Here is a 57,671-nt window from a genome sequence, read left to right as displayed (position 1 = left end):
TGGATGAGTTATGAGATTTGCGAATTACCGAAGGTGCCGCGCTTTTTGACTCCTGCACGATCCAGTGCGTGAATGCGGTTACGAGGGGTGATGAGATTTTGCTCTCCGGCACTGCCACATAATAAGCATTGGCACTCCTCACCGAATGAGAGAACAACAGGGACAGCTTCCCGGAGGCGAGTTCGTCTTCGATGAGGAGCTTCGGTAAAAGCGCCACGCCCAATCCACAGGCGGCGGCCTGCGCAATCATGGAAAACTGCTCGAAACGAGGACCCCGTAAGGGATGAGAGTTGTCGACTCCCAACACGGAAAACCACTCGGCCCAGGCGGAAGCGCGTGTGGATTGATGCAGCAACGTTGTTCCAACCAGGTCTGCCGGCTTCTTGATTCGGCTCGCCGCCTGGAACTTCGGACTGCAGACAGCAACCGTGTCTTCATCCATAAGGTGGTGCGTCACAGCACCCGGCCAACTCGCGATTCCATAGTGAATTGCGGCATCGAACGGCTCGGTTTCGAAGTCGAACTGTGTCGTGCGCGTCGCGAAATTCACGGTGACATCGGGATTTTTCCGTAGGAAGATAGAGAGTCTCGGCACCAGCCATTGCGTGGCAAAGGTTGGCAGCACCGCGAGGTTGAGAATGCTCGGACTCCCACCGCATGCCATGATCTTGCTGGTTGAATCCTTGAGGTCAATCATGATCCGATTGACGTCTTTGAGGTAGATCTTCCCCGCGTCCGTGATCACGACACGCTGCCGCACTCGCTCAAAGAGGGCGACATCCAGCAACTCTTCCAGTTGAAGAATTTGACGGCTTACCGCGCTCTGCGTCACATTCAGTTCGGCGGCGGCGCGAGAGATGCTCCCATGCCTTGCGACACACTCGAATGATTCAAGACAGGTGAGTGATGGAAGCAGGGTCACCCCAGCAGCTCCTCGCTATTGATTCCTAAATTTCATAATGTACTGAAACTATAACATTTTACTTTCCCCCGGGCGGGGGATGACTATTAAGCACGGCAATGCGTATCCTTGTCACCGCCGGATGAAACATCCTTGCCGATGCATTTCCTGAGAGGGAGAACACTCATGCAACTCAAAACTGACAGCACCCTGCAAGAATTGCTCGATGTACTTATCGGGCCCGAAAAAGCAAAGCAGCTTTCCAATGTTCTCGTCGTCGACGAAGAACTGGGCATAGAGTCAGGCGCGAAGGTCTCCCGTGCCGTGATTGCGCAAGCTCTGAATATGCTGCTGTTTGCAGATCTCATTGAGAGGGTTCCTGCGGCCAGGAAATATGTGCAGCACTGCCTCGCTCACAACCGGACCGTGATGCATGATCACGGAGCGGTGCGCACGATCGCGATGGAAGGCATGGGAGCACTTCCCGCAGGACAAGCCTCCATTACGCGAATCCTCCAGCCTTTGGGCTACTCTCTCAAGGGGCTTTATCCGCTTGAGCGTCTTAAGATGACAGGCCGCTCCTATGCACAGGTGGAGTATCCGGAAGCAATCGCTCAGTTCTTCATCAGTGAACTTCACCCGGAGCGATTCTCATCCGAGTTTCAGGAAGCGCTCGGCCGAATCGTCTCGAGCTCGGTCGATCCGTTGACTCACAAAGCCAAGGCGCTGCTTGATGAGCTGGAGTCGTCGCATTCGCTCAGCGTAGACCAGGCCGCCGCGCTTCTTCCCGTACTGGTTTCCTGCTTCGGCCGGCAGCATGGCAACATTTCTCTTGCGGACTACGCCGTTCTTTTGAACGAGTCCGCTGAAGCCGCATGGATATCGACAGAAGGCAATGTCTTCAACCACGTTACGGATCGCGTGGAGGATGTAGATGCGCTTGCCGACGAGCAGAAGGCGCTCGGACAGCCCATGAAGGCTACCGTCGAGAAGTCGCAATCGGGCAGAGTGCGCCAGACCGCGTTCCACGCCGCTCAGGTCTCGAGACCGTTCCTTGCGGAAGATGGAAGCGTTGTCGAGAAAGAAGTCCCAGGGTCATTCCTGGAGTTCATTACCCGGTTATCCTTACCCGATGAGATCGACGGCAAGAAAGTCCTGGATCTTGGCTTTGACAGCTCCAATGCGCAAGCCATCTTCAAGATGACCGCTAATACCAAGATCTAGGCCGCATCTTTCATCTGTAACCCGGAGAACGTTTTGTAATGTCCAACTCGTCCCTCGTTCTCTTGCCAAGCTCTCATGCCCGCGCCCGCGATCAGTTTCCGGGCGCGGACGAGCTTGAAAAGGAGCTCAGGAAAAAAGTACGCGGCGAAGTACGTTTTGACCCCGCGGCGAAGGCTTTGTACGCGACGGATGCGTCGAACTATCGCCAGGTTCCCATCGGCCTGGTCCTTCCGCTTGATGAAGAAGACGTCGTCGCGGCTGTCGCTGTATGTCGAGCTTTCGATGCGCCGATACTGTCCCGCGGGGCTGGGACAAGTCTTGCAGGTCAGGGCTGCAACTTCGCCGTCGTGCTTGATTTCTCAAAGTACATGAACCGCATGTCTGCCGTGGACCCGGTGGCACGCACCGTCCATGTTCAGCCGGGCGCCATCCTGGACCGCGTTCGCGAGGCAGCCGAAGAGTTCCACCTGACCTTCGCGCCTGACCCCGCTACCCACAGCCGATGCACGATCGGCGGCATGATCGGCAACAACTCCTGCGGCGTACACGCACTGATGGGCGGCAAAACGGTCGATAACATTCTGTCGCTCGATCTCTTGCTTTATGACGGCACACGTATGACTGTGGGCCCGACCAGTGCAGCAGAGCTCGAGCAGCAGATCGCTGCGGGCGGGCGCACGGGCGAGATTTACACAACGCTAAAACAACTCGCTACCAGTTACGCCGGTCAGGTTCGCGCTCGCTTCCCTAAGATCGCTCGCCGCGTCTCTGGCTATAACCTCGACGAGCTGCTACCGGAGGGCAGCTTCAATGTCGCTCGCGCGCTTGTGGGCAGCGAAGGAACATGCGCCATCATCCTCGGTGCGACGCTGCAGCTGGTACATAGCCCGCAGTTCCGCACCCTGATGGGCATCGGTTTCGAAGATATCTTCATTGCCGCCGACAATGTACCCACACTTCTGGAACACCATCCCATTGGACTCGAGGGCATGGATGGACTCTTACTCGATGCCATGCGCCGTAAGCAGAAATCGGCGGACGACCTGGGGCTTCTTCCTTCCGGTGACGGTTTTCTGATCGTTGAATTCGGAGGCGCAACCCAGGCCGAAGCGAATCGGAAAGCTCAGGAACTCGCCGCCGCTGTCGCGGTACTCCCGCAGCCTCCTTCTGTTCGCATCTATACCTCGGTCGAGGCTTCGCGCATCTGGCACATTCGCGAGTCTGGTCTCGCTGCCACCGTATTCGTTCCGGGCAAAGGAACAGGATGGGAGGGTTGGGACGACTCTGCTGTAGACCCGAAGCAGCTTGGCTCCTACCTGCGCTCCATTTATGCGCTGATGCAGGAGTTCCGCTATACCAGCCCGATGTACGGTCATTTCGGCGAAGGTTGTGTGCACATGCGCCACGACTTCGATCTCGAAAGCGAAGCCGGCATTCTGTCTTTCCGCCGTTTTCTGGATCGCGCAACGGAAATCACGCTCGCCCATGGAGGGTCGCTCTCTGGTGAGCATGGTGACGGACAGGCACGCGGTGCTCTTCTGCCCAAGATGTTCGGTCCTGAATTGATGGAAGCGTTCCGGGCCTTCAAACGCGTCTGGGACCCCACCAACAAGATGAATCCGGGCAAGCTCATTGACGCACACGAGCCTCATGAGGATCTCCGTCTGGGCGCGGACTACAAACCCCTGAAGCCCAAAACGCACTTCGCCCTGCTTGAAGATAACGGCTCCTTCGCCTCAGCCAATCTTCGCTGCGTCGGTGTCGGCGCTTGCCGAAAGACAGACGCTGGATCGATGTGTCCCAGCTTTATGGCCACGGGCGAGGAAATGCACTCAACGCGAGGCCGCGCACATCTTCTGTGGGAACTGATGCAGGGCGAAGTTCTCGAAGGGGGATGGAAGAACAAGCAGGTCAAAGAGTCGCTGGATCTTTGCCTGTCCTGCAAGGCCTGCAAGAGCGAGTGCCCGGTCAGCGTCGATATGGCAACGTATAAGTCCGAGTTCCTTTCGCATCATTATGAAGGACGCCTGCGGCCTCTTTCGCACTATGCCTTCGGAAGGATCGATGTCTGGGCGCGCCTCGCCAGCTTCGCTCCCGGCATAGTGAACGCGATCAACAACGCTCCGGTCATCGGTAGAACCATGCAGTCCCTGCTCCACATCCACCACAAGCGAAGCTTTCCGCGCTTCGCCAAACCATTCACCCGTGAGCAGCAGTCAAAGAGCGGCGCTGGCACCGAGGTATTTCTCTGGGCCGATACCTTTAATAATTACTTCCATCCACCCACCATGCGAGCGGCACACCAAGTACTGACGGAAGCCGGCTTCAAAGTCCTTCTTCCATCGCAACATCTCTGTTGCGGCCGGCCTCTTTACGACTTCGGGATGCTGGATACGGCGAAGAAATATCTGCTCAAGGTTCTCGATGCGCTGTCACCGCAACTGGCAAAGGGTACTCCCATCGTCGTTCTCGAACCAAGTTGCGCGACGGTCTTCCGCGACGAGCTCACCAATTTGCTGCCGCATGACGGTCGCGCTCTCAAACTCCGCGAGCAAACGTTTCTACTGAGCGAATTCCTGGTCAAATATGCTCCGGAGTATCGTCCGCCTTCTTTGACTGGCAAGATTGTTGTGCATGGGCACTGCCATCACCGTGCCACCATGGGAATGAACGATGAAATGACCCTTCTCCGCGCCACCGGCTCGCAGGTAACACTCCTGGACTCCGGCTGTTGCGGTATGGCTGGTCCCTTCGGCTTTGAGAAAGACAAGTTCGACATCTCGCAAAAGCTGGCAGAGCGTGTCCTGCTGCCCGCTGTTCGAAACGCATCTCAAGAAACTAGAATCGTGAGCGATGGCTTTAGCTGCTGCGAACAGGTGATGCAGAATACGGGTGCCAGGCCCCTGCACCTTGCCGAAGTTCTCGCACAGACTTCCAACACCTCTGGAAACGATCACGTAGAAAGTGGCAATCTCCCATGACCACAAGTGCAACCACGCCCATCAAAGACGAAGTCCGCGCACTGCTGACCCAACTCGGTGTACCGCTCCAGGCCTATTCAGACGGCGATTTGATCGTGCGCACGCCCATCACGGGCGAGGAGATTGCACAGGTGCCGAGAACGACGGCTTCGGCCACAGCAGAAGCGATCGCTCAAGCACATAAGGCCTATCTCGAATGGAGAACCGTGCCCGCGCCGAAGCGCGGCGAACTGATTCGCCTCCTCGGGGATGAGTTGCGCGCCGCCCTCCCCCAGTTGGGGCGACTGGTGACGATCGAAGCAGGAAAGATTCTCTCCGAAGGCTTAGGCGAAGTGCAGGAGATGATCGACATTTGTGGTTTCGCGGCAGGCCTCTCACGACAAGTTGGCGGCCACACGCTGCCCTCAGAGCGTCCCTCACATCGCATGATGGAGACATGGCATCCCCTCGGAGCCATCGGTGTTATCTCCGCCTTCAACTTCCCTGTCGCCGTATGGTCCTGGAACGCCGCGCTGGCGCTGGTCTGCGGCAACGCCGTGATCTGGAAGCCTTCGGAGAAAACCCCGCTCACCGCACTCGCAACGCACGCAATTTTTCAACGCGCCGCGGCAAAATTCGGCGGTGTTCCCGAGGGACTCGCCACACTTCTTCTTGGTGATGTCAGCCTCGGCGAGCAGCTCGTCACTTCCCCGCTCGTCCCTCTTGTCTCGGCCACCGGATCAACCGCCATGGGACGAGCCGTTGCTCCACGTTTAGCGGCGCGATTTGCGCGCGCGATCCTTGAACTCGGTGGCAACAATGCTGCCATCGTCACGCCGACGGCTGACCTGCACCTGACCGTTCGAGCCATCGCGTTCTCCGCCATGGGAACGGCTGGGCAACGCTGCACGTCCCTGCGCCGCCTCCTTGTGCATGAATCGGTCTACGATACGCTCGTACCGCAACTTAAAAAGATCTATGCCTCGGTCGTCGTGGGCGATCCTCGCGACGCTGGCACTCTCGTCGGCCCGCTGATCGATGAGCGGGCTTTCAACGCCATGCAGAAGGCGCTGGAGCAGGCGCGACACGATGGAGCAGAGATCACCGGCGGTGAGCGCATCTCCTTCTCCGAAACTCCCCAGGCTTTCTTTGTACGGCCGGCATTGGTTGAGATCGCCACGCAGACAGACATCGTGCGGCACGAGACCTTCGCTCCCATCCTCTACGTGCTCAAGTACCGGGAACTGGAGGACGCCATCGCGTTGCACAACAGCGTTCCGCAAGGATTGTCTTCATCGATCTTTACCCTGAACGTGCGCGAGGCGGAGCGCTTCCTCTCTGCAACCGGTTCCGATTGCGGCATCGCAAATGTAAACATCGGCACTTCAGGCGCGGAGATCGGCGGCGCATTTGGTGGAGAGAAGGAAACAGGTGGTGGCCGCGAATCCGGCTCTGACGCGTGGAAGCAGTACATGCGTCGCGCCACCAACACCATCAACTACGGAACCGAACTTCCTCTGGCGCAGGGTGTCAGCTTCGATATCGATTGAAAAGTGTGGCTACCTCACCCGGACGGGAGGTATAATTCGTTCACTTTTGCAGGCCCTGCCAGCACTAGCACGAAATGCATAAAGAGAGCACAAAGGAAGACATCTCGGATGATAAGCTGCCGCCACATCGAGACACGCTTCAATGAGAGCATTCTCTTCTGCCTTCTCCCCACGATGAGTCGCCCCAATCTCTTCGGCGACTAGCTCGTACCCCCTCCCAAATCCAATTTGTACTTCGAGTCTCAGCTTGCTGTCTCCCAGCGAGAGGCAGTGTTGCCTCTTTATTCCAGGGAGACAACGGTTGGAGCGTGCCCAAACGCAACGTAAGCAGCATCGTGAGGACAGAATGAGCACCCTATTGGAAGATCGTTTGACAAATCAGTTTCAGACAGTGAGTGACGAAGAAATGGCGCGCTTTGGGCCAAAGCTGAAGACCGTGCTACCCGGCCCCAAAGCCAAAGCCGTTATCGAAGCAGATGAGCGCTTCATGAGCCCAAGCTATACGCGTGGCTATCCCCTGGTCGCGAAGCGTGGCCGTGGGACCCGCATGGAAGACGTCGACGGCAACGAGTTCCTGGACTTCTCAGCCGGCATTGCCGTAACTTCTACCGGGCATTGTCATCCGAAGGTGGTAAAAGCCATCCAGGAACAGGCCGCCGAATTGATCCATATGAGCGGCACTGATTTTTACTACGAAGGAATGCCCGCTCTGGCGCAGCGACTGAGCGCTGTAGCTCCGATGAAAGGGCCTCACAAGTTCTACTACGGAAACTCTGGCGCGGAGGCCGTAGAGTGCGCGCTGAAGCTTGCCCGCTATCACACCGGCCGGCAAAACATCATCAGCTTCCTCGGTTCATTTCACGGCAGGACCATGGGTGCACTCTCATTAACAGCTTCCAAGCCACAGCAGAAGCGAAGATTCGCGCCTCTCGTGCCAGGCGTAACGCATGTTCCCTATCCCTATGCGTATCGCGGCGCGAGCACAGGACAGTCTGAAGAAGAATACGCACTCGCCTGTGCGCGCTACATCGAAGACAGACTCTTCAAGACAATGCTCCCGCCCGAAGAGGTGGCCGCCATCTTCGTCGAACCGATTCAGGGGGAAGGGGGGTACGTCGTAGCGCCTACCGTCTTCCTGCAGGAACTGCGCAACATCTGCGATCGCCATGGAATTCTGTTGGTCGTGGACGAAGTCCAGTCCGGTGCCGGTCGCACTGGCAAGTGGTGGGCCGTCCAGCACACAGGGGTTGAGCCGGACATGGTATGCATGGCCAAGGGCATTGCCAGTGGAATGCCTTTGAGTGTGTGCATGACCAGGGCCGAAATCATGGACTGGAAACCGGGAAGCCACGCCTCCACCTTCGGCGGCAACCCAGTCGCCATCGCCGCGGCTTTAGCGACGATGGATGTTCTTGAGGAAGAGGCGATATCGAATGCGGCTGCTGTGGGTGCAGAGATAAAGGCCCGCGCGGAAACATGGCTGTCAAAATACGAAATCGTTGGCGACATACGTGGCCGCGGCCTTATGATCGGCATCGAGATCGTCAAAGACAAGAAGTCGAAACAACCGCACAGTGCGGTACGCGATGCGATCGTCGATCGCGCGTTCGAGCATGGGCTGCTATTTTTGGGTTGCGGTGAAACCAGTATTCGACTGTCTCCTCCCCTGACAATCTCCCGCGAAGAGGCGGCTATCGCAATGGATGTTCTGGAGCAGTGCATCGCGGAACAGTGCTAAACGGTACGCGAGACAAAGCAAACTTCGTCACCTTCACAGAAGGTGACGAAGGGTATCCGCTCGCCGCTACCAGTGGAACAACAACCTACGACTTCCACCAGGCGAATGGCACCGAACCAACCGGATGCGTCACGTGCCCCGGTGTAACAGGCCCGGCGTAAGATTCGAGTATCGGGATGCGTCACGGAATTGCGCGGCCTTTTTATTTCGGAGAAACCCTCATGCTCTCGCCTGAACGCCATGCGACACGACTACAAAGCGAAGTCTGGCCCGAGCTTCCTCAGAGTGCATGGGGAGAAACCTGCGTAACGCTGCAGCTCTGGACTCAAATTGTCGGCAAGATTCGGCTTGCCCTGACACCGCCTCTCAACCACACCTGGAACGTAACGCTGTTCCCTACCGTTCGGGGCCTCACCACATCCCCCATGTGGCAAGGAACGCGCACCCTGCAGATCGACTTCGACTTCATCGACCACATCCTTGTCCTCCAGACAAGCGAAGGTGATCGCAGGGTCATCGCTCTCAAGCCGATGACCGTGGCTACCTTCTATCGAGAGGTAATGGCCAGCCTCGAAGCTCTGGGGACGCCGGTGCCCATCTGGCCCATGCCGGTCGAGATGGCACAGCCTATTCCGTTTGACCAGGACATCACGCACCAGGCATACGATCCGGAGTACGTTGAGCGGTTCTGGCGAATTTTGCTGCAGACCACCAGGGTATTCAACATCTTTCGCGCCCGCTTCATTGGCAAGGCGAGCCCGATCCATCTATTTTGGGGTGCGCTGGATCTTGCCTGCACGCGCTTTTCCGGGCGGACCGCACCGGAGCATTCCAGCATGCCCGGCCTGCCGGATCGTGTAACCCGCGATGCGTACTCCCATGAAGTCAGCAGTTGCGGCTTCTGGCCCGGAGCGCCCGGCATGGAGCCGCTGTTCTACAGCTATGCCTACCCGCAACCACCGGGATATGCAGAGAGTTCCGTCCAACCGGCGGCGGCTCGCTTCGACCCGAACCTTGGGGAATTCATCCTGCCCTACGAAGACATGCGGCAGTCTGAGTCCCCGGACGAAGTCCTGCTCCAGTTCCTGCAGAGCACGTACGAAGCCGCCGCAACGACCGCGCAATGGGATCGCCAAGGGCTGGAGGCGGCCTACTCCTCCCCTGCGGCTCCAGACAGTCCAACTGTGTAGGAAGAAGCCTTCTCCTCAGGACTTATTGTTGCCCCTGAGGATGGAAGGCCGGAGGCCCAGGTGCCTGCGCGGAGCATGCCACCTGGGCCACAGGACTCATCCAGTGAACGCACTGCTATTTTCGCTCTGGCAGCACATTCCAGATCGAAGGATCTTCCTGTCCCAGCACCCAGGCACAGATTCCCTGTAAATGCTGCGCCTTCGCCAGATCATACCGGTCGCGGAACCCACGCTCTTCTGTGTAGAAGATCCATTCACGCATCTGGTCGCGATAGAAGTAGAAGTAGGTTGAGTGGTCCTGGGCATCCCACTGCACCTGTGCGCCATAGGTTTCCTGTAAAGTCTTCACATCCTTCCCGCCAATATAATCGGCGGTGACGTTCGGCTTCGGCTCCTTGCCGCCTGCCTCCGGATTACCCGCGTACCAGTGGTATCCATACAGCGCAATCCCAAGGGAGAGTTTCTCCCGCGGTACCATCTTCAGGGCATACTCGAGATTCTCATTTGTCCAAATCCACCCGCCCACAGGTCCTGGCGTCGTCCATCGGGTGTGCTGGTCATACGTCATAAGGCAGAGAAGATCCACCGAGTCACTGATCGCCTTAAGGTCGAACACACCACGCCAGTCAGAAAAGATCCACTTGCTGAAGTCGCTGTGCCCAGGATAGCCGGGTGCATTCGGTACGACTGCGATCTGTAATTGCAGATGCTCTTTGTGCATCCCATCTGCAATCCGCTTTACCGTAGCAGAGAGCGCATCCCGGTCTGTCCAGGCGATATTTTCGAGGTCAAGCTGGAACCCGTCGTATCCATTCTCCTTGCACGCTGCGACCAGCGTACGAATCATTGCGTCCTGTGCCTTCTCGCTGGTCAACAGCACATGCGACCCTGACTTGTTGAACATCGCCACGATTGGAAACAACTCGATGTGCCGCTGCTTCACCACACGCATCACCGAAGGGTCCGGCTCGCCGGAGACCAGGCCATTCTCGTCGACGCTATACCAGGTTGGCACGATAATATCGATCTTCGTCTGGTGCTCTATAAAGTCGCGCACCGAATCCGGATGGTCAGTCATGTAAAACAGCGTCTTCTGCGCGAACCCATGCGTAGTCGCCAACAGCATCAACAGCAAAATCTTCTTCATCGAAATCCTCAATCCTTACCTAACAAAAACACGCAAACGAACGGCCCAGATGACAACAGTGGGTCTGGGCTATCTCTAATCTCTCACTTTTCTATGGGTGGATGGATGGCCGTCCGCAAGGCACTCGCCTTCGCGTAAGCATGGAACTGATGCGTCACTCCACACCCGAGATGACACTGAGCACCTACGCGCAGGCTGTGGGCAACGAGAAGAGAGATGCTGGTGAGAAAATCGCACTGCTTGTGCTGGAGGGAGGTAAAGCAGCGCAGTGAGGGCTTATTGTGCCCAAATCATCTTTGGGCTTCTTCTTGTGCCCAGATTTTCGGGCTTACTACTTGATTTTAATGGTGGAGCTGAGCGGGATCGAACCGCTGACCTCCTCGTTGCGAACGAGGCGCTCTCCCAACTGAGCTACAGCCCCACATCACAGAACGGCGCACACCAGGTGGTGGCCTCCAAACTGCTTCGTTGTGTAGTTTAGCAGGAGAGACCGGCACGCTCCAAACGCTTTTCTGCCCGGCACGTCGAACCAATGAACCGCCAGCACGAAATGTGCGTATTGGCTCTAGAACGCATCGTAATCCTAGAAGCACCAAGGAGTCGCCCCGTGACAGTGCAAGAACAGCAGATGATCGACGAGTTGGTCCAGAGAATTCGCAGCACGCAACTCGCCGAGAAAGACACCGATGCAGAGAAGCGGCTCCAGCAGGGGCTAGCAGGATATCCCGATGCGCTTTACGTGCTCGCGCAGACGGTGCTCGTCCAGAAGTATGGACTGGAGCAGGCCCAGCAGCAGCTACAGGACATGCAGGCCGAGCTCGATGAACTACGTCAGCCGCCGCCACCTCCTCCTGCGAAGTCCGGCGGAAGCTTTCTTGGCAATCTGTTCGGCGGCGGCTCGCACGAGCAGCCACAGCAGCAGCCCAGCCAGGCACCCGGCTATCCAGCGTCATCCGGCTCCTATCAGCCGGTGAACAACCCAGGCTATCCCCCTTATGCAGAGCCAGCCTATCCGCCGTATCCTCCACAGGGCTACCCACCGCAAGGCTACCCGCAACAGGGCTACCCGCAACCGCCTGCCTATGGCCAACCCATGGGTTATGGCGCGCCGATGGGAGCACCTCCGATGGGCGGTGGTGGCGGCTTCCTTCGCAGTGCCATGCAGACAGCCGCCGGCGTCGCTGCGGGAGAGGTCGCGTTCCAGGGCATAGAGTCGCTCTTCCACGGCTTCGGCGAAGGCCACGAGGGGCATGGCTTCAGCGAGGGGCGTCCCACGGAGGTCGTCAACAACTACTACGGAGAAGGCGAAGGGGGAGAGCACCATCACGAAGCTTCCTCCAGCCATGATGACAGCAGCTTCTACAACCCGGACCACGATGCCAGCCGCGATGACAGCAAGGACCGGGACTCCGGCGTCTCTAAATTTGCCGACACGGACAAGGATGACGATTCCAAAGACGATAAGGATGATTTTGACGACAGCGGAGACGATGATTCCAGCAACGACGACTACGATTCGACCGACGACAGCAGTTCGAGCGACGATAGCGGGTACTAACGCGAACTAAGAACCGGCTACAACCGGGTGCCCCATCCTCGAAGCGATTTTATCGCGGCAGGGTGGGGTATCGTTTGCGGTAGCAAACGACCGCTCTGTTCCGTCGAGGCAAAATCTCCACTCCCATGCAGAAACGGTCGTGCTTCGCACGATACCCCCGACGCAGAGCGCGATTCCAATATTTGTGGCCCGTTTAGCGTCCATACCCCACCCTGCCGCGATAAAGCCGCGTCGAGGATGGAGCACCCGCTCTGAGGGGCAATCGATCCTTAAAGTAATACGGTCTAACTACGCCTTTGCCGCAGGCTTCAGGCCCATCTCCGCCATCACCATCTGTAGATCTTTCCAGGCCTCGCCCTTCTGGCTCGGATCGCGCAGCAAAAAGGCCGGATGATACGTAACCACCAGCTTTGAGCCGCGAGTACTGTGCCAGCGCCCACGCAGCGAGCTGAGCGATTGCTTCACCCCCAGCAGATAGGTCGCAGCCGTTCCGCCCAGCGCCACAATCACCTGCGGCTGCACGATGTCGATCTGTCGCAGCAGAAACTGCGAGCAGGTATTGGCTTCGATCGGTTCGGGCGTCCGGTTCCCCGGCGGGCGGCACTTCACGATGTTCGCGATATAGACCTCTTCGCGCTGCAGTCCCATCGCCTTGATCATGTTGTTGAGCAACTGCCCGGCCTTGCCCACGAACGGCAGGCCGCTGGCATCCTCATCGGCTCCAGGACCTTCCCCGACAAACATCAGCTTCGCATTCGGGTCGCCATCCGCAAAGACGATGGTATGGCGGCCAGCATAGGCCAGTGGACAGCGTGTGCAGTCGCCGATATCGGCACGTATGGCTTCGAGTGCCGCAGGCCGCTCGGCGGCAGGAAGAATCTGCGTAGGCAGCGGCGCCAGTTGATCGAATGAAACGGGTTTCGGCATGGGAACTGCGAGCTCCGGCGGAAGATTGAGCGGCGAAGGCTCTGAGTCAAAATAAGACGCCACGGGAGGCTGTTCGGTGGCCCTGGCTGGAACCGGCGGTCTTGGTACAGGAGGTGGCACGGGAGGTGCCACCGGAGCGCGCGGTGGTGCCGCCGCAGGAACGCTGCGCTGTACAGGCGTCGCAGGCCTGACCGGCGCTTGTGCAGGTGCGGCTACACGCTTTGCCTCGGCGGCAAAGGCTTCACGCACCGATTCGGGCAGGAGCGTCGCAGGGTTTTCGCGGCGATAAAGATCGTAGATGCCGAGGTCGCGCAGGTAGTCGACATAGGCGCGGAGATGCTGCTGCGGAGTAAGACTCATTCCTCTCTATAGTACCGTCGGAGGAGTGGGTTTCTTCGCCATGACGCTGTAGGTGACCTTGCCTGCTCGGACCTCGTCCTGCGCCACGCGGCAGGCCTTCATCGAGGTTGAAACGCCGAGCGGCGGCGCACCGGATTGCAGTTGACGAGCGCGACGAGCCGCGCCCTTCACAAGGCTGTACTTGTTCTGAAACAGATCATCATTTGCAGCCATAACAAGGACCTCCGGGGGGATGCAGTTATCTTACGCTCCGCACGCGGTTGCGCAAGCCCTTACACAATCGTCGTCGAAACCTGAAAGCTCGTCAGTGCAGCGTCCAGCCTCGCCGAGTGCGCAGAGGTCAGACATCGTGCCGCCGTCTCCGCCACCTCGCCCTCTTCGCCACGCTGGTGGAGCACGATGGCTCGCATCTCGGATGCCGCCTGGTCCAGTTGATCGTTAATCAGCGCGTACTTGTAGTCCGACAGATGTCGAAGCTCATTGCGGGCCTGCGAAAGGCGCTCTTCAATGACAGCTTCATCGGTAACACCTTCCGCCTGGCTGCGATTGCGCAGACGCATCTCCAGGACCTGGGGGCTGGGAGGAAGAATAAAAATCGAGACCGCCTCCGGCACCTTCTTCATCACCTGGAGCGCGCCCTGCACATCGATATCGAGCAGCAGATCGTGTCCATGGGTACGGGCGTGCTCCAAGGCAGAGACCGCCGTGCCGTAGTAGTTGCTGCCGAAGACCTTGGCCCACTCGAGAAACTCGCCCTCGTCGATCATGCGTTCAAACTCGGCATGATTCGTGAACCAGTATTCCTTGCCATTTTCTTCGGACCCGCGCGGCTGGCGTGTGGTGTAGGAGATGGAGAACTCAAGACCTTCGACAAGCCGCCGAACCTCGGATACGAGGGTGGACTTGCCCGAGCCGCTGGGCGCCGAAATGATAAAAAGAATTCCAGCCATATTGATAACAAGCCTGCCAGCCATGGGTCTAAGTTCTCTTGACAGTGTACCGGTTCGAGCGTTCCGACGTTAGCGCATCGCCGAACAAAGTTATACAGCGCGAAGCGCGTTCCGTGACGCTTTAGCGTTGCGGTTCGGAGGAGCCGTAGCCTTTAGGCTACGGAATCAAGGGCAGGAGAGAATTGGGCTTTAGCCCCGGGCCTTTTGCCCGCAGCCGAAAGAAGGCCCGGGCCTAAAGGCCACATCTTAGCTAAGCCTCTATTTCCGTAGCCTAAAGGCTACGGCTCCCTGACGCTAAAGCATCAGGGAACGCGCTTCGCGCCACCTCAACAGCAACGGTTTCATTTGGAACTACAAACACGCCATAGCAAATGAGCTGCGGCCTTCAGACCACACCCTCGCCCTCAGCCGCAGCAACCTCGCCCAGGTCGGCCTCCAGAAGATCATCCTGTCCAAACTGCAATTTATAGAGCCGGCTGTACATGCCGCCAAGCTCCAGCAACTCATCGTGCGATCCCAGTTCGGTCACACTTCCTCGCTCGATCACCGCAATGCGATCAGCCCGACGTACGGTCGAGAGCCGATGTGCGATCACCAGCACCGTCCGGCCCTGCATCAGGTTCGCGAGCGCAGCCTGCACCGCGACTTCGCTCTCCGTATCGAGCGCCGAGGTCGCCTCGTCGAGAATGAGGATCGGCGCATCCTTGAGGATGGCTCGCGCAATGGCGATCCTCTGCCGCTCCCCACCAGAGAGCCGCGCACCGCGTTCGCCAATCATCGTGTCGTAGCCATCCGACATACGCAGGATGAAGTCGTGAGCCAGTGCAGCCTTTGCCGCAGCCTCGATCTTCTCCATGGAAACATCGGGGCGTCCATAGGCGATGTTGTTTCGCACCGTGTCGTTGAAGAGCACCGTCTCCTGCGTGACCTTGCCGATCTGCGCGCGTAACGAGGCAATCGTAAGATCGCGAACATCGTGCTCATCAAGCAAAATCGTACCGCCTGTCACATCGAAAAAACGTGGCAGCAGATTTACCAGCGTCGACTTCCCCGCCCCGCTCGGGCCCACAAGAGCAACCACCTCACCACGGCGAACGGTTAGCGAGATGCCATGCAGCACCTCCTTCGCCACCCCGGCGCGCTCGTAGCCGAAACGCACGTCACGAAATTCGATCAGCCCGCCAAAGCTCTTGAGCGTAATAGCTTTCTTGCGCTCTAGAACTTCATCTTGCTCGTCGATAAACTTGAAGATCTCCTGGCTGGCGCCGACCGCCTGCTGGAAGTTGTTGTAGTAGACCGGCATCTTTCGCACCGGATCGTAGAGCGTGAAGGTCGCGATCAGGAAGGCAACGAAGGATCCGGCGCTCATGCCGTGATGCATGATGCGATCCCGTCCAAAGAGCAGCAACAACGCGATTGCGACCGCCCCCAGTGCATCCATCAGCGGCGAGGAGATAGACTGTATCGCAACTGACCGCATGTTGGCTGAGAGCAGCCTGTCCGCTGCTTTGCGGAAGCGGTTCATCTCCCACAACTCCATGCCAAACGCCTTCACAATGCCATTGCCTGTGATGGTCTCATGGACGATGTTCTGGATCTCGGCCAGCTTGTCCTGGCCTCGGCGCGTCGTTTTGCGAACACTGCGGCCGATCCGTCGCGCCGAGGATACGATAACAGGCACAAACAGCAGAAGCACCCAGGCCATACGTCCGCCTGTAAGGATCACTGCGCCGATCATGAACACCAGAGTGAAGATCTGTTGCAGAAAGTCGCTCATCACCGTAGCCATGGCAGCCTGCACACGTTCAACGTCACTGATGAGCGTGGAGATGAGAGCACCTGTGGAATGCCGTTGAAAGAAGGCCGTGGAGCGCCGCAGCACCGAGTCGTACAGGTCGTTGCGAATATCGGTAATCATGCCGAAGCCGGCCTTGTTCGCCAGCACCGTACCCAGATAATCGCAGATCGATTTGATGATGGCCGAGCCCACCAACGCTACTGCCACTACCGTCCAGGCGTTACGAAAGTGGCTGGGGACGAAGTGCTGCAGGTTAACGGTGATGCTGGTGTGAGGAATATGGAAGAGCAACACCAACGACGGTGGCGCATCCGGGCGCAGGACGTTATCGAAGATGGGCTTGATGAGCAAAATGCGGAACGCAGCAAGCGCACCAACCACAGCCATCAGCAGAACCGACGTCACCGAGTACAGCGCATATTTCTGTAGATAACGAAGGAGCCGCCAGATGCGCCTCATGCGCAACTCCTACAGACCGCAATGCCAAAGATCATCATCAAAAGAAAGTGTACCTTCGTCGCATGTCTAACGCGGCATGTCGCGATGCGACGTCTTCACCCGGTAACCTGCGTCCCCCAGCCGTTTCTTCAGCTCTTCGGTGATCATCACGGAACGATGCTGCCCGCCGGTACAGCCAATTCCGACCGTGAGATAGCTCTTCCCCTCCTTGATGTAGTGCGGCAACAGGAAGGTAAGCATGTCCGTAGCCTTGTCGAGGAACTCCTTGGTCTGCGGAAACTGCCGGATGTACTTGGCGACCTTGGGATGCTTGCCTGTCAGCTTGCGAAACTCGGGAACGAAGTGCGGATTGGGCAGAAAGCGCACATCGAAGACGAGATCCGCATCCGTCGGCACGCCGTTCTTGAAGCCAAAGCTGGTCACCGAGATCGTCAGGTTGCGGTCGCTCGTCCCTCCGCCGCGCTCAAATTGTGCATTGATGTGCGCGCGCAGGTCATGGACGTTGAAGCGGGTGGTGTCCAGCAGAATATCGGCGACGTTACGCACCGGATCAAGCCGTTTGCGTTCCGCGCTGATGGAGGCCAGCACGGTCTCTCCGCGCCCCAGCGGATGCGGCCTGCGAGTCTCGGAGAATCGCCGCACGATAGCCTCTTCGCTGGCTTCGAGAAACACGACGCGAGCCGGCAGCACCTTGCGCACCTGCTTGAGAATCGCTGGGAAGCGGTCAAGCCGAATGCCCTCGCGCACATCCACGACCATGGCCGCGCGTGTGATCTCGGCGGACTTCAATACCAGGTCTGCAAAGCGCGGAATCAGTTCCAGCGGGAGATTATCGACCGAGTAGTAGCCAAGGTCTTCAAACGCCTTCAACGCCGACGCCTTGCCGGAGCCGGACATTCCCGTCAGGATGACAAGTTCACGAGTAAGAGTCTCTTGCTTTTTAGCCGATTTGGATTCTTTTGCCGGTTTGGACGAAGCTTTGGCGGCGCGCTTGGATGCCATGCGTGCATCCTAGCACCGACACCCTAAAAAAGTTCGCGGCAACGTAACATTCCAAATTTCACCACAGAGGCCATAGCGTCCTCTGCGTTCTACCTTTGCGCCCTGTGCGTCAAAGTTGTTGCCTGTTCTATTTAATTACCCGCAAACACCACGCGCCTCCTGGACAGGAGGCGCGTGGCTTACTTCGAAAGTTCTAAACCGCTTCCAGCGGAAGCGGAATGGGCCGGGGATGATCGCGAACGGTATCGAATCGTTTCTTGTGCTTGATGGCCTGCTGTTCGACCTTCTGCAGCGCGTCATGCAATGCAACCTCCATTTCGACGGCCTCACAGGTTGCGACCAGTTGGTCGCCGCGGCATTGCACCGTAATTTCAGCGATCTTACGGTATTTGTCTTCCGTGAGGATGATATGGGTGCTTGTACAGCGATTGGCAACCTTGGCCACTCGTGCCAAGCCCGCTTCCGCCTGCGTTTTGAGTTTTGCTGTGACTACGGTCTGGCGACCGGTGTACTCAACGATCATGGACAACTCCCTTCGTCCCGGCAGCTTGAGAAGCTACCGTCTCCGTAAGATGCGGATTATCGTACACGGCGTTGGTGGGTGCTGGGAATCTGCATATCTTCGCGATACTTCGCAACCGTCCTGCGGGTGACCCGAATTCCCTGGCGCTGCAACTCCGCGGCGAGGTATTCATCCGTCCACGGCTTGCGTGGGTCTTCGTCCTCGATCAGCTTCTTAACACGGCGTTTAAGCAACAACAACGGCACGTCGCCCCCCTCCGGCCCGTTCACGCTCTCAGTGAAGAAAAAGCGTAGCTCGTACACCCCCTGGGTCGTGTGCACATATTTATTTGCGACAGCCCGGCTGACCGTCGAAGCATGGACCCCGATCTCCTCGGCGACCTCCTTGATCATCATCGGTTTCAGGGCCTCGACACCGCGCTCGAGAAACTCCTGCTGCCGCCGCACGATAGCCTCGCAGGTACGAACGATCGTATTCTTGCGCTGCTCGATGTTGCGCAGGAGCTGGATCGCGGATTTGTAGCGCTCCTTCACATACTCCCGCACCTCGCGTTCCGTGCTCTTCTCCCGCAGCATCTTGCGATAGCCCTGGTTGAGACGCAGCGCGGGCAGGTCTTCTTCATTCATGACGACCACGTACTCATCGCCACGCTTGACGAAGGCGACATCCGGCTCGATGAGGCGTGTGTCCGAGCTGCTGTAGCGCTGACCAGGCCGCGGGTCCAGGCTGCGAATCAGATCCACAGCAGCAGCAACCTGCTCCGGCGTGCGATGCGAGACCCGCGTCAACTCCCGCATATCTTTTTTCTGCAGCAGCGACAGATGCCGGTCAGCAATCAGGGCAGCCGCGTCGAAGGCTGCCACCGCATCCTCAGGAACGGGAGCCCCATTGCGCTTCCCCACAAGGAGCGCCTCGCACCGCAACGCTTCGATCTGCAGCAACAGGCACTCGCGCAGATCGCGTGCCCCCACGCCGATGGGATCCAGATGAGCGACGACACCCCGCGCCTCGACGACCAGAATAAGCTCAGCCTGCCCCGCTTCACTGCCAGCCAGTGCTTCGGCGAGTTCCTGATCGCTCGCGGTGAGATATCCGTCTTCGTTCAGGTTACCGATCACCAGCTCAACGGCTGTACGAAGCTCCTGGCGCAGCGGCATCGAACCCAGCTGCCAGGTGAGGTAATCGCTCAGCGTGCTGGGCTGGGCAAGAAAGTGTTCGAACGACGGCTTCTCGCTGTCATAGTCTTCGAAGTTGGAGGCGGTACGAAAGCCGGGATCAAGATAATCCTGGAAGTAACTCCCAAAGTCGATCTCATCGAAGGGATCTTTTTCAGTGCGCTCCCCCTCTACCACAAGGTCTTCCGCACTGCGCTCACGATCTCCCTCACGGGCTGTACGTTCATCGAACGTCTCGGAGGACTCTTCGATCTCCTCCAGCACCGGATTTTCGACCAGTTCGCCATTGATCATGTCCTTGAGCTCAAGCTTGTTGAGCGCAAGCACACTGACCATCTGCATCAGGCCCGGAGTGAGCACCTGGCGTTGCGAGACTCGAACATTCAGTCTGGGCTGTAACAACAAAGATCGACCTCGCGAACCCTCCACGCATCCGCGCGGAAGACACTTTGCTTCGGAACCCACCATCCGGCAAGCAATTCTAGGGCCATTCTACAGCGTCGGAGAGCTTTTGCTTTTATTATTACTGGGTTTTCGTCCTCAAACCCCACCCATCGAAAAGCCCTCACCCAGGTACACCCGCTTCACCTCAGGATCGCGCCCCAGTTCCCCCGGCGTCCCCGTGCGGAAGATGCGCCCCTCATTGATGATGTATGCGCGGTCGGTAACGCTCAGCGTCTCGCGGACGTTGTGGTCCGTGATAAGCACGCCGATCCCGCTGGCCTTCAGGTCGAAGATGATCTGCTGAAGCTCCAGCACCGCAATCGGGTCGATACCGGAAAACGGCTCGTCCAGCAGGATAAACGCCGGATTGATAGCCAGGCAACGGGCGATCTCCACGCGGCGTCGTTCGCCACCCGAGAGCGCGTAGCCGCGCGTCTTGCGCACATGGCCAAGGTTGAGCTGCAGGATGAGGTTCTCGGAGGCCTTGCGCCGCGCCTCCCAGGTGTTGTGCTGCGTCTCCAGCACCGCGAGGATGTTCTCCTCCACCGTCAGCTTGCGAAAGATCGAGGGCTCCTGCGGCAGATAGCTGATGCGATGCTCGCGCGCCCGCAGATACATCGGCGTGCGCGTAATGTCAGCGCCGTCCGTAAAGATGCGGCCACTGTCCGGCCGTACCAGGCCGACGATCATGTAAAAGCTCGTCGTCTTGCCAGCGCCATTGGGGCCCAGCAGACCGACGACCTCGCCCTGCCGTATCTCCAGGCTGACGCCTCGAACTACCTGCCGTCCGCCGTATGCCTTGCCGATCTCCTCGGTTGCCAGAGTCCTAATCACGCTCTACTGCCTCACTTCCGTCTCGGTGCGGACACGCCCATGCTTCTGTGCCGGCCCCGGAGGGGCACCTGTAACGATGATCGTACTATCGTCCGAACGGAACAGCAGCGTCGCCCCGGTGACGTTACCCTGCTTCACGTCCACGATATGCGGCGGCTTCGCCGGTGTTCCGGTCAAAATGTAGCTCGAATCTGCCGTCGTGTAGACCAGCTGTTCGCCCGTACCGGCACGCCCCGGCTGATCGATCCGAACTGATTCGGAGAGCACGACCTTCTCGACCGAACCACCCAGAAGATTCGTCGGCCCCGCCGGCTTCGCCGCTCCTGGCGCGGCCTTCGAGGGCGCTGCAGGGTTCAGGAAAACAACCGCCTTCTGCGAGCGCGCCTGCCCCGTTGCGCCATCGATACGAACCCCACCCGAGAACGTCGCTTCGCGAGCGATATCGGAGTAGTCCATCGCCGGGCTCGCGACTCTGACCACCTGCCCTTCCCCCGACGAGGCAGTCTTGCCCTTCGCCTGCGCCTGCGATGGGTTGGAGTTGGCATTGGCATTGGCATTGGCGAACACAGCGTGGACCAGTCCCCCCGTAGAGGCCGGACGAGCGGCCAGTGTCTTTTGCTTCTGATCGAAGCGCAGGGTCGCGGCCTCAACCTGCGAAGCCCCCTGCCAGAGCCGCGCCGGATGCGCTTCATTGCCGTAAAAATCGGCCACCTGCGAAGCCTGCACCAGATGCGCGTGGTCGGCGGTGACATGCGTCGCCTGAGCCGTCGCGGAGGTCTCCGCACCCAGCAACGTGGCAAGAACATTCCCCTGGGCATCCGCATCACCAGTCGTCTGATTGGCGACAATCGTGGCCGCCGTCAACTGGGTGTCGCCCTGTGTGTAACGGGCCGAACCCGTAAGGGTCAACTTCGAGGTCGCTCCGTCATAGACGGCGTTGTTGGCGCTCGCATCAGACGGCGGCTCAGGCTTGGCGGCTCCCACACGCAACGCCGGGACGCTGTGGATCACCACATGCCCATTCTGTACCGCAGAGGTGATCCCGGTCGCCATGCCCCCGCTCTTCGTGGGCTGGGAGGCAAACGCGATGTCCACCGTATCCGAGGAGCTGGTCTGCTGCTCTCCCTGGGGAGCGTCCTGCTGCAACCGCGCATGTCCCGTGCCGAAGACCTTTCGCAGCTCGGCCTTCTGAGACGCACCCGGTTCGAGGTCAGCACGCAGTTTGTCCGCCGTAATCATGGTGGACTTGATCTCCTGCGTCTGAGGGTGGCCTGCACTCGACGCAACCGGTGAGTCGCCTCGGGCCATCGCCGAGCCGGTAGCCACAACCTGGGTGAGCCTCGACACCGTCTTGTGTCCGATGGGCACCAGCGTCGCCACGATGCGGTCTCCGCGCATCTCGCGGGAGAGCGCCGGCCCGCTGCCCTTGTGGTCGCTGAGCGCTACCTGTGCCGCACCTGTTGCGACGATGTTGGTCGGCGCGCCCAGCGCGTTGAAACTCGTATCCACCTCGTTAGCCTTGCCGTGCATCGGCTGCTGCACATTATCATCCCAGAGCACGACACCACCGGTCAGCTTCGTCGTCTGCGGCAGGCTGGCGGTGTTGAAAGTCGCATCGAGATGCGGGGCCGTCAGATGGCGCGTCCCTTCATCGAACGCTACGTTGCCATCCGCCTCAGCCTGTGAGATCGAGCCATCTTTGCGCAGATGCAGCAACGCACTGGCCGCATGCGCCGTACGCCCCTGTGTGTGCGCAACGGGCTGTACCAGCGCCACGGTATTGCTTTCGCGATTGAGGTCCGCCTTGACCGCGTGGACCGTCATCGGCTCGCCGTGGACATCCCCGGTCAGGCGCACGTCGGCCAGCAGATGCAGCATGCTCTCGTCTGAGTTGAAGATCGCCCCCTTTGCCAGGCATTGCAGCCCCGCATAACGGAACTCCACCTCCTCAGAGGTCGTAGCAATTCCCTCTTTTCGGTTGTAGCTGAGACCGGTGGTGCGGACATGGATGATGTGGTCGTTTTCGCCGGGCTTGGCGTCGGGCTGTGCCATCGGAGTCTTGGGACTATTGTCGGTATGGGTCTTGCCCCCTGACGCAAGTGCTCCCGGCGCCTGCACATCGATATAGACCTCCCCGAGTGCCTGCAAAATCTCTGTCTTTTCGTCGTATTCGAAGTCTGCCCCGTGGATGCGATCGAAATCATTGGGGGTCTTGCCGTACAGCGTGAGAACGCCATCATGCAGCGACCACTTCCCATCGCCATGCGGGATGCCCTTGGCCGCGTGCAGCGTGAAGATCGTTCGCCCCTTCAACGATTGAGAGTAGGTATAGCCGTCGGTCTCATGCGTGATGTGAGCGCCGGACCGTCGCACAATGTCCCGCCAGGTGCGCAGCGCGCGATAGCGTCCGTAGCCGAGAAAAACTGCCAGCACAACGAGCAGCAGGACCGCTCCCCCTGCCAGTACCCATCGAAGTCTCTCCACAGACGCTTTCATTGCCTGCACTTATCTTCTCACCTCAGAGGAGGGCTCAGGGCCCAGGGTGTAGGGTCCAGGGTTTCAGCAGCTTTGGCATTCTGAACCCTAAGCCCTGGGCCCTGAGCCCTCCTCTTGGCATCTAAAATGGATCTATGGCCGATCAGCTTTACCTGAGTCTGTGGTTTCCCAACTTCCGTCTGCAAGCGCTGCCCGATGCGCTCGTCGGCGTCATGCGTCAGTTCGCCGTTATCGCGAAGGACGGCAAACCCGGCAGCGAGTTTGGCCGCGTGGCTGCCTCCAGCACCTATCCGATCAATTGGACCGAATCTCCCACTTACCAGCGCATCTATGTCAACGACGAGCGCGCACAGACCTCCGCCGACACCGAAGGCTCGATCATCGAGAACGCCGTCGCAGAGGCTACCGAACAGCTTCACGACGACATGGCCTACGAGTTCGAGATGCGCTGGATGCTCTGGCTTCCCGATGCAGCAGGCGACCTCGACATCGCCTGGCGGCTGGAACCGGCAAAGGTGCGCATTACAGGCTTCGGCCCGGACTTCGATGACGGCAGCTATGAGCAGAACGGCCACATCCGCGTCGACTTCGGACTCGATACACCCTGGGTGCTCGAAGACGAAGAGCTGGACACCGACGCCGCCGACCGCATCAAGCAGAACGTCGAGAAGCTGCTGGCCTTCACGCTCTCGGTCGAAAAGCATTGCGGCATCTCCAGCCGCCTATTGTGGACGGAGAGCGGCGAGCCGCTGGCCGAGAAATTGATCGCGCGGTTGCAGCGGCTGAACTAGAGCTGGCACTGGAATATGCCTAGATAAAATTTCAGCGTGAATCCCTGTCTTTAGGGCCGAAGGCCCGTCTCATACCAGCCCAGGGCAAAGCCCTGGGTACCTGCCATAGAAAAATAAAGGGCTGAAAGCCCGACTCATCGTGGCGACATCGATGAGTCGGGCTTTCAGCCCTCTGCACGTTGGGTGCCTATAACCCAGGGCGTTGCCCTGGGCTGGTATGAGACGGGCCGTTGGCCCTGAAACCAATGCGTCTAACCTCATTGCAATACGAACCCGTTACTGCGCTGACTCACTCCGGCGACGGCGTCCGCTGATCAAATAGACTGCCGCACGAAGCTCCAACAGAGGGTCGTCCGAAGGCTCGATGCCATCGACGCGCGGTATCGGGTCAAAGATAATGCGCTGCTGCTCATGCGCATCGTCTGCGACAGGCGCAGTCAGAGCAATCGTGCCGAGTTCGACGACCCTCCGGTCTTCGGGCCAGTGAATCGTCGCATCGTCGACAACATCGCCTTCATTCGCCAGCTGCACCAGGATGCGGAAGCTTACCGGACCGGCGGCCACTCGTTCTTTCAGTTCATCGAAGAGATAGTTCGGCCCCTTGGCCGCAACGGCAGCGTCATCGAGATGCTCGTTCCCTGCCTCCGGCAGAATGCGATAACGGCCATAGCGCACAACGCCGTCCGCATTGGTGAAACGCATCGCCGTGATGCCGAAGTAAGACTCGCGGCCAAAGCTCGAAGGCGCAGGCTTCGGAGTCTGCACAAACGCAAGCGCCGCCGGATGTCCACCCAGAAAGATCTCGATAGGCTTCGGGTTCTTCGGATCGGTGGGCGCAGCAAGATCGCTACTGGCAAGCGCACGCAGAAGCTCTAGAAACTCATCTCCCGTGCGGACGGGAAAGCCGTCCACCGAATGGCTCACGATGTCGGTATGGCTGTGCTCCGCCAGATTGAACCGGATCGCCATGCCGCGTGGGTTGGCATTGGGGTCGGTATCCGGCACAAGGGGCAGCCCTGTCGAGTTCGAGAACCGGACTGTCACCGGGGTCGACTCGCGCACGATATGCGGTGCACGGGTGAGCGAAGCAGCTTCCGCAGAGGGCGTAAACGTACCCGTCAGCATCGTGCCCTTGGCATGGGCAGGACGAAAACTGGGATGCTCGCCGAAGATCGTATCGAACTGCTGGATGAGGTTGTTACTTAGGGCTAATAGCTTCTCGTCGGTTGGCAGCGGCATGATCGTTCTCCTGTGAAGTGCTGGACTGACCTCTACTCTAAATCGCTGGCGGTGGCCGTACTGTGAATCGCGACTGCCTCGGGACAAACAACAAATGCTGCTGCCTTTGTCGTTGTTTGTTTCTCGTCGTCATCCTGAGCCAACGGCGAATGACCCCCGCATTTTGCAGGGGCCCAGACGCAAAGCGCACCACAGGGGTCTCGCTTTGCATCTGGGTGGCACCCAATGCGGGGGTCATTCAGTTACGCTTCAGGATGACGACGAAAAACAAACAAAGACAAATTCAGACGTGCTGAATCTACCCCTGCGCAACAATCTCCGAGAAATCTGCGATGCGTGAAAAGTCTGCAACCGTACGCGCCAGCAACGCCAGACGGTTCGCCCGAATATCAGCCTCCGGGGCCATGACCATCACCCTCTCGAAAAACTCATTAACAACAGGCCGAAGCGACGCCACCTGTGTCAGAGCTTCACGGTACTGGCGCTTTGCCCGCAATGCTTCTACGTCACCTGCAACACGCCCGCCGGTAGACTCCAACGCCTTCTCCGAGTCATCGGAGAGCAGCGACGTATTCACACTCGCAGGAATCGATTCGCCCTTCGCCTGTGCCTGATCGAGAATGTTCTTCATGCGCTTGAAAGCAGCACTGACGGCGATGAAATCCTCTCCACCGCGAACAGCGGTCACAGCCTCGGCACGAGCCACAGCATCCCGCAGGTCTTCAGACCCTGCTGCTACAACAGCTTTCACGACGTCATACGCCTGTCCGCGCCCTTCGCGCAGATAGAACTCGATACGCTCCGCAAAGAACGCCTGCAGCTTCGCAGCTACCTCAGGCTTAGATTGCGCAGCTCCAAGCACATCAGCCAGCGTAAGCGGCAGACCTGACTCCGCCAGGATTCGCACCACGGAGTTCGCTGCGCGGCGCAAAGCGAACGGGTCTTTCGATCCGGTCGGCTCCATCCCCAGCGCAAACATGCCGGAGATCGTGTCGATACGATCGGCAAGTCCCAGCAAAGCTCCCTCGGCTGAACGCGGAATAGAGTCCTTCGCCGACGCCGGAAGGTACTGATCGTAGATGGCATCCGCAACAGTCGCACTGGCACCCTGCGCCTTCGCATACAGCCCGCCGATGACGCCCTGCAGCTCCGTGAACTCCTTCACCAGCTCCGTCGTAAGATCGGTCTTCGCAAGCGTCGCGGCCTCGTCAACCGCACTCGCATCCACAGCCGCCCCACGCGATGAAGCGATCTTTGCAAGCTGCGCAGCCAGCGAGCGTACACGCTCGCTCTTCGTCGCATAGCTGCCAAGGTCTTTCTGAAAGGTCACGTTCTCCAGCAGCTTCACACGCTCGGTCAGCGGCGTACGCTGGTCGAACTCCCAGAAGAAGCGTGCATCGTTGAACCGCGCGCGCAGCACCCGCTCATTGCCCTGCTTGATGATCGGCTCATTCGTCTCGTCGAGCGCGATGTTCAGCACCGCCAGAAAATGAGGAGCCAGCTTACCCTGCGCATCTTCCACCGCAAAGTACTTCTGGTGATCGCGCATCACCGTCACCAGCACCTCTTCCGGCAGCTCGAGGTAAGCCGGCTCGAAGCCGCCGAGCAGCACCGCCGGCCACTCGGTCAGATGCGTCACACTGTCGACCAGCTCCTCGTCTTCGCGCCACCGAGCGGCCTCGACTGCGCGCGTGACATGATCCAGAGCCTTGCGAATCTTCTGCCGCCGCGCCTCGACGTCGGCGATCACATACTCCCCTTCAAGCTGAGCCAGATAGCTCTCCGGCGCGACGATCTCGAACGGCTCGCCGCTCGACAGCACGCGATGGCCGTAGCTCGCGCGTCCCGCTGTCTTGCCCGCGAAGGTCAGCGGCACCACAGCGTCTCCCAGCAGGCACACGATCCACAGAACCGGGCGTACAAACCGCTCCGGCTTGCCGGGACGCCAGTACATATTCTTCGCCCAGTAGATCCCTGCGATCTCCTTCGGCAACTCGCTGGCCAGCACCTCGGCAGCACTGCGGCCCTTCTTCACGCTGGTCGCGGCAAGGTACTCACCCTTCGGCGTCGTAATCGTCCGCAGGTCGGCCACGGCCACACCGGACTTCCGTGCAAACGCCTCAGCCGCAGGGGTAGCCACGCCATCTTTGAAGGCGATCTTCACGGCAGGACCGGTAACCTCTTCCGTAATGTCCGCCTGCTGCTCGCGCACGCCGCGCACCAGCACGGCAAGCCGGCGTGGCGTCGAGTATGAGACCGCATCCACGCCCTCCAACTGTTCGCGTTCCAACAGCGCCAGCGTACGACGCAGGAGTTCGGCCTGCGCTCCAGCGATCATGCGCGCGGGAACCTCTTCCAATCCAATTTCCAACAGAAAATCTGCCATCACCCAACCCTGTAATTCTTCAAACTTGTTTAAGCGGCAACCAGCGACGTCAATCGCTGCTGTTCGGCATAGATCTTTGCAACGCCGACGATGAGAGTACGAATCCGCGCCATCACACCCACGCGTTCCGTCACCGAGATCGCACCCCGCGCATCCAGCAGGTTGAACGTGTGCGAGCACTTCAGCGCGAGCTCATACGCCCCCATCACAGGGAAGCGCTTCACAGCCAGCGCATCGTCATTCTCTTCCGTCAGCACCGTCTTTGCGCGTTCAAGCAGCAGGAGACACTCCGCCTCATACAGCCGCAGATGCTCCCAGAGCTTGTCCACGTCGGCATAGTCAAACGAGTAAGCTGAGAACTGCTGCTCCTCGTGCAGGCGAACGTCGCCATAGGTAAGCTCCGTACCCGTCATGGGATCGCGCGACCACACGATGTCGTAGATCGAATCGAGGTCCTGCAGGAACTGCGCGATGCGCTCAAGGCCATACGTAATCTCGCCCGAGATCGGGTCGAGATCCATGCCGCCGCACTGCTGGAAGTAGGTAAACTGCGTGATCTCCTGCCCATCGAGCATCACCTGCCAGCCGACGCCCCACGCGCCGCCCACCGGCCACTCCCAGTTGTCCTCTTCGAACTTGATGTCGTGCTCTTTCAGGTCGATCCCGATCGCCACCAGCGACTCGAGGTACAGCTCCTGCACCCGCTCCGGTGGCGGCTTCAGAATTACCTGGAGCTGCGTGTGGCGAAACAGCCGATTTGGGTTTTCGCCATAGCGTCCATCCGCCGGACGCCGCGAGGGCTGCGCATAGGCGATGCTGATGGGCTTCGGCCCCAGCACACGCAGAAACGTATCGGGCGACATGGTGCCGGCGCCGACCTCGAGGTCGTACGGCTGTTGTAACACGCATCCATGCTCGGCCCAGAAACGCTGTAGCGTGAACAGCAGTTCTTGGAATGTTAGGGCCTTCTTCTTGTTTTCTACATGAGGCATCTTCCGATTCTAGAGCAGTTCGCCATAACTGTAGAGTGAGCCTCAGTCGGGTGCCCCATCCTCGACACGCGGCTCTATCGCGTGGCAGGGTGGGGTATCGTTTGCGGTAGCAAACGACCGCTCTCTTCCATGTCGGGCACAGTTGCCTCTACGAGCTCAAGGCGGTCGTGCTTCGCACGATAACCCACCCTGCCGCGCAAAGACGCGCGTCGAGGATGGGGCACCCAGCTGAGGCACGTCCATGCCTCTGTCGAAACTGCTTAGCTTAGTGCCGTCGCACTCCGCAGCCGCCGCTCCAGATGCCGCTCCAGCGTCCCTACCGCAAACGCCCTCAGGTCCCTCGCACGCTCCTCCGGCCAGGGCTCCTCCGCAAGCTGCGGCAGCGACGACCGCGCAATCCTGTAGCTCTCCGCCACCGACTCCGCACTCAGTGGCCTGCTTCCCGAGCGGCGGTCATCGTGGCACGTCACACCATCGCCCGCAGGAGACCACCACACCGTTTGCCCACGCAGGTCGAGCCCGCACACCGCACAGTGCCCCAGCTCCGGCATCCAGCCCATCAGGCGGTTCATCCACAGGCAGAAATACGTAACCGGCAGCCACACGCTATCAGCCTGCATAGCCGTGAGCGTCGCAAGCGCGAGCCGAAAGATGTTGTCCTCGGGCGCGAGGTCCGGCATCGCCTCTTCAAGCACTTCCACGACAAGCTGCAATCCAGCAGTGCGGAGATAGTCCACCGGCGCGGTCAGCGGCGACCACAGGATCTCGAAGTTGTCGAGCCGTACGAGCTCCTGCCTTGGACGCTCCGTGTAGTGGGCGCGGACATGCGTCGCCGGTTCCAGCGCGCCACCAAAGCGGCGGCGGCTCTTCATCGCGTGCCGCGCCACGCCCTTGACCTTGCCCTGATCGCGCGTAAAGAAGCTGATCAGCAGGTCAGCCTCATGAAACGGCCAGGTGCGCAGCACGATCGCTTCGCCGTGATGCGGGATGAGCCTGCCTTCTGCCATGCAGGTCTATCGTACCTTTTGTTATTTCTGAGGGTGCTTATCGCTGTTTCTGATAGTTCATTTTCGGCTTTTGTTTTTGCCTTTCTGGTTGTCATTCCGAGCGCAGCGAGCGAACCTGCTGTCTCCCGTTGTTTGATTGCACCGCCCATAAACAACTGGGCACTCACTGGACGACGTCGTTCGCGCTGCCGCATAACATTTGTGGCAACACTAACGAAAAGCGGGAGACAGCAGGTTCGCTCGCTGCGCTCGGAATGACAACCAGAAAAGCAAGAACAAAAACAAAGAAGGCAAAAAGCAAAACGCGCGACCCGAAGGCCGCGCGTTCAAAAACCAAAAACCTAGCGACCGAAGTGCGTCGCGTTCTTCTCCTGGAAGCTGACCCACTTGTCCGGCAGGTCGTCACCGGCATAGATCGCCGAAACCGGGCAAACCGGAACGCACGCACCGCAGTCGATGCACTCGACCGGGTCGATGAAGAGCTGCTCGGCCTCACCGTGACCCGTCTCGTCCTTCTTCGGGTGGATACAGTCAACCGGGCACGCATCCACGCAAGCCGTGTCTTTGGTTCCGATGCAGGGTTCCGCGATTACATACGCCATGTCTCTTGCTCTCCTTGGTCAGGGTATCGACCAGATCTTGAATTTAGAACTCGATTCTAACAAGAAACGAAGCTCATCCAAAGCCGTAAGAAATTCACAACTCGGACTGGAACAGGCCTATTTACCCATGCTTTCCTGCTCTACCCCAACAAAACATACGCTGCTAGCGCTCTTGCCCGCCCCTTGCACGCGTCCAGCGGCGCAGAATCACGATGACTCCGACCAACAGAATCAAGCCCGCCAAGCCAAAACCGTAAATATCGTCCATTACAGCGACTAACCCGCATTGGCCATCGTGCGGATAATCCACTGCACACCGTTGAACTCCTTGGTTTCCTACAGCGACAAAAACGGTTACTGCTCCAATTGCAACGAGGAACAAAGCAAGCAACTGCAACCAAAGAGGAAATCGCTTTCGTGAACGCTGCAAATCCGTTCCTATTTCTGATTCCATAGACATGGAGCTCTATCCTCCATCGCAGACTTATTCAGCCGCTTCCCCTGCGCGGCGAGCCGCAAACTCCGCCGGAGTAGGAATCGGCTCGATGTTCTTCCCTGCAAACAGGTCCTCAAAGAGATGCTGCATCTCCGCGTGAATCAATCCATTCGTCGCGAGCACCTCGCGGCTGTCGAGCGTAAATTTCCCGCCATCGAAGTGTGTAATCTTGCCGCCAGCCTCTTCCACCATCAGATAGCCCGCCGAGGTGTCCCACGGATTCAGCTTGAACTCCCAGAACCCCTCCAGGCGTCCGCAGGCAACGTATGCCAGGTCAAGCCCCGCCGAGCCCGCGCGCCGCACCCCATGCGAGCGCAGCGTGAACTCCTGGTAGAAGTGCACGTTCGGGCTGCGATGCCGCTTGTGGCTCGGAAAGCCTGTCGCTACCAGCGACTCCTGCAGCGTCTTCGTGCGCGAGGCATGGATCGGCTTGCCGTTGAGCTTGGCTCCGCCACCGCGTTCGGTCGAGAACATCTCATCGCGCAGTGGATCGTAGATCACGCCGGCAACCATCTCGCCATCTTCCCCAGCGGCCAGTCCCGGAACCCGGCGTTCGCATCCCAGAATCACACAGAACGCCGGAAATCCATGCGCAAAGTTGGTCGTGCCATCCAGCGGGTCGATGTACCAGCGGAACTCGCTCTCCAGCGCCTGCCGCGTGCCCTCTTCGCCATAGATGCCGTGGTCCGGCAGCGCCGCACTCAGACGGGCGACGATCAGCGCTTCGCTGGCACGGTCCGCCTCGGTAACAAGGTCGACGTCGCCCTTGTACTCTGCGGCAACGCCGCGATGATAGAACTCGCGCAGCAGCGCTCCTGCTTCACGCGCAATGGACTCTGCAATGCCGACCAGTTCAGCCACAAACTCTCCTTGATGCCTTGGTTGAAACGGGGTTTAGTTCGCCGCCGCTGCGGCTACGCGATTGCCGCTGCGGCTACGCGATTGCCGCTGCGGCGTGTGCTTGCACCGGCACTCTCGGTAATCGTGCGGATCTGCGCCTTGTAGATGAAGAGATTCGGCTTGCCTTCGCGCGTGAGCCGCACCATCATGTCGTCGAAGTATTCGATCCAGCCATTGACGACCTCGCCGTCGCGCAGCTTGACGGAGACCGGAACCTGTCGCTCGCTGAGCGATTTCAGGTAAAGCGCCTCCTGTCCCGTCTCTCCCGCAGGTAGTCCCTTGTGCCGCTTTTTCGTCGTCGCCATACCTTTGATTGTACGGCGAACCACTCTAGAGCAAATCTCCTGTTGCCGGGAAGTTGAATCGGGCGTGCAGTGCCGTTTTTTCTGGAGAAAAACGGCCATAAGCGTCGTGGTTTCGCGATACACCTACAGGAGATTTGCGCTAACGGTTCGCATAATAGGACGTTCGGTAGCGCAGCGTATAGCGGGCACGCAGTGCCGGATCCTTCAATTGCAGCTGAATATGCCGCAGATTATCCCTGCCGAGAGCCTTCTGGGGCGCGTAATAGCCCACCGTGTACTGCGTCCGCAGATCGTCCGAAACATGCTGAAACGCCGGCGTGAGATCGTGCTTGTCCTCGACGTAGTAGTACTTGCCGCCGGTGTCGCGGGCCAACTGGATCAGCGCATGCTCCCCGCCGGTATTGCGCCCGGCATCAGCCGATACCGGCACGATAATCAGCGCATAGATCATCGCTCCGGCACGCTGCGCCTGCTCCAAAGCAGCGTCATAGCTCCCGTGATGCGTCGTATTTTCTCCATCGGTGATAAGCACAAGAACGCGGCGCTGCCCCCCATTCGAAGGCGTCTCACCCAATCGCTGGCTCGCAAGATAGACCGCGTCATACAACGCCGTGGCATCGCCGTGATGAATCCGTCCCAGGCCGCTGTCGATCTTCTGCACGTCACTGGTGAAGGAGACAAGTTCATCGACGTCGTCAGCAAAGTCCATCAGGTCGATCTGGTCCTGTTTGCGCAGCAGCGACGCCATGAACTTCTTCGCGGCCTCGCGCTCCAGGTGCTCATCGTTGAAGACGCTCTCGCTGGCGTCGATGGCAAGCACGATCTCCAGCGGTGTGGTCGATTCGCGGTCAAAGTTGGCGATGCGCTGGGGCTTGCCATCTTCCGCCACCTCAAAGTCGGCAGCGCTCAAATCCGGCACTGGAGCACCCTGCTCATCCACGACATTGAGGGCCACACTGACCAGCCGGCTCTCCACATGAATGGTTGGAATCTCAGGGTCATGACGCTCAATGGGCGCAGGCTGCTGGGCAGGCGTCTGGGACATTGCCAGGGCGGGCAACCACACAGCAGCCAGCGCGACGGCAGCCAACCTCATTGTTTGGCCTCTGCAATGTCCGGAGGAAACGGCTCGCCGTCAGCCCATACGGCCCCGTCGACAAACTGCTCCCGCTTCCAGATCGGCACCGTCTTCTTGAGCGTGTCGATGAGCCAGCGGCAGGCGTCGAACGCCGCTCCACGATGGGCCGAAGCCACAACGATCAGCACGCTCGTCTCACCAACCACCAACCGCCCCAGGCGATGCACCACTGCCACCTCGCGCACGCCGAACTTCGCGATCGCCTGCTCGCGCAGTTCGTGCATCTGGCGCAGCGCCATCTCCTCATAGGCCTCATAGTCGAGATGCAGGGTCGCGCGGCCTTTGGTGTTATCGCGCACAATGCCGTCGAAGACGCATACCGCACCGTCTGTCCCAGCCTTGATCCTGTTCGTGATGGCCACCGCGTCCATCGGCTCCCTCACCAGTTGGACAAGATCTCCAGAACCTCCGCTTACAGGCGGCAGAATCGCCACCTCGTCGCCATCGCAGAGGCTATGCCCTTCCGCCGCATATTCATGGTTCACCGCAACGGCTGCCGAGCGCAGCATCTCCTCCGCCACCACACCCTCGCGGCGCAGCAAAGCCAGCAGACCCGCGACCGATTCCCCCACACGCAGTTCTCGCCACACTCCCCCCTCAGGGAATATCGTCTTCAGGGGACCGAACGAAATCAGGTGTACGCGCATGGTGGCAGGACGCATCTACAAAGAATACCCGAGTCGTTGCGGTATACTCGCCGGGAAATCTTTACCCTAAAACCGAACCCACGGAGGACTCATGTTCAAAGGATTTCGCGATTTCATTTTGCGCGGCAATGTAATGGACCTGGCGGTGGCCGTCATCATAGGCGCTGCCTTCACCTCGATCGTCACCGCTCTGACCGCCAACATCATCAACCCCTTGTTGGGCGCGATCATCGGCAAGCCAAACTTCGACTACCTCGTCGCCCACGCTCATGGCGGCGAGATCAAGTACGGCACCTTCTTCACGGCGATCATCAACTTCCTGCTCATCGCCTCCGTGGTCTATTTCTTCATGGTGCTGCCCACGCAATACCTGATGAAGAAGTTCAATCCCCCGCCTGCAGCCGAGCCCTCGACCAAGACCTGCCCCCAGTGCCTGAGCGAGATTCCGCTTGCGGCTTCCCGCTGCAAGTTCTGCGGACAGCCGGTCACGGCCTGAGTCTGAAGCATCTCGGAGACAGGCAGAGGGGGGATTGCAGCGGGCTATAGCCCGCTGCAATCCCCCTAAACGCAAGGGCTTCAGCCCTGGACCTTCGTGTATGCTGCCTAAAATGAAACACGCCCCACAAGACCAGCGGTAAGACCCCAGCCACGCCAACAAGGCAAGCTCACACCAGAGAAGGACACATTGTGAATCGCTCCCTGTCGAACCTCGTTCTCGTCTCCAGCGCCGTTGCACTCTTCTCCACCGTGGCACTTGCCCAGACGCCCAGGGTCTTCGGCTACGCCGACTTTTCCCAGCAGGCCAAGTGGGACGCCGCTTTCATGCCTGTGCCCGATGCGAAACTTGCCGGCGAACACCTGAAGACGCTGACCGCCGAACCCCACTGGGCCAGCTCTCCCGAAGACCACAAGACCGCGCTCTACGTCGCCGAAAAGTTCAAAGCCGCAGGCCTGCAGACCGAGATCGTGCCCTTCCGCGTGCTGCTGAATAAACCGGTCAAGATCGAGATCGAAGCCTTTGACGCCCAGGGCAAAAAGCTCATGTCCGGACCTACCCCGGAACACGTCGATTCCAAGGAGTACGGCGGCGACTCCTTCCAGGACGATCCCCGCATCCTGCCCGCCTTCAACGGCTCCTCGGCCTCTGGCGATGTCACCGCCGAGGTCGTCTACGCCAACTACGGCACGCTTGAAGACTTCAAGAAGCTCGACACCCTGAACATCAGCGTCAAAGACAAGATCGTGCTCGTGCGATACGGAGCGAACTTCCGCGGCGTCAAGGTTTATATCGCTCAGCAGCGCGGTGCCAAGGGCGTGCTGATCTACTCCGACCCGGCAGACGATGGCTACACGCGCGGCGATGTCTATCCTCGCGGGCCGTTCCGTCCGTCCTCTGCCGTGCAGCGTGGCAGCGTGCAGTTCCTTCCCCTCTATCCGGGCGATCCCGAAACTCCCGGCATCGCCTCGACCCCCGACCTGCCCGATTCGCAGCGCATCACCGATCCGGCCAAGATGAATCAGCCGTCGATCCCCTCCAATCCGCTGTCGTATCAGGACGCCGCGCCTATCCTGCAGCATCTCGATGGGCCGCTCTCGCCGCGTGAGTGGCAGGGAGCGCTTCCCTTCACCTATCACCTCGGCGGAACGGCATCGGTGAAGGTGCACATGCATCTTGAGCAGGACTACAAGCTGCGCACCATCTGGGACGTCATCGGCAAGATCCCCGGCGACGATCCCAATGCCTGGGTCGTCGCGGGCAATCATCGTGACGCCTGGGTCTACGGCGCGGTCGACCCCAACAGCGGCACAGCGGCGATGCTCGAAACCGTGCATGGTTTAGGCGTACTGCTCAAGCAGGGTTGGAAGCCGAAGCGGACAATCGTCTTCGGAAGCTGGGATGCAGAGGAAGAGGGCCTGATGGGCTCGACCGAGTGGGCCGAGATGCACGCCGCCGAACTCTCCCACGCCGTCGCCTACTTCAACACCGATGTCGGCGTCGCCGGCCCAAACTTCGATGCCTCAGCTGTGCCGTCGCTCAAGGAGTTCGTTCGCGAGGTCACGCGCGAAGTTCCCAGTCCCAAGGGCGGCACCGTCTACGATCAATGGCTGAAAGACCAGCATGAGGGTGCCGTCCGTCGCAAAGCCCCCGCCCACAACAGACATGAAGCAGGCTCTGACGACGTACAGATCGGCACGCTGGGCTCCGGCTCCGACTACACGCCCTTCATCCAGCATCTCGGCGTTCCCTCCACTGACATCGGTTCGGAAGGCCCTTACGGCGTCTATCACTCGACCTTCGACGACTACAACTGGTTCATCCGCAACGCCGATCCCACCTTCGTCTACGAACAGCAGCAGGCCCGTGTCTTCGGTCTTGAAGTGCTCCACATGGCCGACGCCGACGTCCTGCCCTACGACTACAAGCTCTATGGCAGCGAGATCGGAAGCTATCTCACCGAAGCAAGGACACGTGCCACAGAAGCAAAGATGCAGGTGGACTTCAGCGCAGCCGCCACGGCAGCCAAACGCTTTGCCGCAGCCGGCGAGCGTGCCTACCGGCTGCAATCCGCGCCCACCCAGGGCGTCGATGCCGCTCCGTTGAACGCAGCCCTCCGGAACGCCGAATCCGCCCTGCTCAACGACGCAGGCCTTCCGAAACGCCCTTGGTTCAAGCACACCATCTATGCTCCAGGCGAGTTCACCGGCTACGCAGCCGTAGTCATCCCCGGCGTCAACGAAGGCATCGACGAGGCCGACAATGCCCGCACACAGGCACAGCTAGACGCCTTGGCCGCTGCACTGAATCGCTCAGCGGCGATTCTCGAAGGAGCCGCAGGGCTCTGAAAGCCACGTAGCGCTGAAACCGTGTCTAGTTATAGAGGGCTGAAAGCCCGACTCATCAGCACCGCCACCAGCCTGGGGCTTTGCCCCAGGCTGGGATGAGCCAGGCCGTTGGCCCTATGTTATTGCCCAGTTTTTCCCTGATTTTCTGCTGACAATCTGCTGTTATTGAAGTCTTACAAACACTGCCGTCAGGTGTACCCTACCTTCGAGGGGTGGAATGGACACGAAACCGTACAGCAAGACACTGCTGCAACAGGGTGAACTGCCGCTCCAGGGCCGTCGGCACAGCTATTGGGCGGTAGCGTCGATCGCGTTTCACCTGTCTGTTCTCGGCGTGCTGTTTTATAGCCGTCAACCGCACCTCAAACCCGTTCAACTGCCCGGCGATCCCAGCGGCCACCGATTGCTCCTCACCTACTCCCCCGGCATCAGCGCTCCGCCCTCCGCGCTCAAGACACCCAAACTGCCCACGAACAAGCCGGTAATTCCGCGTCCCACACCCATGCCGCCCCCAACCCCGGTTACACCGGCCCCAACCTCCGCCTCGACGAGCGCGGGCTCCTCTACGGGAGCCGATGCCCTCGGAGAGGGCGATACGACCCTCGCCCTGGTGGTTGTCCATCCCTCGCCAAAGCCGGACCTGTCACAGCTCCCCTCGGGTACGCATGGGGATGTGGTCGTGGACGTGGTCATCGATAAGACAGGACGAATCGCGAAGTCATCGCTGGCTCGCGGTCTCGGACACGGCATCGACGAGACAGTCCTCGCAGTAATCCAGCAGTGGACCTTCCAGCCGGCAACACGCAACGGCGTTCCGGTAGACAGCGAGCAGGAGCTGCTCTTCCACTACGAGCACGGCTGAGGAGTGCCCTTTCGATCCCGCACAAAATCAAAGGCCCGCGATATGCCTCGCGGGCCTTTGGTTTCTCTACGCTCTACGCTCTAAATCTCTACACTCTGCCTCACTACCGCAGCGCCATCTGTTCGGTAACGATCTGGGTCAGGTCCGGCTTCTTCAACCCGTGTACCTCTTCGTTGAACTTGTCCACCTTGCTGGACCAGTTCATGGAGCAGAACTTCGGCCCGCACATCGAGCAGAACGCTGCTTCCTTGTAGTAGTCGTCCGGCAGGGTCTCATCGTGCATGCTGCGCGCCGTCTCCGGATCCAGCGACAACGCAAACTGCTTGTCCCAATCGAAGGTGTAACGCGCATGTGAAATCGCGTCGTCACGGTCGCGAGCGCCCGGGCGATGCCGTGCAATATCCGCCGCGTGGGCCGCGATCTTGTACGCAATGATGCCGTCCTTCACATCCTTCTCGTTCGGCAGCCCGAGGTGCTCCTTCGGAGTCACGTAGCAGAGCATCGCCGCGCCGTGCCAGCCGATCATCGCCGCGCCGATCGCGGAGGTGATGTGGTCGTAGCCCGGAGCGATATCGGTAACCAGCGGGCCGAGAACGTAGAAGGGCGCTCCGTCGCAGAGTTCCACTTCCTTGTCGACCTGCTCCTTGATCTTGTCCATCGGCACGTGGCCGGGGCCTTCGATCATCACCTGCACGTCGTCCTTCCAGGCCTGGCGGGTCAACTCGCCGAGCGTCTTCAACTCAGCAAACTGCGCTTCGTCGCTGGCATCGGCCACGGAACCGGGACGCAGACCATCGCCCAGCGAGTAGCTGACATCGTACTTCGCCATGACCTTGGTGATGCGGTCGAAGTTCTCGTACAGGAAGTTCTGCTTGTGGTTCGCCGTCATCCACTGCGCCAGGATCGCGCCGCCGCGGCTCACAATGCCGGTGATGCGCTTGGACACCATCGGGACATACTGAATCAGCACGCCCGCATGGATCGTGAAGTAGTCCACACCCTGCTGCGCCTGCTCTTCGATCACTTCAAGGTACAGGTCGATATTGAGGTCTTCGACCTTCTTCACCCGCGAAAGCGCCTCATACAGCGGCACCGTTCCAATCGGCACGGGCGAGTGGCGAATGATCGCCTCGCGAATCATCGGGATATCGCCGCCGGTCGAAAGGTCCATGACCGTGTCGGCACCGTAGTGAACAGCCGTATGCAGCTTGCGCAGCTCTTCATCCACATTCGAGCTCAGCGCGGAGTTGCCGATATTCGCATTGATCTTGCACAGGCTCTCGACGCCGATGGCCATCGGCTCCAGTTCCGGGTGGTTGATGTTCGCCGGGATAATCATCGTTCCCTTGGCGATCTCGCTCCGCACCAGCTCCGCCGCAATCTTTTCCTTGTGCGCGACGTAGGCCATCTCTTCGGTAATCATGCCCTTGCGCGCGAAGTGCATCTGGCTCATGTTCCAGTCGCCCGTACGCGCCGCCTCTTCCTTGCGCTTGACGACCCAATCCCTGCGCGGCATCGGTACGGTGTAATCGTTGCCGTGCGAGTGCCCATTACCGTTGCTGTGCCCATTGCCGTTGGTGCTCATGTGTCCCAATCCCCCTCGGAAACGCGCGAACTCGTCCGCGGCGCGCTATTCCCGGTGTTATCGAATGAGTATACGCCGGAGCCCTGTTCTCCTCGTCGCTCGCCACCTCGTCGTTCGTTGCTCTTACCGAACCAGTTCCACGACTCCTGGCTCAGAAACCTTGCCATGCCTTCGTGCTTCTATGCTCGTGATGACTGTTACCAATTACACCCATCGCCCTTGATACAGTGATATCGATGAGCACGATCTCCCATCCCCTCCCCCTCGGCTTCCGCTGGTCCTCCGTCAAAGCCGGCATCAAGGCCAGCGGCAAGCCCGACGTCGCACTCGCGGTCTGCGACGGCGGAGCCAGCGCAGCTGCCATGTTCACCAGCAATCAGGTCGTCGCCGCCCCCGTGACCGTCGGGCGCAGACACCTGGCCGCAACCGGCGGCCGCGTCTCGGCAGTCCTCGTCAACGCGGGCAATGCCAACTGCGCCACCGGAGAGCCCGGCATCGACGCCTGCCGCAAGAGCTGCATCGCCGTCGCCGAGCAGTTCGGCTGTGTCTTCGACGAGATCTTCCCCTCCTCCACCGGCATTATTGGCGTTCCGCTGCCTGTAGAAAAACTCATCGCCGCCATCCCCGCCGCAAAGGACGCGCTCGGCGACACACCCGAGCACGCCGAGGCCTTCGCCACCGCGATCCTGACCACCGACACCAAGCTTAAAGTCGCTCATGCAAGCTTCGAGATCGAGGGCCGCACGGTCAATCTCTTCGGCTGCGCCAAGGGCGCGGGCATGATCGGCCCGCAGCTCGTGCCGCACGCGACGATGCTGGTCTATCTCTTCACCGACCTCGCGGTGTGCTCAGAACATCTTGCCGCGATGCTGACCCCGGCGGTTGAAGGCAGCTTCAACTCGATCTCGATCGACGGCGACATGTCTACCAATGACACCGTGCTGCTGCTCGCCAGCGGAAAGAGCGAAGTGGAAGCCAAAGGCGAAGCCGTCCCCGCCTTTGAAGCAGCCCTCAGGAGTGTCTGTGACTCTCTCGCCCATGCCATCGTCGACGACGGCGAAGGCGTCACCCACGTCGTCACGCTGGAGATCACCGGCGCACGCTCCAGTGCCGAAGCCCAGCAGATCGCGCGCACCATCGCCACCTCGCCGCTCTGCAAGACAGCCTGGTCCAGCGCCGATCCGAACTGGGGCCGTCTGCTCGCCGCCGCTGGCCGGGCCGGTGTTGCCTTCGACCCCGCGACCGTCACTGTCACCATCGGCGGCCTGCCGGTCTTCGCCCATGGCACACGGGACGCAGCCTTCGACGAGGACGCTACCCACGCCGCCATGAGCGAACGTGAATACACCATCCATCTCGATCTCGGTCAGGCCGAGGGTAAGTCGAAGTTCATCACCTGCGACCTCACCCACGAGTACGTCAGCATCAACGCCGACTACTCAACCTAGAAACAGCCAATAGCCCGGGTTTTATCTTTGAAGGCAGAGTTTCAACCCAGTTTTGCTTTGAAGGGGCGGGGCTTCAGCCCCGCCGTCAAAGGTCTCCCACCGATAGTGGCTTTAGCCACGGAGGGGACGATGTCAGTGCAAACCCACTCTTCTCCCCCACAGAACCGGTACTGCCCCTGACGCAAAGAAGTGAGATTGCGTTGATGCAGGCAAGGTTCTCAAGCCCATCGCGCTCGTCGCTGGGGATGCATTGCGATCTCCAGCATCGTTCCCTCTGCGGCTGAAGCCGTTTTTTGTGGAAGTGCCTTATACGGCGGGGCTGAAGCCCCCCTTCAAAACTAAAGCCAACGCGCGAATACCGGCTCTTCCAGCCCAGCCAGGACCCCACTCCCTAGCGCATCCCCATAAGGAACATTTATCGTAACAGTGGAAGTTTGCATACAAGGGGACTGTATAAATGCCGACAAACGTCGATGAGGCCGTAAAGACAGACATGACCGCAGAGGTCGCAGAGTGGATTGAAGCATTCGACGAAGTCGTCGCCCAGGACTGGGAACAAGGCGCCGCGTTGCTCTCCGCTCTCCGCACTCGCGCCCGCGAGGCGGGAGTCTCCGCCACCGGCGATGTCACGACGCCTTACCACAACACCATCCCCAAGCACGACGAAGTCCCCTACCCCGGCGACCGCTCGCTCGAACGCCGCGTCGAAGCGCTCATCCGCTGGAACGCCATGGCGATGGTGCACAAGCAGAACAAATACGACGCCGGCATCGGCGGACACATCTCCACCTACTCCTCACTCGCCACGCTGCTCGAAGTCGGGTTCAATCACTTCTTCCACGCCAAGTACCCCAGCGCCAACGGCGAACAGCCCGGCGACTTCATCTACTTCCAGGGCCATGCCTCCCCCGGCGTCTACGCGCGCGCCTACCTCGAAGGCCGCTTCGACGATGCCCGCCTCAAGAACTTCCGCCACGAACTGCGCGGCGAACCCGGCCTCTCGAGCTACCCTCATCCCTGGCTCATGCAGGACTTCTGGCAATTCCCCACAGTGTCGATGGGCATCGGCCCGCTGAACGCCATCTACCAGGCCCGCTTCATGAAGTACCTCGAGAACCGCAATCTCATCGAGAAGACCGATCGCAAGATCTGGGCCTTCGTCGGCGACGGTGAGACGGACGAGGTCGACACCCTCGGCGCGATCTCACTCGGCTCCCGCGAGCACCTCGACAACCTGATCTTCGTCGTCAACTGCAACCTGCAGCGTCTCGACGGCCCTGTCCGCGGCAACAAGCGCATCATCGACGAGCTCGAAGGCATGTTCCGCGGCGCTGGTTGGAACGTCATCAAGGTCATCTGGGGCTCGGACTGGGACGAGCTCTTCGAGCGCGACCACCAGGGTCTGCTGCTCAAGCGCATGGAAGAGTGCGTCGACGGGGACTTCCAGGCCTATAAGGCCAAGGGCGGTACGTATCTGCGCCAGCACTTCTTCGGCAAGTATCCGGAGCTGCTGAAGCTCGTCGAAGACAAGACCGACGAGGAACTTGGCAAGCTGCACCGCGGCGGCCACGATCCCGCAAAGATCTACAACGCCTACAAGCGCGCCCTGGAGCACAAGGGCGGTCCCACCGTCATCCTCGCCAAGACCGTCAAGGGATACGGCATCGCCGCCGCACAGGCACGCAACGCAACCCACTCAGAGAAGAAGCTCACCGACGAGGGCCTCGCTGCCTTCGTTCAACGCTTCGACATTCCAATCCCCGAAGCCGCAGCCAAAGACGCCACCTTCTATCGCCCCGAGCCCAGCGATCCTGCCATCCAGTACATGCAGTCACGGCGCTCGACACTCGGCGGCTATCTGCCTGCCCGGGAAGTGCCGAAGTCCACGTTCGTCGCACCCAAGATCGAGTTCTTCAAGGAGTGGATGGGCGGCTCCAAGGGACGCGCTGTCTCCACCACCACCGCCTTTGTCGGCGGCATGCTGCGTGCCATGCTCAAGGAGCCTACGATCGGCAAGCTGATCGTGCCCATCGTCCCCGACGAAGGCCGCACCTTCGGCATGGAGTCCGTAATCTCTCAGGTCGGCATCTACGCTCCCGAGGGCCAGAAGTACACCCCCCACGACTCCGACATGCTGCTCAAGTATCGCGAAGAGAAGAGTGGCCAGATCCTCGAAGAAGGCATCACGGAAGCCGGCTCCATGGCCAGCTTCACCGCTGCCGGAACGGCCTACACCAACTACAAGATCCCGATGGTGCCGTTCTACATGTACTACTCGATGTTCGGATTCCAGCGCATCGGTGACATGGCCTGGGCCTTCGCGGACTCACGCGGAAAAGGCTTCCTGATGGGAGGCACCGCCGGCCGCACCACCATGCTCGGCGAAGGACTGCAGCATCAGGACGGCCACTCGCCGGTAATCTCCGGCACGATCCCCACCTGCCTCACCTACGACCCCGCCTACGCCTTCGAGATGGCCGTAGTCCTGCAGGATGGCCTGCGCCGCATGTATGAGGCTGGCGAAGACTGCTACTACTACATCACGATGTACAACGAGGACTACGCGATGCCCGCCATGCCCGAGGGTGAGGGCATTCGCGAGGGCATCCTGCGCGGCATCTACAAGTTCAAGGCTGCGGAGAAGACCGCTCAGGTTCAACTCTTCGGCTCCGGCCCCATCCTCAACGAGGCCGTCCGCGCACAGCAGATTCTCGCCGAGAAGTACAACATCGCCGCCGATGTCTGGAGCGTCACCAGCTACAACGAACTCCGCCGCGACTGCCTCGACACCGAGCGTTTCAACCGCCTGCATCCCTCCGAGAAGGAGAAGACCCCTTACGTCGTGCAGGCTTTGGGCAAGGCCGCAGGCCCCATCGTTGCCGCCAGCGATTACATGAAGTCGCTGCCCGACTCTCTCTCTCCGTGGCTCGGCTCCCGCCTGGTTTCGCTGGGCACCGACGGCTTCGGCCGCTCGGACAACCGCGAACACCTGCGTCGCCACTTCGAGGTCGACGCCGAATCCATCGTCGCCGCTGCGCTGTCCAAGCTGGCTCGCGAAGGCGTGGTCAAACCCAAGGTAGCGGAGAAGGCCTTCGCGGAACTCGGCTTGAACACGGAAGGTTCAGGCGCCGCTCACGCCTAGTGCCATTGCTTGGAACCTATTTCATAACTGCTCTTGCCTTTGCTTTTGGGCGTAGCCGGGGCCTTTAGGCCCCGGAACCAAGTCCCGGCAAGAAAGGGCTTTAGCCCTGGGCCTTTTGTTTGGCACAGGCAGAAACCCTCAAAATATCGTGTCTGCTTTTCCTGCCTGAAGGCCGCTGCTACTCTGAAAGCCACAGCAACTTTAGATCGTACGAGGCTTACTGTTTGTCTGAAAATCCGCTCCTCCCCCATCGCAGGTTGAAAGAGTTGCACGCGCTGATGTTGCGCTGCCACGAGCTTGATCGCCGTCGCAAAGACAACCCGGCGCGTGAGGCGCTGCTGGCGGCTGCAACGATCCATCTGCAGCCCGGAGACCTGCTCTTCGGCGAAGGTACCGATGCTACGGTCGAAGCTCTTGCTCCTCTTCCCAGGCCGAATGCCACTGCCACCGGAAAGTCGATGAGCAAGCCAGAGGGAGATCTCCGTCTGCCCAGGGGATCGAGGCTGACCCTCTGTGCCGCCGCGGCGCTGGGCCTGCAGACGGCAGGCTCGGATGGCATGGTCATGGCGCTTGCCACGGCGGGCTCCGCCGAAGCCGGCTGGGCCGCAGCCCTGGAGTATGCCCATCTCGCCCGTCTGCCGCTGCTGCTGGTCTGCTCAGACACCACGGGAGGCCGCGCCGCCCGTAAGGGAGCGTCTGCGCTCAACTGGCAGACCGTATCGAAGCTGGCCAAGAAGCTGCACTTCCCCGTGCTGTCAGTCGATGGCGAAGACGCGGTTGCGGTCTATCGTGTCGTGCAGGAATCCGCCATCCGAGCCCGCGTTGGCGACGGCCCGGCCGTGATCTGGAGCGTGCTGACTCCCAAAGGCGTGAAGCAGAGCCGCTCCATGCAGCCGATCGCCCGCATGGAGAGCTACCTCGCGGCGCGCGGGCTATTCCCGGCAAAGCCGACGAAGAAACCGCGCGCCTGAATCTTCGTTGGAGCCTTCTTCAGTCCGAAAACTCGTTCGTTCCGAGTACACTGACAGCATGTCTCTTCCAAGGTTCCAGGAACGGGTGAGCCTGCTCGCCTGGCTGCTGATAGCTTTTATTGCAGTCACCTCCGCGCACGCCCAAACGCAGTCTGTCCCGGTTGCGCCCGTGCCAGTCCCTGCTCCTGCAAGCAGCCTTCCTTCCATGCCTGCACCGATCCCGGTGAAGAACCTTGGAGACCAGCCGCAACCCTCCACACCGGCTCCTCAGAATCCGTCCGCAACAACGCCGCTCGTTCCAGTACCTGCGGCATCAGCGAGCACTCCCGTAACTGTTACACCGGCTCCTGTACCTTCTTCGCCCTCCCCAGTTCCAACAGTCTCGGCCTCAACGGTCCCGGCCCCTGTCCCGACTTCGACTGTCCCGGCACCCGATCAACCGTTTGCAGTTCCTGCGGCAGCGTCCTCTGAAGCCCCTACCGTTCAGGCCCCTGTCGAGATCGCGCTGCCTGCACCCGCCGCCGTCGCCTCCCTGCCGTCGATAGAGGCGTACGACTTCCTCACCCCTCCCAAACGGAAACAGGTGATCGACGCTCTGGGCTCGACCTACATCCCCGTCGACAGCCCGGTCTATCCCATGGCGCTACGTCTCTACTCCATGGGCTACCTCGATTCAGCGTTTATCTCCATGCGTCCCTGGACGCGGCGCAGCCTGCTGCACATGCTCGAGAAATCGACCCCTGAGATCATGGCCGACGGCAACGACCAGGCCACCGAGATCCTCGCCAAACTAAACGCAGAGCTGGCGGCAGAGGTTCCAGGAGGAAACTTTACCCGTGGCCGCGTCTACGGCCTTGAGACCGCCTACACGCGGTTCCTGGGCATCAGCGGGCAGTCTCTGCGCGACAGCTTCCACCTGGGCCAGACGATCGTGAACGACTATGGCCGGCCCTACGAGCCCGGCTTCAATAACATCACGGGCTTCTCCACTGTGAACGAGATGGGTCGCTTCTCGCTCTATATCCGCGGCGAGTATCAGCACGCTCCTTCCGGCGCCGGATACTCCACAGCTCTCACAGGCGAACTCTCCTGCATCGATGAGATTCCCTATCCTGGCTCAGGCTGTGACAACAACGGCATTGCCCTCGCCAACTACAATCTGAACCAGGCGACGATTCCCACGGGCCCGATCGCCGCACAAAATCCCTTCCGGCTACAGGAAGCCGCCCTCTCCTTCCATGTGCTTGGCCATGAGATCTCCGGCGGCAAATCCGACGCCTGGCTGGGGCCCGGCATGGGCGGCGCTATGGCCTGGAGCAATAACGCCGAAAACATCTATTCCTTCCGCATCAATCGGGTCGAACCGTTGCACATACCGCTGGTTTCGGACCTCCTGGGGCCCATACGCTACGACTTCTTTGTGGGATCTCTGAAAGGACATACCGATCACAACTCACCGTGGGTCCACTCGGAGATGTTCTCGTTCCGCCCCACAAAAAATGTCGAGATCGGCTTCCAACGGTCCGTCATCTGGGGTGGCGAGGGCCACGAACCTATCACCATCCACACCTTCCTCAGAAGCTTCTTCAGTATCAGTGATACGACCGTCCCGGAAAAAAACTCCTCGGCCGATCCGGGAGCGCGCTTCTCTGCCTTCAACTTCTCCTGGCGTCTTCCCTACCTGCGCAAATACGTCACGCTTTATACGGATTCCGAATCGCATGACGACGTGACCCCACCCAGCGCCCCGCGCCGCGCTGCCTACAGGCCTGGAGTCTTCATCTCCCAGTTCCCCCATATGCCGAGGCTCGACTTCCGCATCGAGGGTGTCAGTACCGATACCTCTACCCTGCGTAGTCTGACCGGCCAGTTCAATTACTACGAAGGTCAACAGCCCCAGGGCTACACCAACAAAGGCTTCATCATGGGTGACTGGATTGGGCGCGAGGCCAAAGGCGGTCAGGCGTGGCTCACCTACCATCTCTCCGGAAATGAGTGGGTGCAGCTTGAGTATCTGAACAAGAAGACGCCGAAAGACTTCATCCCCGGCGGAACGACACAGAACCAGTTCAAGGTCGATGTCGTAAAACGGCTTCCGCACGATCTTGAGTTGAACGCATGGCTGCAGTACGAGCGCTGGAAGGCCCCTGTACCTCTCGTCGTCCCCGGGGTGCCTCTCGATGTCATCGGACCACCGCAATATCTCACAGGCCCGCAAAACGATACGGCCATCGCAGTGCAGCTTACGTGGCACCCCAAGCTGCACACCGAGCCGAATCTCGCAGGGCGTTGATCGATAAATTGCGGATTTCACAGCCCCGAAGGAGCGACATATCCCAGCCCAGGGCGAAGCCCTGGGTTACCGGGTTAGATAAGACAGAGGGCTGAAAGCCCGACCTATCCGTGTGACAACCAATCTGTAGTTCTTACCGGCATCCCATGGCGAGAACGCCGGAATTTCACACACAACAGTTACAGACATCTCAAATAAAAGACCTCGGCCTTTAGAGCATTTTCCCTGTAGGTGTAGAGCGGGGCCTCGATCTTTATGGGTGTTTTCCCCAATGAAAACGCCGCTGCACGCCCGTTTCCGGATTCCCAGCAACAGGGAAAATGCTCTAGACCCGAGGTCTTTTTATTTCTTTTTACTTTAGTGCTCGATGGTTAAAGCGAAGAAATGAACATCGGACGCTTCCGCATCCTGCCCATAATCGCCTGCTTTGAAATAGCTGTTAGGAGCGTCGAGCGAGAAGGTACTGAGAGTTGTGAAGTTACCGTTGATAGCAACCTTCAGCAGGTTGCCAGAGTACTCGATCTCGTAGCTGAACTGCGTACCGACCGGGACATTACCGAGTGAGGTGAGCACTTCATCGCCACCGGAACGGGTCTGCTCAACACCAATGCTGATATTGCCACTGGAGTCGTAGTACAGCTCGCAGACAGGCTTGGAAGAGATGCTGTCGTCGATGTGGATCTGTCCAATAACAGTCTTGCCGCCAGCGTTTTCGACAGCGAGCGTCGCCTTGAGACGGTTGGTCGCCGCATTGGGGCTCCAGCTCGCGGGACTGCCGTCACTGGGATTTACCTCACGCAGCTCTGTGCGGCAATGCGCGGAGTTAGGCGTCGTGACGCAGTTAACTCCTGGGTCCTTGAAGACCATCGCTCCATCGCCGCTCTCGGTGAAGAAGTACGAGAAATTCTCGTAGCCGTTCTGCAGCGCCGAGCTTGATTCGGTCGTGGGATCTCCAGTAGAACCGATAGGAAGCTGAAGCTCCCAATAGGTCATATTGAAGTTGCTTCCCGGTGGCACGCTCGGGTTCAGAGCGTAGACAGACAGGGGCATGGCCGCGGCTGCCCCTAGCAGAAGAAAGAGACGAGTGTACGAACGCCTGCGCTTTGCAGGTTCGAGTGCAGAGACCTTAGTTCCGAAGACAGATTGCATGTGCTTCTCCTGAATGGATTGGTGAGACAGTGCGGCGCAGCGTCCCGGGCCCAGGACACTGAACGCTCTCGCTTCGGTGCTGCCATGAAGTTCAAATCATGGACAGGTTGAAGCTCGAAGCGGCACCACAATACGCGCACATTTGGAGAAGTTGCAAGCTCAAACTATTTATTAATTTGTTGCCTGACTGAAGTTGAGACCACTCAGACAACCGGTTTACTAGAGCACATCATGGAATCATCGCACTTGGCGCGCAAATACTCTGCTATAGCAAGAACCGGAAGGGCACGGTTTCAACCGTGCCGAAAAACGTCGAACTGAATGTTCTCTCCCACGCGAACAAGAAAAGCAACAACAAACAGATCCTTCGACTCCGCGTCCCCAAATGATGTTCTGTTCAGCACAGCGCAAAGCGCATTCCCTGATGCTTCAGCATCAGGGAGACGGAGGGAGCCGTAGCCTTTAGGCTACGGCTCCCTCCGCACCGCGACGCTGAAGCGTCACGGTTTGCACTTTGCGCTATGAGGTAACGCTGGTTCTTTGACGAGTTAACGACTCACGACACTAGAGAGAAGACAGCAACGATTGCGAAAAAAGAACTAAGAGAAAAGCAATAGAGCGCCCCTGCCCCTATCTCTTCTCCCGCTCCACACACGCCTTGAAATAATCCAACGACTTCGCCAGCCCCTCGCGAAGCGGCACCTTGGGTTCCCATCCCAGCAGCGTCTTCGCCTTGGTGATATCCGGCTTGCGCTGCTTTGGATCGTCCTGCGGCAAGGGCTGAAACGCGATCTCGCAGTGCGACCCCACTAAGGCCTGAATCTCCTTCGCGCACTCCAGGATCGTCCACTCCACGGGATTACCGATGTTCGTCGGCAGGTGTTCGTCAGACTTAGCCAGCCTCACGATGCCTTCGATCAGGTCCGAGCAGTAGCAGAAGCTGCGCGTCTGCGAACCGTCTCCATAGATCGTCAGGGCCTCGCCGCGTAGCGCCTGCATCATCAGGTTGGAGATGACACGCCCATCATTCGCCTGCAGGCGCGGCCCATAGGTATTGAAGATGCGCACCAGGTGCGTATTCACGCCGTGGTAGCGGTGATACGCCGCCACCGCAGCCTCGGAGAAGCGCTTGGCCTCGTCATAGACCGAACGGGGTCCGATCGGGTTTACATTCCCCCAGTAGCTCTCCACCTGGGGGTGAACTTCGGGGTCGCCGTAGCACTCCGAAGTCGACGCATGCAGATAGCCTGCGCCATACTTCTTCGCGAGCTCCAGCGTGTTCAGCGTACCGGCTGAACCCACCAGCAGTGTCTCGATCCCCAGCCGCATATAGTCCACGGGAGAGGCCGGTGAGGCGAAGTTGAACACAAAATCAACTCGCCCCAGGTCAAAAGGCTTGCAGATATCCAGTTCTTCAAAGCGAAAACGGCTCTCGCCTGCAAGGTGCTCCAGGTTCGCGGGGTTGCCGGTGCATAGGTTATCGACACCCAGCACGTCGTTGCCTTCAGCCAGGAGAGCATCGCACAAGTGAGAGCCGAGAAAACCCGCGGCTCCGGTTACAAGAATCGTCTGAGACGCCATCCGGCCTTCCCTTTTCCTTCCTACTGCTCTTATTTTTGTGAACTGGCTGAGGTCGGAACCTTGGACTGCTCCCGGGTATGGGTTTGCGTGACCGTAGGACGGCCAACACTCATATACGTGAACCCATGATCGAACATGACATTCGGGTCATAGAGGTTGCGTCCATCAATCACGATCGGATACCGCAACGTCGCGTTCAGCTTGCGTAGATCGAGCTGGGCAAACTCCGGCCAGTCGGTCAGGATGAGCAACGCGTCGGCATCTGCCGCCGCCTCATCGATGTTCGAGGCATATCGCATCTGCGCGCTTGCCGGCAGCTCAGCCTCAGCCCTCTTCATGGCTGCGGGATCGTAAGCCACTACCGAACAACCCTCGGCCAGCAGCATCTCGACAAGGTCGATCGCCGGGGATTCGCGGATATCGTCGGTATCGCCCTTGAAGGCAAGCCCGAGCACAGCAAGCTTTTTGCCACGCAGCGTCCAGAGAGCCGAACGCACCTTGCTCAGGAAACGCTTCTTCTGGCCGACGTTGATCTTCTCGACCTCACTCAGCAGGCTGAAGTCGACGCCCATCTGTTCCGCCACGGAACGGAAGGCCGCAACATCCTTCGGGAAGCACGATCCGCCATACCCGATGCCCGGACGCAGGAACTTCGGTCCAATGCGCGAGTCGAGGCCGATGCCGCGGGCAACCTGCTCGACATTCGCATCAGCGGCCTCGCAAAGATTGGATACCGCATTGATGAAGGAGATCTTCAGTGCCAGGAACGCGTTGGACGCATGCTTGATGATCTCGGCGCTCTTCGTCGAGGTCTGCAGGAGCGGCGGCGGGGCTGAGGTAGAGCAGCAGCCTGCGATAGCGCCTTCATTCTTGTAGTAGTCGCCTTCGGTCAAAGGAGCGTAAATCGCGCTCAGCAAGGCCGCAGCACGTTCGCTATCGGCGCCGACAACGATCCGGTCCGGATGCAGGAAGTCGGCGACCGCCGTGCCTTCGCGCAGGAACTCCGGGTTCGAGACGACATCGAACATCTCCCGATTGACCCCATTGCGCTCGATGACCCGCCGGATCCACTCATTCGTGTAGACCGGGACGGTGCTCTTTTCCACGATCACCTTGTAGCTGGTGATATGGCGGGCAATCTCGCTGGCAACAGCCTCCACATACGACAGGTCGGCGTCGCCGCTATCGGATTGAGGCGTTCCCACCGCGATAAAGATCGCCGAGCACTCGTTCGTAGCCTCCGCCAGATCGGTGGTGAAACGCACCCGCGTATTGCGGTAACGCTCCAGCAATTCAGGCAGGTGGTGCTCGTGGATCAGCGTATCGCCACCCTGCAGCGCGGCAACCTTGCGCTCGTCGTTATCGACGCAGATGACCTGGTGGCCCATCTCCGCAAAACACATGGCCGCAACGAGGCCAACATAACCGGAACCGACAACTGCTATTTGAATGGAATGACTCATAAGGATAGTGAGATAGCCCGTAAAAATGGTTTCCTGAAAGGGATCGAAACGATCAGGTATTTCTGTCATTGTAGAGCTTCCGAGGGGCAACCGTTTGTGGCAAACCTATTCTCATAGCAGATGATGGCGATATAAACCACTGTTCGCGTAGACTGAAAACGATGATTCCTTCGAGACCCGAGAACTTCTCCGCTGAACCGGACAGCCGTGCCGCGTCTACGGGGCCGGCTGCTACGGACGCGACTCTGTCCGAAGCCCTGATGACGATCAGGAAGCGCAAGTACGTCATTCTGGCCGCCGCCTTGCTGGGCATGATCTATGGGTTTTATAAGGGGTCTACGCAGCCCCATCTCTTTGAATCCTACGGTGACATAGAGATCCGCAGCGGCTCCTCCGACCAGTACCGTATCGCAGGATCGACTGGCTCCGGAGGGAATCGCCTTCCCACCGAGGTCGCAATCCTCAAGAGTGACACCCTTCTTCTTACCGTTGCGGAAGATCTCGATCTGGCCAACAACCAGGACTTCCTGGGAATGATCCAACGGCCGCCCCACGTAAACATAGAAGACCCGAACGTTCGTCAGGCGACGATCGGCCGCATGCAGGCTATTGTTTCGGTTGCGAACATTCCCAAAACCGACATTATCCGCATCAGTTGCAGCACCTTCAACGCGAAGTTATCAGCCGACATCATCAACAAGCTGATCGACGCGTACATCAAGCGCAGCTTCACTTCGCGCGTCTCCTCCACACAGCGCGCCTCGGGCTGGCTCACCAGCCAACTGGACGAACTGAAGCACCAGGTCGAGACCTCACAGAACCAGGTCATCGATCTACAGAAGCGTATCGGTGTTCTTTCCATCGATCCCACGCATAATCAAATCTCTTCCAGCCTGGAAGAGTTGACGACCGCCGCCGGTACGGCGCAGATCGCACGCATCCTCGCCGAATCGCGCTATCGCGTGCTGAGCGGCATGGATCCCAACTCCCTGGACCAGACCGTAGCCAACACCACGAACAATGTGGCGGCAACCCAGCTTGCCACTCTCCGCTCGCAGCGTGAAACCGATATGGCCAACTATGCCAAGTTGACCGCACCTGGAAATCTCGGCCCCAACCACCCCCAGGTAAAGGCTGCCCACGCACAGATCGAGGAGCTCGACAAGGCGATCAAGCAGGAGCAGGACAGAGTCCTTGCCCAGGCCAAGCAGACCTTCATTGCCGCACAGGCGAACGAGCAGCAGACCAGAGCTGCCCTGGAAGATCAAAAGTCGGAAGCCTATAAGCTGCGCGACGATCTCGTGCAATATACGCTTCTCCAGCGCGACTTCGAATCCAACCGCACCTTGTATGAAGGACTCCTGGAGAAGCTGCAGACAGCCAGGGTCCAGGCAGGTCTGGACTCCACCGAGATCGACATCATCGACCAGGCCGTGCCTCCCGCACAACCCTCGCTCAAGTCGAAATCCTCGATCATGATGCTCAATACGATCATCGGCATCGTGCTGGGAGCTATCCTCGGCTTCATCCTGGAGAGCCTGGATACCAACCTGCACAGTGTCGCCGAGATCGAAGCCGTCTCCGGACTGCACTCGCTGGCCCTGATCCCCAGGGCGCGGCGTACCGGAATCGATACGTCGAACCTCAGCGTCATCCAACGAAATCTGGCGACGCTTTCGAGTCCGAAATCACAGTTCACCGAAGCGTTCCGCGGACTCCGAACCTCGCTGCTGCTCTCCACCGCAGGCAAACTTCCCAAGGTCATCCTTCTCACCAGCGCGACCCCTTCGGAAGGCAAGACCACCGTTTCGACCAACCTTGCCTGCGTGTTCGCACAGCGTGACGTTCGCGTCCTCCTGATCGACGCCGATCTGCGGCGGCCGACCGTGCATCATCGTCTCGGCCTCAACGGCAAAGTCGGCCTCACCTCGGTGCTCACCGGCAGCCATACCCTCGAACAAGCTATCCAAAACGTGCCCGAGATGCCGAGTCTCGACATTCTGGTCAGCGGCCCGGTTCCCCCCTTCCCGACTGAAATGCTCAGTTCGGAGACGATGGCGGAGCTGCTTGAGAAGTGCCGCGGTATCTACACCCACATCCTGATCGACTCGCCTCCCCTGCTCTCCGTCACCGATGGCATCATTCTCGGCCGCGATGCGGATGCCGTTGTTCTGATCGTGCGGCATGGCAAGTCCAACAAGCACACCATTCGCCGGGCTCGCGACCTTCTGCTGCGTGCCGGAGTGCACATCACAGGCATCGCGCTCAATGCCATCGATCTCAACTCGCCTGAGTATTACGGGTATTACGGCTACTCCGGATATTCCGGATATGGCTCCGCAGGCATGGATGCCGCCGGCTGGGAATCTCAGTCCGGCAAGTCCACCGGGAAAGGACAAAAATAATGAAAATTTCGTCTCTTCTCCGCGGTGGATTGGCCTTACTGCTCTGCACTCTCACGCTTCCTTCTGTTGCCCAATTCAATGGGCCGGGAATTGTTAGCGGGGCCGACATCAACAAGCCCACGACGATCACCACGGACAGAGCCCTGCTCTATCCCGCCACGCACGATCAGCAACTGGGTACAGGAGATCTGCTCACCCTCCACATCTTCGGACAAACGGACTACTCTCCCGTTGTTCGCATCGGAACCGACGGAAAAGTGATGCTTCCACTCATCGGTGTCGTCTCCCTGGATGGGTTGACCATCACGACAGCCGAAGAGTTGATTGCCCGGAGACTTGAAGACGCCGGCATGTTCGAAAATCCGCAGGTAACGATACAGGTCACGGAAGGACCGAATGCTGTCGTTACCCTCATCGGAGAAGCTCACGGAGCCATTCCGGTTCAGGGCTCGCGTCGGTTATTCGATGTTCTTTCGGCAGCCGGTGGCCTGCCTCCAACCGCCAGCCACGTCATTACGATCAATCGTCCCGGCCTGTACGAGCCACTCGTCGTCGATCTCGGAACAGACCCGGCGCATAGTTCCCTGGCCGATATTCCCGTCTTCGCGGGAGATACCATCGTTATCTCCAGGGTCGGGGTCGTTTATATGATCGGAGCCTTCAAGAGTCCCAACTCGATTCCCCTGGTGCAAAACACACCGCTCACGCTGCTGGAAGCGGCATCGCTGAGCGGAGGCCCTGCTTTTGAGGCCAAATATAACGATCTGCGCCTTATCCGCACCGTCGGCAACGAACGCACCGTCGTCAAGCTGGACATGAAAAAGGTCCTCTATGGACAGGCTCCGGATCCCATTCTTCAACCCAACGACATTGTCTTCCTGCCCAACAGCACCCTCAAGTCGTCCATCGGAAATGGCAGCCTTGGGACCCTGCTTGGAGTCGTTGGCCTCGTGATCTCTATCGCTTACCGGTAATCTGGAGGTTCCGATCCATGCTCACAACCTCGGGCAAAGTCCGCCTCGCCTATGTCGTGAGCCACCCGATCCAGTACCAGGCCCCTTTGTTGCGTCGTATCGCGCAGGAGCCGGACATCGATCTAACCGTCCTGTTCGGCTCTGACTTCTCCGTGCGCGGCTATAAGGATGAGGGCTTCGGCGTGGAGGTCGAGTGGGATACGCCTCTGCTCGAAGGCTACCGCTACGAGTTTCTGCCCAGGCTACGCGACACCGGCGGAGTCTCTCCTGTCAGTCCCATCAGCCGGGGCATCTACAAACGTCTCCGCACCGCCGATGGCAGCCCAGCCTTCGACGCGCTCTGGGTTCATGGCTATGCCAGCATCAATGCCCTGCAAGCGATCCTTGCGGCCAATGCTCTCGGCATCCCCGTTCTTCTGCGCGCGGAGTCCTGGCTTGCGGACCGCAGCCGCAGCCCGTTGAAGCTCCTAGCCAAGAGTCTTTTCTTTAGCGACCTCCGACCTCTCATCTCGGCGACTCTTCCCATCGGCACGGCCAACGCTCGCTATTGGCGTCACTATCTCGGCCACGCGATGCCCCAGTTCCTCATGCCCTACGCCGTCGACAACGCCTTCTTCGCCTGTCGCGCGCAAGAAGCCGCTGCCGGAGAAGAACAACTTCGGTTGGAACTCGGCATTGAAACCGGCCATCCCGTGATTCTCTTCGCCTCCAAGCTGCAGCAGCGCAAACACTGCGACCATCTCGTGGAAGCCTACGCGGCACTGCTTCGAGATCACGATAGCAGCGGCTATAAGCCTTACCTCGTCATCGTCGGAGACGGAGAGGAGCGCGCCAACCTCGAAGCCCGCTGCCGCGATCTCGGCCTGACCAACGTTCGTTTTGCCGGATTCCAGAACCAATCGGTGCTTCCTCGTTACTTCCATCTCGCCGATGTCTTCGTTCTTCCCTCACGGCACGAACCCTGGGGACTGATCGTAAACGAGGCTATGGCTGCCGGCTGCCCGGTCATCGTTTCGAGCGATGTCGGCTCCGGTCCTGACCTCGTCACCAACGGCGTCGAAGGCTACAGCTATCCTGTCGGCGATATCCTGGCCCTCACCTCGGCACTGAGCCGCGTCCTGGCCAGCCCCGAGACAGCCGCAGCCATGGGAGAAGCCGCACAACGGCGTATTGCAGGCTGGAGCTTTGAGGAAGATGTCCAGGGTTTGCGCCATGCCCTGGCCTACACCACACGCAAACTACGGGCCTGATACGCCCGTTAGCTCTCCAACCCGCTGCTACTCTTAGCTCTTCAGGTTTCTTCAAAGCATGCGCATTCTGCATATCATCGGCAGCATCAGTCCGGAAGCCGGAGGCACCACCGAGGCGGTTCGCATGCTGATTCGCTACACTCCCCCGGGCTATACCAACGAGATCGCAACTCTCGATGAACCCACTGCGCCCTATCTTGGCGCGCTTACCGTTCCCGTTCACGCCCTGGGTACGGGCGGATGGTACTCAGCCAAACTTGTGAGCTGGCTCAAGGCCAATCGCGATCGCTTTGATGGAGTAATGGTCCACGGACTCTGGGGCTACAACGGTCTCGCCGCCCGGCGCGCCTTCTCCGGTCACAAACCGTATGTCGTGTTCGCTCATGGCATGCTGGACCCCTACTTCAAGCGTGCCTTCCCAGCCAAACACCTCAAGAAGTGGGTGTACTGGTTGTTCGTGGAGTTCTGGGTGCTGCGCAGCGCCTTTCGGGTGCTGTTCACCACCGCCGTAGAGCGCGATCTGGCTCGCCAAAGCTTCTGGCTCTCGCAATGGAAGCCGATGGTCGTAGCCCTCGGCGCAGAGCCGCCGCCGTATGCGCCAGGGTCTTCCCTGCCTGCCTTTTTCGCGCTCTGCCCCGAAGTAAAAGACCACCGGTTCCTGCTCTTTCTCGGTCGCATTGACCGCAAAAAAGGCTGCGATCTGCTCATCGACGCCTTCGCTGCGCTTCGAGACCGCGATCCTGATCTGCATCTCGTCATGGCCGGCCCCGATGCCTCCGATTGGAGCCTCGAACTGCAAGCCGCCGCCGCACGCGGAGGCATCGCCGACCGTGTGCATTGGCCTGGAATGCTGTCAGGGCAGGCCAAATGGGGAGCGCTTGAAGGCTGTGAAGCCTTCATCCTGCCGTCGCACCAGGAGAACTTCGGCATTGCTGTAGCAGAGGCGCTCGCCTGCGGCCGTCCCGTACTCCTCTCCAACCAGATCAACATCGCGCCTGACGTTGCGGCCGACGGCTGCGCCCTGGTAGAGCCCGACACTCTCGAAGGCACGCAAAACCTGTTGACCCGCTGGTTCGAACTCTCGCCTCCCGAACGCGAAGCTATGAACACCCAGGCTCGCCGTACCTTTGCCGAGCGCTACGACATGCGCCGCAACGCCGAAATCATCCTCCGCGTCTTCGAGCAATCGCCCCAGCCGCAGCCCACAGATCGAAGGGAGAATCGCTGATCATGCCTCGTATCGCCGACTATCGAGCCTCCGAACATATCTCCACTGAAAAACACAGCGATGCCTACACGCGTCCCGCCTTCTCCGTGGGCAATCGTGCCCGGCGGCTGGTCTGGAATATCTGCTGGCTCCTGCTCTATCGCCCTTCGCCACGCCCCTTCCATGGCTGGCGCAGCCTTCTGCTGCGCCTCTTCGGTGCGACGATGGGGCCTGACTGTCACTTCTACCCCGGATCGAAGGTCTGGGCACCGTGGAACCTCATCTGCGCCGATCACGTTGCTGCGGGCAACGGAGCCGAGATCTACAACCCCTCCCCCATGCACTTTGCGACGCACGTCATCCTCTCGCAGGACTGCTATCTGTGCGGAGCAACGCACGACTACGACGACCCCGATTTCCCCTTGATCTCCTACCGCATGACGTTCGGCCAGTATTCATGGATCTGCGCGCGAGCCTCCGTCGGACCCGGCGTCAACGTCGGCGATGGAGCGGTCCTGGGGCTCGCCTCCGTCGCCACACGAGACCTGGCCCCCTGGACAGTCTACGGAGGCCACCCTGCCGTCCCTGTACGCGAGCGCAAGCGCCATCCCGCAGCGGCAGCCTCCGCAGAGAAACCTGTTTAGTAGTGCGTTCTTGTTCACGTCCCCACAGAATCGTCATCCTTCTATGAAGAGAGGCGTAGTTGTCCAGGGGTATTTTGCGAACAGATTGCGTACAGACTTCTATTCGTGCTCATG

At 59.6% G+C, this 57,671-nt stretch carries 45 protein-coding genes and 1 tRNA gene (1 of these 46 running past the window's edge); 20 read left to right on the top strand and 26 right to left on the bottom strand.

The window, feature by feature from the left end; genetic code table 11:
- A protein-coding gene (locus HDF15_RS23710; protein ID WP_184260324.1) for a LysR family transcriptional regulator crosses the window boundary here: on the bottom strand, positions 1-922 show its 5' portion. The gene continues 11 nt to the left of window position 1, outside the view; the window shows 922 of its 933 coding nt (coding positions 1-922); its start codon is at positions 920-922; the stop codon falls past the left edge of the window.
- A gap of 165 nt (positions 923-1,087) precedes the next feature.
- On the opposite strand from HDF15_RS23710, the gene HDF15_RS23705 reads away from it, so the two are divergent.
- The 6 genes from HDF15_RS23705 (at position 1,088) to HDF15_RS23680 (ending at position 9,563) form a co-directional block, all read left to right on the top strand.
- Positions 1,088-2,125 carry a DUF1338 domain-containing protein gene (locus HDF15_RS23705; protein WP_184260321.1) on the top strand — a complete coding sequence of 346 codons (1,038 nt, stop codon included), beginning with the start codon at positions 1,088-1,090 and terminating at the stop codon, positions 2,123-2,125.
- 38 nt (positions 2,126-2,163) lie between these two features.
- Entirely contained in the window at positions 2,164-5,106 is a 2,943-nt protein-coding gene (locus tag HDF15_RS23700; RefSeq protein ID WP_184260318.1) for an FAD-binding and (Fe-S)-binding domain-containing protein, read from the top strand.
- On the top strand, positions 5,103-6,635 hold the full coding sequence (locus HDF15_RS23695; protein ID WP_184260315.1) for an aldehyde dehydrogenase family protein: 1,533 nt from the start codon (positions 5,103-5,105) through the stop codon (positions 6,633-6,635). The genes HDF15_RS23700 and HDF15_RS23695 overlap by 4 nt, the downstream gene beginning before the upstream one ends.
- A 346-nt stretch (positions 6,636-6,981) precedes the next feature.
- A complete protein-coding gene (locus tag HDF15_RS23690) occupies positions 6,982-8,373 on the top strand; it encodes an acetyl ornithine aminotransferase family protein (RefSeq protein ID WP_184260312.1) in 1,392 nt (463 codons plus the stop codon).
- A complete protein-coding gene (locus tag HDF15_RS23685; RefSeq protein WP_184260309.1) occupies positions 8,352-8,534 on the top strand; it encodes a hypothetical protein in 183 nt (60 codons plus the stop codon). The genes HDF15_RS23690 and HDF15_RS23685 overlap by 22 nt, the downstream gene beginning before the upstream one ends.
- 60 nt (positions 8,535-8,594) lie before the next feature.
- Positions 8,595-9,563: a DUF5996 family protein gene (locus HDF15_RS23680; RefSeq protein WP_184260307.1), complete on the top strand. Its 969-nt coding sequence runs from the start codon at positions 8,595-8,597 to the stop codon at positions 9,561-9,563.
- Between the two features lie 115 nt (positions 9,564-9,678).
- On the opposite strand, the gene HDF15_RS23675 is transcribed toward HDF15_RS23680, so the two are convergent.
- Both HDF15_RS23675 and HDF15_RS23670 read right to left on the bottom strand, forming a co-directional pair.
- Positions 9,679-10,710, bottom strand: coding sequence for a glycosyl hydrolase family 18 protein (locus HDF15_RS23675; protein WP_184260304.1), 1,032 nt, complete (start codon positions 10,708-10,710; stop codon positions 9,679-9,681).
- 345 nt (positions 10,711-11,055) lie between these two features.
- Positions 11,056-11,131 (bottom strand) — tRNA-Ala (locus tag HDF15_RS23670).
- Between the two features lie 186 nt (positions 11,132-11,317).
- Between HDF15_RS23670 and HDF15_RS23665 the strand changes: the two genes are divergently transcribed.
- Positions 11,318-12,268: a DUF2076 domain-containing protein gene (locus tag HDF15_RS23665; RefSeq protein ID WP_184260301.1), complete on the top strand. Its 951-nt coding sequence runs from the start codon at positions 11,318-11,320 to the stop codon at positions 12,266-12,268.
- Between the two features lie 288 nt (positions 12,269-12,556).
- On the opposite strand, the gene HDF15_RS23660 is transcribed toward HDF15_RS23665, so the two are convergent.
- The 9 genes from HDF15_RS23660 to HDF15_RS26315 all read right to left on the bottom strand — a co-directional run bounded on the left by HDF15_RS23660 (position 12,557) and on the right by HDF15_RS26315 (position 23,224).
- The gene (locus HDF15_RS23660) at positions 12,557-13,555 is read right to left on the bottom strand and encodes a uracil-DNA glycosylase family protein (protein ID WP_184260298.1); all 999 of its coding nucleotides are present in this window, start codon (positions 13,553-13,555) and stop codon (positions 12,557-12,559) included.
- Positions 13,556-13,561: 6 nt separating this feature from the next.
- Entirely contained in the window at positions 13,562-13,768 is a 207-nt protein-coding gene (gene rpoZ, locus HDF15_RS23655) for a DNA-directed RNA polymerase subunit omega (protein ID WP_014265125.1), read from the bottom strand.
- 59 nt (positions 13,769-13,827) lie between these two features.
- Complete coding sequence (gene gmk / locus HDF15_RS23650) at positions 13,828-14,529, bottom strand: guanylate kinase (protein WP_260331305.1); 702 nt, start codon at positions 14,527-14,529, stop codon at positions 13,828-13,830.
- Between the two features lie 361 nt (positions 14,530-14,890).
- Positions 14,891-16,762: an ABC transporter ATP-binding protein gene (locus HDF15_RS23645; protein ID WP_184260295.1), complete on the bottom strand. Its 1,872-nt coding sequence runs from the start codon at positions 16,760-16,762 to the stop codon at positions 14,891-14,893.
- Positions 16,763-16,828: 66 nt separating this feature from the next.
- Complete coding sequence (gene rapZ, locus HDF15_RS23640; protein WP_184260292.1) at positions 16,829-17,764, bottom strand: RNase adapter RapZ; 936 nt, start codon at positions 17,762-17,764, stop codon at positions 16,829-16,831.
- A 193-nt stretch (positions 17,765-17,957) separates the two neighbouring features.
- Complete coding sequence (gene hpf, locus HDF15_RS23635) at positions 17,958-18,287, bottom strand: ribosome hibernation-promoting factor, HPF/YfiA family (RefSeq protein ID WP_014265121.1); 330 nt, start codon at positions 18,285-18,287, stop codon at positions 17,958-17,960.
- Between the two features lie 56 nt (positions 18,288-18,343).
- On the bottom strand, positions 18,344-19,867 hold the full coding sequence (rpoN, locus tag HDF15_RS23630) for an RNA polymerase factor sigma-54 (protein WP_184260289.1): 1,524 nt from the start codon (positions 19,865-19,867) through the stop codon (positions 18,344-18,346).
- Between the two features lie 135 nt (positions 19,868-20,002).
- On the bottom strand, positions 20,003-20,737 hold the full coding sequence (gene lptB, locus HDF15_RS23625) for an LPS export ABC transporter ATP-binding protein (protein WP_044178242.1): 735 nt from the start codon (positions 20,735-20,737) through the stop codon (positions 20,003-20,005).
- Positions 20,738-20,743: 6 nt separating this feature from the next.
- Entirely contained in the window at positions 20,744-23,224 is a 2,481-nt protein-coding gene (locus HDF15_RS26315; protein WP_184260286.1) for an LptA/OstA family protein, read from the bottom strand.
- Positions 23,225-23,370: 146 nt separating this feature from the next.
- On the opposite strand from HDF15_RS26315, the gene HDF15_RS23615 reads away from it, so the two are divergent.
- Positions 23,371-24,027, top strand: coding sequence for a hypothetical protein (locus HDF15_RS23615; RefSeq protein WP_184260284.1), 657 nt, complete (start codon positions 23,371-23,373; stop codon positions 24,025-24,027).
- Between the two features lie 276 nt (positions 24,028-24,303).
- Here HDF15_RS23615 and HDF15_RS23610 read toward each other — a convergent pair whose 3' ends face one another.
- The 10 genes from HDF15_RS23610 to HDF15_RS23565 form a co-directional block, all read right to left on the bottom strand.
- Positions 24,304-25,266, bottom strand: a complete 963-nt coding sequence (locus tag HDF15_RS23610; protein WP_184260282.1) for a catalase family peroxidase — start codon at positions 25,264-25,266, stop codon at positions 24,304-24,306.
- 298 nt (positions 25,267-25,564) lie between these two features.
- The gene (gene glyS / locus HDF15_RS23605; RefSeq protein WP_184260280.1) at positions 25,565-27,652 is read right to left on the bottom strand and encodes a glycine--tRNA ligase subunit beta; all 2,088 of its coding nucleotides are present in this window, start codon (positions 27,650-27,652) and stop codon (positions 25,565-25,567) included.
- A gap of 29 nt (positions 27,653-27,681) precedes the next feature.
- Positions 27,682-28,644, bottom strand: a complete 963-nt coding sequence (locus HDF15_RS23600; RefSeq protein ID WP_184260278.1) for a glycine--tRNA ligase subunit alpha — start codon at positions 28,642-28,644, stop codon at positions 27,682-27,684.
- A gap of 260 nt (positions 28,645-28,904) precedes the next feature.
- Complete coding sequence (gene recO / locus HDF15_RS23595; RefSeq protein ID WP_184260276.1) at positions 28,905-29,651, bottom strand: DNA repair protein RecO; 747 nt, start codon at positions 29,649-29,651, stop codon at positions 28,905-28,907.
- A 341-nt stretch (positions 29,652-29,992) separates the two neighbouring features.
- Positions 29,993-30,253, bottom strand: coding sequence for a ferredoxin family protein (locus HDF15_RS23590; protein WP_014265111.1), 261 nt, complete (start codon positions 30,251-30,253; stop codon positions 29,993-29,995).
- A 163-nt stretch (positions 30,254-30,416) separates the two neighbouring features.
- Positions 30,417-30,713, bottom strand: a complete 297-nt coding sequence (locus HDF15_RS23585; protein WP_184260274.1) for a hypothetical protein — start codon at positions 30,711-30,713, stop codon at positions 30,417-30,419.
- Between the two features lie 24 nt (positions 30,714-30,737).
- Positions 30,738-31,610, bottom strand: a complete 873-nt coding sequence (locus HDF15_RS23580) for an inositol monophosphatase family protein (protein WP_184260271.1) — start codon at positions 31,608-31,610, stop codon at positions 30,738-30,740.
- A gap of 53 nt (positions 31,611-31,663) precedes the next feature.
- Positions 31,664-31,978: an RNA chaperone Hfq gene (locus tag HDF15_RS23575; RefSeq protein WP_311733192.1), complete on the bottom strand. Its 315-nt coding sequence runs from the start codon at positions 31,976-31,978 to the stop codon at positions 31,664-31,666.
- Between the two features lie 115 nt (positions 31,979-32,093).
- The gene (locus tag HDF15_RS23570) at positions 32,094-33,050 is read right to left on the bottom strand and encodes a VWA domain-containing protein (RefSeq protein WP_184260269.1); all 957 of its coding nucleotides are present in this window, start codon (positions 33,048-33,050) and stop codon (positions 32,094-32,096) included.
- Positions 33,047-33,739 carry a molybdenum cofactor biosynthesis protein MoaE gene (locus HDF15_RS23565; RefSeq protein WP_184260268.1) on the bottom strand — a complete coding sequence of 231 codons (693 nt, stop codon included), beginning with the start codon at positions 33,737-33,739 and terminating at the stop codon, positions 33,047-33,049. The genes HDF15_RS23570 and HDF15_RS23565 overlap by 4 nt, the downstream gene beginning before the upstream one ends.
- A 91-nt stretch (positions 33,740-33,830) precedes the next feature.
- Between HDF15_RS23565 and mscL the strand changes: the two genes are divergently transcribed.
- The 3 genes from mscL to HDF15_RS23550 all read left to right on the top strand — a co-directional run bounded on the left by mscL (position 33,831) and on the right by HDF15_RS23550 (position 37,445).
- Entirely contained in the window at positions 33,831-34,235 is a 405-nt protein-coding gene (mscL, locus tag HDF15_RS23560; protein WP_184260267.1) for a large conductance mechanosensitive channel protein MscL, read from the top strand.
- 191 nt (positions 34,236-34,426) lie between these two features.
- A complete protein-coding gene (locus HDF15_RS23555) occupies positions 34,427-36,583 on the top strand; it encodes a M28 family metallopeptidase (RefSeq protein ID WP_184260266.1) in 2,157 nt (718 codons plus the stop codon).
- Positions 36,584-36,800: 217 nt separating this feature from the next.
- Positions 36,801-37,445, top strand: a complete 645-nt coding sequence (locus HDF15_RS23550; protein ID WP_184260265.1) for a TonB family protein — start codon at positions 36,801-36,803, stop codon at positions 37,443-37,445.
- 103 nt (positions 37,446-37,548) lie between these two features.
- Here the strand turns inward: HDF15_RS23550 and thiC are convergent, their stop codons facing one another.
- Positions 37,549-38,961 (bottom strand): phosphomethylpyrimidine synthase ThiC, encoded by a 1,413-nt coding sequence (gene thiC / locus HDF15_RS23545; RefSeq protein WP_260331306.1) that lies wholly within the window; start codon positions 38,959-38,961, stop codon positions 37,549-37,551.
- A 305-nt stretch (positions 38,962-39,266) separates the two neighbouring features.
- Here thiC and argJ point away from each other — a divergent pair, with 305 nt between their 5' ends.
- The 4 genes from argJ to HDF15_RS23525 all read left to right on the top strand — a co-directional run bounded on the left by argJ (position 39,267) and on the right by HDF15_RS23525 (position 46,884).
- The gene (argJ, locus tag HDF15_RS23540; protein WP_184260263.1) at positions 39,267-40,478 is read left to right on the top strand and encodes a bifunctional glutamate N-acetyltransferase/amino-acid acetyltransferase ArgJ; all 1,212 of its coding nucleotides are present in this window, start codon (positions 39,267-39,269) and stop codon (positions 40,476-40,478) included.
- Positions 40,479-40,935: 457 nt separating this feature from the next.
- Positions 40,936-43,620, top strand: a complete 2,685-nt coding sequence (aceE, locus tag HDF15_RS23535; protein WP_184260262.1) for a pyruvate dehydrogenase (acetyl-transferring), homodimeric type — start codon at positions 40,936-40,938, stop codon at positions 43,618-43,620.
- A 224-nt stretch (positions 43,621-43,844) separates the two neighbouring features.
- Entirely contained in the window at positions 43,845-44,591 is a 747-nt protein-coding gene (locus HDF15_RS23530) for a thiamine pyrophosphate-dependent enzyme (protein ID WP_184260261.1), read from the top strand.
- 58 nt (positions 44,592-44,649) lie between these two features.
- Positions 44,650-46,884, top strand: a complete 2,235-nt coding sequence (locus HDF15_RS23525; RefSeq protein WP_184260258.1) for a capsule assembly Wzi family protein — start codon at positions 44,650-44,652, stop codon at positions 46,882-46,884.
- A gap of 357 nt (positions 46,885-47,241) precedes the next feature.
- Here HDF15_RS23525 and HDF15_RS23520 read toward each other — a convergent pair whose 3' ends face one another.
- From HDF15_RS23520 to HDF15_RS23510, 3 genes are all read right to left on the bottom strand, one after another.
- Positions 47,242-48,033 carry a polysaccharide lyase family 7 protein gene (locus HDF15_RS23520; protein WP_184260255.1) on the bottom strand — a complete coding sequence of 264 codons (792 nt, stop codon included), beginning with the start codon at positions 48,031-48,033 and terminating at the stop codon, positions 47,242-47,244.
- Positions 48,034-48,663: 630 nt separating this feature from the next.
- Positions 48,664-49,614, bottom strand: coding sequence for a UDP-glucuronic acid decarboxylase family protein (locus tag HDF15_RS23515; protein WP_184260252.1), 951 nt, complete (start codon positions 49,612-49,614; stop codon positions 48,664-48,666).
- 29 nt (positions 49,615-49,643) lie between these two features.
- Positions 49,644-51,077 (bottom strand): UDP-glucose/GDP-mannose dehydrogenase family protein, encoded by a 1,434-nt coding sequence (locus HDF15_RS23510; RefSeq protein ID WP_184260369.1) that lies wholly within the window; start codon positions 51,075-51,077, stop codon positions 49,644-49,646.
- Positions 51,078-51,238: 161 nt separating this feature from the next.
- Here HDF15_RS23510 and HDF15_RS23505 point away from each other — a divergent pair, with 161 nt between their 5' ends.
- From HDF15_RS23505 to HDF15_RS23485, 5 genes are read left to right on the top strand one after another with little or no spacing between them, the layout of a single operon-like run.
- A complete protein-coding gene (locus HDF15_RS23505) occupies positions 51,239-53,482 on the top strand; it encodes a polysaccharide biosynthesis tyrosine autokinase (RefSeq protein WP_184260249.1) in 2,244 nt (747 codons plus the stop codon).
- Positions 53,482-54,456, top strand: a complete 975-nt coding sequence (locus tag HDF15_RS23500) for a polysaccharide biosynthesis/export family protein (RefSeq protein WP_184260246.1) — start codon at positions 53,482-53,484, stop codon at positions 54,454-54,456. The genes HDF15_RS23505 and HDF15_RS23500 overlap by 1 nt, the downstream gene beginning before the upstream one ends.
- A 17-nt stretch (positions 54,457-54,473) precedes the next feature.
- Complete coding sequence (locus HDF15_RS23495; RefSeq protein ID WP_184260243.1) at positions 54,474-55,706, top strand: glycosyltransferase family 4 protein; 1,233 nt, start codon at positions 54,474-54,476, stop codon at positions 55,704-55,706.
- A gap of 58 nt (positions 55,707-55,764) precedes the next feature.
- Complete coding sequence (locus tag HDF15_RS23490; protein ID WP_184260239.1) at positions 55,765-56,934, top strand: glycosyltransferase; 1,170 nt, start codon at positions 55,765-55,767, stop codon at positions 56,932-56,934.
- Positions 56,935-56,936: 2 nt separating this feature from the next.
- Positions 56,937-57,557: a putative colanic acid biosynthesis acetyltransferase gene (locus HDF15_RS23485; RefSeq protein WP_184260236.1), complete on the top strand. Its 621-nt coding sequence runs from the start codon at positions 56,937-56,939 to the stop codon at positions 57,555-57,557.
- The last annotated feature ends 114 nt before the right edge of the window (positions 57,558-57,671 follow it).

The organism is Granulicella mallensis (assembly GCF_014203225.1).
GTDB lineage: Bacteria > Acidobacteriota > Terriglobia > Terriglobales > Acidobacteriaceae > Granulicella > Granulicella mallensis_A.
This window is presented reverse-complemented; position numbering and strand designations above follow the sequence as displayed.

Bases quoted from the DNA above. Each gene is read 5' to 3' on its own strand.
- HDF15_RS23705 (WP_184260321.1), top strand. From the start codon at position 1,088: ATGCAACTCAAAACTGACAGCACCCTGCAAGAATTGCTCGATGTACTT.
- HDF15_RS23700 (WP_184260318.1), top strand. From the start codon at position 2,164: ATGTCCAACTCGTCCCTCGTTCTCTTGCCAAGCTCTCATGCCCGCGCC.
- HDF15_RS23695 (WP_184260315.1), top strand. From the start codon at position 5,103: ATGACCACAAGTGCAACCACGCCCATCAAAGACGAAGTCCGCGCACTG.
- HDF15_RS23690 (WP_184260312.1), top strand. From the start codon at position 6,982: ATGAGCACCCTATTGGAAGATCGTTTGACAAATCAGTTTCAGACAGTG.
- HDF15_RS23680 (WP_184260307.1), top strand. From the start codon at position 8,595: ATGCTCTCGCCTGAACGCCATGCGACACGACTACAAAGCGAAGTCTGG.
- HDF15_RS23675 (WP_184260304.1), bottom strand. From the start codon at position 10,710: ATGAAGAAGATTTTGCTGTTGATGCTGTTGGCGACTACGCATGGGTTC.
- HDF15_RS23660 (WP_184260298.1), bottom strand. From the start codon at position 13,555: ATGAGTCTTACTCCGCAGCAGCATCTCCGCGCCTATGTCGACTACCTG.
- rpoZ (WP_014265125.1), bottom strand. From the start codon at position 13,768: ATGGCTGCAAATGATGATCTGTTTCAGAACAAGTACAGCCTTGTGAAG.
- gmk (WP_260331305.1), bottom strand. From the start codon at position 14,529: ATGGCTGGCAGGCTTGTTATCAATATGGCTGGAATTCTTTTTATCATT.
- HDF15_RS23645 (WP_184260295.1), bottom strand. From the start codon at position 16,762: ATGAGGCGCATCTGGCGGCTCCTTCGTTATCTACAGAAATATGCGCTG.
- rapZ (WP_184260292.1), bottom strand. From the start codon at position 17,764: ATGGCATCCAAGCGCGCCGCCAAAGCTTCGTCCAAACCGGCAAAAGAA.
- hpf (WP_014265121.1), bottom strand. From the start codon at position 18,287: ATGATCGTTGAGTACACCGGTCGCCAGACCGTAGTCACAGCAAAACTC.
- HDF15_RS23615 (WP_184260284.1), top strand. From the start codon at position 23,371: ATGGCCGATCAGCTTTACCTGAGTCTGTGGTTTCCCAACTTCCGTCTG.
- HDF15_RS23610 (WP_184260282.1), bottom strand. From the start codon at position 25,266: ATGCCGCTGCCAACCGACGAGAAGCTATTAGCCCTAAGTAACAACCTC.
- glyS (WP_184260280.1), bottom strand. From the start codon at position 27,652: ATGGCAGATTTTCTGTTGGAAATTGGATTGGAAGAGGTTCCCGCGCGC.
- HDF15_RS23600 (WP_184260278.1), bottom strand. From the start codon at position 28,644: ATGCCTCATGTAGAAAACAAGAAGAAGGCCCTAACATTCCAAGAACTG.
- recO (WP_184260276.1), bottom strand. From the start codon at position 29,651: ATGGCAGAAGGCAGGCTCATCCCGCATCACGGCGAAGCGATCGTGCTG.
- HDF15_RS23590 (WP_014265111.1), bottom strand. From the start codon at position 30,253: ATGGCGTATGTAATCGCGGAACCCTGCATCGGAACCAAAGACACGGCT.
- HDF15_RS23585 (WP_184260274.1), bottom strand. From the start codon at position 30,713: ATGTCTATGGAATCAGAAATAGGAACGGATTTGCAGCGTTCACGAAAG.
- HDF15_RS23570 (WP_184260269.1), bottom strand. From the start codon at position 33,050: ATGAGGTTGGCTGCCGTCGCGCTGGCTGCTGTGTGGTTGCCCGCCCTG.
- HDF15_RS23565 (WP_184260268.1), bottom strand. From the start codon at position 33,739: ATGCGCGTACACCTGATTTCGTTCGGTCCCCTGAAGACGATATTCCCT.
- mscL (WP_184260267.1), top strand. From the start codon at position 33,831: ATGTTCAAAGGATTTCGCGATTTCATTTTGCGCGGCAATGTAATGGAC.
- HDF15_RS23550 (WP_184260265.1), top strand. From the start codon at position 36,801: ATGGACACGAAACCGTACAGCAAGACACTGCTGCAACAGGGTGAACTG.
- thiC (WP_260331306.1), bottom strand. From the start codon at position 38,961: ATGCCGCGCAGGGATTGGGTCGTCAAGCGCAAGGAAGAGGCGGCGCGT.
- argJ (WP_184260263.1), top strand. From the start codon at position 39,267: ATGAGCACGATCTCCCATCCCCTCCCCCTCGGCTTCCGCTGGTCCTCC.
- aceE (WP_184260262.1), top strand. From the start codon at position 40,936: ATGCCGACAAACGTCGATGAGGCCGTAAAGACAGACATGACCGCAGAG.
- HDF15_RS23525 (WP_184260258.1), top strand. From the start codon at position 44,650: ATGTCTCTTCCAAGGTTCCAGGAACGGGTGAGCCTGCTCGCCTGGCTG.
- HDF15_RS23520 (WP_184260255.1), bottom strand. From the start codon at position 48,033: ATGCAATCTGTCTTCGGAACTAAGGTCTCTGCACTCGAACCTGCAAAG.
- HDF15_RS23515 (WP_184260252.1), bottom strand. From the start codon at position 49,614: ATGGCGTCTCAGACGATTCTTGTAACCGGAGCCGCGGGTTTTCTCGGC.
- HDF15_RS23510 (WP_184260369.1), bottom strand. From the start codon at position 51,077: ATGAGTCATTCCATTCAAATAGCAGTTGTCGGTTCCGGTTATGTTGGC.
- HDF15_RS23505 (WP_184260249.1), top strand. From the start codon at position 51,239: ATGATTCCTTCGAGACCCGAGAACTTCTCCGCTGAACCGGACAGCCGT.
- HDF15_RS23500 (WP_184260246.1), top strand. From the start codon at position 53,482: ATGAAAATTTCGTCTCTTCTCCGCGGTGGATTGGCCTTACTGCTCTGC.
- HDF15_RS23495 (WP_184260243.1), top strand. From the start codon at position 54,474: ATGCTCACAACCTCGGGCAAAGTCCGCCTCGCCTATGTCGTGAGCCAC.
- HDF15_RS23490 (WP_184260239.1), top strand. From the start codon at position 55,765: ATGCGCATTCTGCATATCATCGGCAGCATCAGTCCGGAAGCCGGAGGC.
- HDF15_RS23485 (WP_184260236.1), top strand. From the start codon at position 56,937: ATGCCTCGTATCGCCGACTATCGAGCCTCCGAACATATCTCCACTGAA.